We start from the raw sequence: 56,249 nt of genomic DNA, 5'->3' as shown, positions 1-56,249 counted from the left end.
CACGGGGGTGAGCCGGTCGGGGTCCGGATGCCAGGCAAAAGCCGTGCCCCGGAAATCGGGCGCCAGTCCCACCGGAGGAGCGAGGCGCTCCAGCGCCTCGGCGATGCGACGGAGCGGATCAGCCGGAAGACCCTCCAGCATCACGCCTTGGTCTCCGTGTCCTCGTCGCCGTAGAGCGACTCGTTGGCGCCCAGCAGACCATCGGCCCGCATCTGAGCCTCAACCTTCCTCTCGTGGCGACGCACGAGCCAGATCGAGATCTCGTAGAGCGGGTACACGACCGCGAACAGGATCACCTGCGATGTGACATCCGGGCCCGGCGTGGCGATAGCCGCCAGGATCAGAATGCCGACCAGCGCGTATTTCCGTACAGAGGCCAGCCCGGCAGAGCTCACGATGCCGACGCGGCCCATCAGGGTCAGCAGGACCGGAAGCTGGAAGCAGAGGCCGAATGAGACGACGAACGCCATCGTCAGCGACAGGTAGGCCTTGGCCGAGCCCTGGAATACCATGGACGCCGCCCCTTCCAGGGTCGGGGCTTGACCCTCAAGGATGCCGCCGGTCTGGAAGCTCAGAAAGAAGCTGAACGCCATCGGGGTGATGACGTAATAAGCGAACGCACCGCCCAGGATGAACATGATGGGCGAGGCCAGCAGGAACGGCAGGAACGCCCGCTTCTCGTTCTTGTAAAGGCCCGGCGCCACGAACCGCCAAAGCTGGTAGCTGATCACCGGAAAGGCCAGCACCAGCCCACCAACCATGGAGATGGACAGGGCCAGGAAGAACCCTTCCTGCACGCTGAGGAAGACGAGCTGGCACGCCTGCCCTTCCGCGTTCAGGGCGGTGCAGAGAGGAACCGACAGGAAGTCGTAGATCGGCCGCCACAAGGGAAAGCAGACCAGCATCGCAACCACGAAGGCCAGAAGAGACCAGATGATGCGGGTCCGCAGCTCGGCCAGATGCTCGATCAACGGAGCCGCGGAGGCATCGACCTCTTCCAGGGTGTCGGTCTTGTATACAGGTTTCGTGGTCATGAGGTCCGGTCCGGGGGCATGTGGTCAGACGGCGAGGCGGCCGCATGCTGCTCAGCGGCCCTGACCTCGCCTTGGCTCGCATCGCGAGCGGCAACCCACTGCGCTGCATCCTGCTGGAGGCTGGCCCGCTCCTCGGTGCGCTGGGCAGCCAAGGTATCGGTGGCCCCGCCCGGCTTGATAGGCGCACCGGGGTTCAGTGGCGTCGCGACGCCAGTGGGTTTACCGGCCGTGGTGCGCGGACCCATCGTTGCCTGCCGAAGCGTATCGGTGCCGAACTGCACGGGACGCGTTGCCGCGTTGATCGTGCGGTTGATCTCCTTGACCCCCGCCTCGTCGGCCGCCGCTTCCATGGCACGGGTGAACTCGCGCGCCATCCCACGGGCCTTGCCGACGGCCTGACCCACGGATCGAAACAGAGTGGGGAGCTCCTTTGGCCCCACCACGATCAGCGCGACGACGCCAACAAGCATCATCTCGCTCCAGCCGAGGTCAAACATGGCCAGATCCTTCTGCTGGGAACCGCAAGGGCCGGGATCAGACCCGGTCGCGTTCCTCGGTCGGCGTCACGTCGCGGGCGACGGTGGTGTTCGTCTCCTCGATCTCACGACGGCTGTCGTCCATGCCGCGGCGGAACGCGGTAATGCCCTTGCCGACCTCGCCCATGACACCCGAGATCTTGCCCCGGCCGAACAGGACGAGGACGACTATGGCAATGATGATAAAGCCCATCGGGCCGATATTGTTGAGCATGAGTCCCTCCAATGGACAGCTTATGCAGGTCTCCCTCATAGCGGGCCAGGCTGGGCCCCGATAGTCGCCCACCAGTAGAAACGGTGCCAGGCTGTCGCAATTTGTGACACAAACCTGTCAGGAGGGATCATGGCACGCAACGACCGCCTTCTGGATCTCGTGCGGCTGCTGAGCGATGGCCGCCTCCACCGCGCCGAGGATCTCGCGCGGCGTCTGTCGGTATCGCAACGGACGATCTACCGGGATATGGACACCCTGGTCGCGAGCGGCGTCCCCATCGCCGGTGAGCGTGGGCTGGGCTATGCCGCGACCGCCGCCATCACCTTACCGCCCCTTAACCTTTCACTCCCTGAATTGGAGGCGCTCCATCTCGGACTGGCCGTGGTCGGCGAGGCTGGCGACGAGGAGTTGAAAGAGGCCGCCCGTACGCTGTCCGCAAAGGTCGACGCGGTGTTGCCCGAGGATCGCTCGGCCCCGCAGGCGGCCTTCGGCTTCGCGACTCACGCCTTTGCGGAAGCATCGAGGGGCTTCCGGCACATGCCCCCGATCCGCGCCGCGATCCGGGCACGGCAGAAACTGCGCCTGCTGCTGGCGGGCGACCCTGTGCCACGCCGGATCGTGCGCCCCCTTCGGCTCGACTACTGGGGACGCGTTTGGACCGTGACCTGCTGGGACGAGACGACCGGCGGTTTCCAACTCCTCCGGGTGGACCTCGTCGAGGAAGTCACTGCCCTACCCCAACTGTTCGTCAACGAGCCTGGCAAGACGCTGGCTGACTATCAGGCCACCTTGGGCTGAGACCCGACGTGCGGGAAGACAAAGCATCGGTCGCGCCGGAACATGAGCCAGAGCGGCGTCCCCGGCTTAGGAAGGAAGACCCACGGAACATGGGCCTTGAGGATCGAGCCATCGAAGTCCATCCGGAACTCCACGAGGCTTTCGGACCCCATGAACCGGGCCCGCTCCACGACGCCTCTGGCGGCCTCACCGTGGGTGGGCGTTGATCGCGGTCCCTTCCCGGCCCGATCGAAATCGATGGCGAGGTGCTGAGGCCGGATCGCGATGTCCACCTCGGCACCATCCGGAACACCGGGGACGAGGAAGGGTCCGAACGGCGTCTCCGTGAGTGCGCCCTGCACGCGGCCCCGGATGACGTTCAGGTCGCTGAAAAAGGCGGCCGCTCGCAGATCCACCGGATTGTTGTAGATCGTATAGGGCGCGCCGCTTTGCACGATCCGCCCGTCGCGCATGAGCAGGATCTCGTCCGCCATGCGCATCGCTTCGGACGGCTCATGGGTGACCAGAAGCACAGCCGTCCCCTCGGCCTTGAGGACGGCCAGCGTTTCGTCGCGGATGTCGTCGCGCAGCCGGTCGTCCAGACCCGAGAACGGCTCGTCCATGAGCATGATCCCTGGCCGAGGTGCCAGTGCCCGAGCCAGCGCCACCCGCTGCTGCTCTCCCCCGGAAAGCTCGTGGGGATGCTTGTCGGCGTGCCGGGTCATGCCGACCCGTTCGAGGAGTTCCGCCACCCGCCCCTGCCGGTCGGGCGCGTGGCGCGGCAGTCCGAAGGCGACGTTCTGGCTGACGGTCAGGTGAGGGAACAGGGCAAAGTCCTGGAACATCAGGCCGATGCCCCTCTCCTCCGGAGGGACGCGGGTCCGTGCGTCCACGATGGGACGCCCGTCGACCCGGATCACCCCCTGGTCGGGCATGTCTACCCCGGCGATCAGCCGCAGTGTCGTGGATTTGCCGCAGCCGGAGGGGCCTAGGAGACAGCTCACCTGTCCGGCCGCGATGGACAACGAAACGTCGGACACGACCTCACGGCCGCCGAAGCGGCGCATAAGCCCCTGGATTTCGAGCCTCGGCTGCACTGTGTCCTGCCATTTCCGACCAAAATCTTCGGGCATCTAAGCCCGTGGGTTGGCGGCAGCAAGCGTCACAGCATGACATTGGTGGAGCCACCATCCAGCACGATGTTCTGGCCCACGATGTAGCCCGCATGGGTCGAGCACAGGAATGCGCACATGGCGCCGAACTCCTGGGGCGTGCCGTATCGTCCGACTGGAATGCCGGCGATGCGGCGGGCCCGAGCCTCCTCGGCGGTGATGCCCTCGTTCTGGATGGCAACGCGGTCCAGCGCCTGAAGGCGGGCGGTGTCGTGGCTGCCGGGCAGAAGATTGTTGATGGTCACCCCGAACCGCGCAACGGCCCGTGAAGTGCCCGCGACATAGCCGGTCAGCCCCGACCGCGCCGCAGTGGATAGGCCGAGCGAAGCCAAGGGGGCTTTCACGCTCGTGGAGGTGATATTGACCACCCGCCCCCATCCGCGATCGCACATGCCGGGCAAGAGCGCCTGGATCAGCGCGATCGGAGCCAGCATGTTCGCATCGAGCGCGGCTTGGAAGTCCTCGCGCGACCAGTCGCGCCAGACCCCTGGCGGCGGCCCGCCCACATTCGTGACCAGAATGTCCACCTCCGCGGCCGCGGCAATCACGGCGGCCTGCCCGTCGGGGGTCGTCATGTCCGCGACCACCGTCCGCACCGAAGTACCATGCTCGCGGCGGATGACTGCTGCCGTCTCCTCGAGGGAGTCGGCCCCCCGCGCGTTCAGCACGAGGTCCACGCCCGCTTCGGCCAGAGCCCTGGCACAGCCCTGACCAAGCCCGCGCGAAGCGCCCGTCACCAAGGCCCGCCGCCCTCTGATTCCAAGGTCCATCCTGTTCTCCTGCCAGCCGTGCGCAATCGACGCGTGGCTACCAGAGCGCGCCCGGTTGTCCCGACGCAAGCCCTCGCCTATGTGGGTCGCGCCATGACCAACCGCCCCACACTCCCGCCCGAGATTGCCCGTCGCCGTACGTTCGCGATCATTTCGCACCCTGACGCCGGCAAGACCACGCTGACCGAGAAGTTTCTCCTGTTCGGGGGCGCCATCCAGATGGCCGGACAGGTGCGCGCCAAGGGCGAGGCGCGGCGCACGCGCTCGGATTTCATGCAAATGGAAAAGGAGCGGGGCATCTCCGTCTCCGCCTCCGCGATGTCCTTCGATTACGGCAAGTTCCGCTTCAACCTGGTGGATACGCCCGGCCACTCGGATTTCTCGGAGGACACCTACCGGACGCTGACTGCCGTGGACGCCGCCGTCATGGTCATCGACGGCGCAAAAGGCGTGGAATCGCAGACCCGCAAGCTTTTTGAGGTCTGCCGCCTCCGCGACCTCCCCATCCTGACCTTCTGCAACAAGATGGATCGGGAATCCCGCGACACGTTCGAGATCATCTCCGAGATCCAGGAGAACCTCGCCATTGACGTGACGCCCGCCTCCTGGCCGATCGGCATGGGCCGCGACTTCGTGGGCGCCTATGACATGCTCCACGACCGGCTGGAGATCATGGATCGGGCCGACCGCAACCGCGTGGCCGAAACGGTCCAGATCAAGGGCCTCGACGACCCCGAGATCGAGAAGCACGTCCCCGCCGACCTGCTGGAGAAGCTCCGCGAGGAAGTCGAGATGGCGCGCGGCCTCCTTCCCGCCTTCGACCGCCAGTCGATCCTCGAAGGCCACATGACGCCCATCTGGTTCGGCAGCGCGATCAACAGCTTCGGCGTCAAGGAGCTGATGGACGGAATTGGAGAGTACGGCCCCGAGCCCCAGCCGCAACGCGCAGAGCCGCGCGAGATCGCGCCAGAGGAAACGCAGGTCGCCGGCTTCGTATTCAAGGTCCAGGCCAACATGGACCCGAAGCATCGAGACCGCGTGGCCTTCGTCCGCCTGGCCTCGGGACACTTCGAGCGCGGGATGAAGCTGCACCATGTCCGCGCAGGCAAGCCGATGGCGGTCACTAACCCGGTCCTGTTCCTTGCCGCGGATCGGGAACTGGCCGAAGAAGCTTGGGCCGGCGACATCATCGGCATCCCCAACCACGGCCAGCTCCGCATCGGCGACACCCTGACCGAAGGCGAAGCGCTCCGGGCCACCGGGATCCCATCCTTTGCGCCCGAGCTCCTACAGACCGTGCGTGCGGGCGATCCTATGAAGGCCAAGCACCTCGAGAAGGCGCTCATGCAGTTCGCCGAGGAAGGGGCAGCCAAGGTTTTCAAGCCGACGATCGGTTCCGGCTTCATCGTCGGCGTCGTAGGCCAGCTCCAATTCGAAGTGTTGGCAAGCCGGATCGAGCTTGAGTACGGACTGCCCGTCCGCTTCGAAGGCTCGCAGTTCACGTCGGCACGCTGGGTCAACGGCTCCAAGGATGCCGTCGAGGAGTTCGTGACCAAGAACAAGCAGCACATTGCTCACGACAACGACGGCGACGTCGTGTTCCTGACCCGGCTGCAATGGGACATCGACCGCATCGTGCGCGACCATCCCCAAGTCAGGCTCACGGCGACCAAGGAGATGATGACGGCGGCCTGAGGACTTGGAGCAGGCTGCTGTCGTTTCCACATGAGGACGGTCCCATGGAAAGGAACCGTCCCGTGAAGAAGATGTTGATCAGAATCGTGATGCTGCTGGTGGCCCGACGCATGGGTAGACGGCGCTAGGCTGTCTGAGGAGCGTCTGGCCCAGTCAGTCCAGCCGGGCGTTCATCGTGATCTGCGCGCCACCGGACAGGACCTTGGAGACCGGACAGTTCTGCTTCGTCTCTTCGGCGACTTGGCGGAACTGGTCTTCCGACGCCCCGGGAACCCGGGCTGCGACTTCGACATGAACCCGGCTTATGACCGGCGAGCCCGAACTCATGTCGAGGCTCACCGTGCTCTTGGCGTCGATGTTCTCGGCATTGAGGCCGGCCCGCTCAAGATCCGCGCTGAGCGCCATGGCAAAGCAGCTAGCATGGGCCGCTCCGATGAGCTCCTCGGGATTTGTACCCTTCTGGTCACCGAACCGCTTGGCAAAGTCGTAGCTCTGGTTTGACAGAACCCCTGTCTCGGTCGAGACTTGGCCCTGCCCGTCGCGAAGCCCACCCTGCCAACTAGCTTGGCCATACTTCTGTATCATCGGGATCTCCTCAATTCGTGAGGGAGTTAGGTCACCTTGTCGCAGCCGCAAGGGCTTCAGGGGCTTGACCCCAAGGGGATTCTCCCGTAACGCAATGTCGTTTCACGAGCCCGGCAATTCGGCCGGGCAGGCCGCGCGTGCGAAGGATGCGGCCAACCTGCCGTAAACACCTTCCTCGCTAGGATACTATGTGACGCAATTTTCAGAACTCAATCTCGACCCTCGGGTGCTCCAGGCCTTGGGCGACGCGGGATACCTGACCCCCACTCCCATTCAGGCTGGTGCGATTCCGCCGGCCCTCGAAGGTCGCGACGTGCTCGGCATCGCGCAGACGGGCACGGGCAAGACGGCGTCCTTCGTACTTCCGATGATCACGCTGCTCAGCCGTGGGCGGGCCCGGGCCCGGATGCCGCGCAGCCTCGTGCTCTGCCCGACCCGTGAGCTTGCGGCTCAGGTTGCCGAGAACTTCGACAAGTATACCAAGTACCTCAAGCTCTCCAAGGCCCTGCTGATCGGAGGCGTGTCCTTCAAGGACCAAGAGGCTTTGATCGACCGGGGTGTGGACGTGCTGATCGCCACACCCGGTCGCCTGCTTGACCATTTCGAGCGGGGCAAGCTCCTCCTCACCGGCGTCCAGGTGATGGTGGTGGACGAAGCCGACCGGATGCTCGACATGGGCTTCATCCCGGACATCGAGCGCATCTTCGGACTGACCCCGTTCACCCGCCAGACGCTGTTCTTTTCGGCCACCATGGCACCCGAGATCGAGCGCATCACCAAGACGTTCCTGTCGAACCCCGAGAAGATCGAGGTCGCGCGCGCCGCCACGACCGGCGAGAACATCACTCAAGGCCTCGTGATGTTCAAACCCCACCGGCGCGAGACCGAGGCCAGTGAGAAGCGGGCCGTGCTCCGGGCACTGATCGACGCCGAGGGGGACAGCTGCACGAACGCCATCATCTTCTGCAACAGGAAGATGGATGTCGATATCCTGGCCAAGTCCCTGAAGAAGTATGGATATGACGCTGAGGCCATTCACGGCGACCTCGATCAATCGCAGCGAACGCGGACCCTGGACGCCTTCCGTGAAGGAAGCCTGCGGCTTCTCATAGCGTCCGATGTGGCCGCCCGTGGCTTGGACATCCCTGCAGTCAGCCATGTGTTCAATTTCGACGTGCCGTCGCACAGCGAAGATTACGTACACCGGATCGGTCGTACCGGCCGCGCTGGCAGGCTGGGCAAGGCGCTCACGATCTGCGCGCCCAAGGACGAGAAGTACCTGGCCGCGATCGAGGCGTTGGTCCAACGCGAGCTTCCGCGTGTCGACAACCCGCTGAAAGACGCTCCCGCGCCGGAGGTTCGTGAAGAACGGCCCCGACGCGAGGAACGCGGCGAACGCCGTGGCCGCAGCCGCCGTGACGACCGCAAGGAAGTCCGGGCACCGGAGCCTGTCGCCGTGGTACCCGAGGCTGCACCTCCGGTCGTCGAGGCCCTGCCTGAGACCCGCCGGGAACCGGTCGAGCAGCCCAGCCGACCCGAGCGGGAACGGAACGACCGCGATCGCCGCTCTCGGGGGGAGACGCGCTCCCATGGTCAGGATGACCGGATCGTAGGCATGGGCGATGACGTGCCCTCCTTTATCCGCATGAGCTTTGCGGAGCGTCGGGCAGGGTGAAGTTCATCCTTGTGCTGATGTTCTCCCTGATGGGTGCTGCGGCGCAGGCGCAAAGCTGCGCGGCTCGTGTGAACTCGCAGGAGTTGATCATCGTCCCCGAGGCGATGGGCGCCCCATCGCCCGGTTTGCGCGAACGACTTCGGATGTGGCCATCCCGCACGTGGGACCGCACCTGGGGAGAGCGGGTGGATTGTGACAGCGCAGCGATCGTGCATTTCCTCGCGACGACGATGCGCCTTGACCAGACAGAAGGTTACTGCCTTGCCGAGGATGACTGGCATGGATGGCTTCTTGTTCCTGGGGCCCGCAACTATCGTGGTCGCTGCACTAAGACCGTTTGCGACAGGGTCAATGTCGTGGCGGGAGGGATGGAGTTGTTGGGCAAGACCATGATGAGCTTGGCCGCCGGTCGTCGCGTAGATAGCGACAGCGAGGCTGTCACAGCCGTGGCTCACGGGACCGGAGCGGTGCTGGTCAGTGGTCAAGCGCCAGCCGTTGCGGCTTCACTCGGGCAATCCGCCGCGACCCTGGGCGCGGCCTTGAGCGTCCCGGCCGCCGCGGGGGCCGCAGCCGTGACTGTCATCGGTGTCGGCGGGGCATTCTATCTGTGTTCGTAGTAGACTCGCAGCGCTGAACCGGACGGTCTCTCAGTAAGGCATCCTAAGACGCCTTACTGGATACTTTTGATCAGTTGCAGCCAGACCGGGCCGTCAGGCCAGCCTGGACACGACGACCGTGACCTCCGGCTTCTTGCCAATCTCGGCCTGAGAGGTCTGCCGCACGATCCGGATCATTTCCTTTTCGAGCTTCTCGTCGTCCTTAATCGTGCGACGCTCGGCCCGGCCGATAAACTGGCTCAGCTCCGCTTCCAGGATCCCGACCAGCTCGGCGTTGCTCCGGCCCTTGGCGGGAAGGCCCATGATCTCGCACCAGGGATCCCCTAAGGGCTCATCGTCCTCATCGACGATCACGGTCACGGTCACATGGCCGTTCTGAGCCATTCGCATCCGATCGCGGATGACTCCATCGAGCCCACCGATCAGCACCGACCCGTCAAGGTAGGTGCGACCAGCCTCCACATACTCGGCCACCTTTGGGGCGTTCCCGGACAAGTCGATCATCATGCCGTTTGTGGCGATGATGCCCTTCAGGCCTTTTGCCTCGCCCAACTTGAGATGTTCCCGCAGATGACGGTGCTCGCCGTGCATCGGGATGAGGAACTGTGGCTTGATCAGGTCGTGGAACGCCTCCAGATCGGGTCGGTTGGCGTGGCCCGACACGTGATACCGTCCGCCGGCATCGTCAAGCACGTCAACACCCTTCTGAGACAGCTGGTTCATGATGCGGGCCACGGGCCGCTCATTGCCCGGAATGGTCCGGGCCGAGAAGAGGAAGGTGTCACCCTCTTTCAGAGCTAGGCCCATATAACCCTGCTGGGCCAACTGAGCCGCCGCCGCCCGTCTTTCGCCTTGCGACCCCGTTACGAGCAGGAGCAGGTTCTCGCGAGGGATCTGGGCAGCATCATCCGGAGAGACCACGTTTGGGAACTGGCTGAGCAGGCCAGTCTCAATGGCCGTGTCAACCATCCGACGCATGGCGCGCCCCAACAAGCAGATCGACCGGCCAGCTGCCTCGGCCGCATTGGCCAGGGTCTGGAGACGGGCGACATTGGACGCGAATGTCGTAGCGACCACCATGCCCTTGGCTTCCCGAAGCAGGGCCTCGATATTCTCGACCAAGGTCGCTTCTGAACGCCCCGGATGAGGGGAGAAGACGTTCGTTGAATCGCAGACAAGCGCGCGAACACCGGACCGGCCGATCTCCTGCCACATGACCGGGTCGAACGGCTCTCCCACCACCGGGCTCTGATCGATCTTGAAGTCCCCCGAATGGACGATGCGTCCTTGCGGCGAGTCGATCACCAGTCCGGCGCTCTCCGGAATCGAATGACTGATCGGAACGAAGCCAACCTTGAAGGGACCAAGGGTCAACAGTTCCGGCCAAGGCTCCACGACGGTCATGGCGGATTCAGGCACGCCTCCCCGTTCGTCCAGTTTCAGCCGCGCGATGGCCGATGTGAACTTGCGGGCATAGATGGGCGCGCGCAGCCGATCCCAGAGCAGCCCCAGGGCCCCCACGTGATCTTCGTGGGCGTGCGTGATCAGGATGCCTTCGATCCGGTCCCGGCGCGCTTCGAGCCATGCCAGATCCGGAAGGATCAGGTCGATGCCCGGCGTTCCGTCCATGTCACCGAAGGTCACTCCGAGGTCCACGACGATCAGACGCTCCCGATCGGGGGCGCCGTAGCCGTAGACGTAAGCGTTCATGCCGATCTCGCCGGCGCCGCCCAGGGGCATGTAGATCAGACGTTCCCCGCTCATGTGCGGGCCCTGCGGCAGAGAAATCTCGCGACGGTCATGCCGTCTCCTTATTGAATGCGTGGATCACGGTCAGGCCGTGGATGGTCAAATCGTCTTCGATGCGATCGAACAGGACGTCGCCTTGGCCGAACAGGGACGCAAGGCCACCGGTTCCAATGATGCGCATCGAGCGTCCGCGTTCAGCCCGGATCCGCTCGCAAATGCCGCGCACCAGACCGATGTACCCCCAGAAGATCCCGGACTGCATGCAAGCGACGGTGTTGGTCCCGATCACCTGCGAGGGCCTTGAGACGTCCACATGCGGCAACGCCGCTGCGGCCATGTGGAGAGCCTCGAGGCTGAGGTTCACGCCGGGCGCGATGGCCCCGCCGACATAGGCTCCGTCGTCATCCACCACATCGAACGTCGTTGCGGTTCCGAAGTCCACCACGATGAGATCACCGCCATGGCGGTCAAAGGCCCCGGCGGCGTTCACCAAGCGATCAGGGCCGACCTGAGTGCCCTCGTCCACACGAGGCGCCACGGGCAGCCGGCATTCGGGCTTGCCCACCACCAGCGGGCGACAGTTGAAGTAGCGGTCGGCCAGGACCCGGAGATTGAACACGACCCGGGGGACCGTGGAAGAGATGATGACTTCGCTGACCGAGGCCTCGATCTGAGTGAGCTTCATGATGGAGCTCAGCCACACGAAGTACTCGTCCGCCGTGCGCCTCCAGTCAGTCGCTATCCGCCACGTCCCCTGGAACCGCCGACCGTCCCAAAGGGCGAAAACCGTGTTGGTGTTGCCGCAGTCTATGGCGAGCAGCATCGCCCGCTCAGAAGTAGACATCGGCGGCCGGGATCAGGACTTCCCGGCCCTCGACACGAAGAATGAGGTTTCCAGCCTGATCGACCGTCTCGAAGACGCCCGTGATCTCGCCCTTCATCGTCCGGGCCGTCACGATCTCTCCCAGACGCGCGGCATTGGCGAGCCAGTCCTCGCGGATACGCGGGAAGCCCATCGCGCCGAGCTTGCCCTCTTGAGTGGCGAAATGGCCCGCCAGAACCTCCAGGAAGCTCTCCGGAGTGACAGGTTCACCCCCCTCACCGGCAAGGGAGACCGGGGCGAACTCGGTGCGGATGTCATGGGGGGCCTTGGACAGGTTGACCCCGACTCCGATCGAGAGCCAATCCACCAGCGGGCCGCCGCTCGACGCACTTTCCAGCAGAATGCCCGCGACCTTTCCGCCGTTGAGCAGAACGTCATTCGGCCATTTCAGCGCAAGCGCACCGCGATCGATGTAGAGCGCCAATGACTCGAAAAGGGCATTGGCGGCCATGAACGATCGCGCAGCAGCCTCGGCGGGGGTGCACCACGGCTTGTAGATGAGGCTCGCGGCGAGGTTGCCGTCACCGCCCAGCCAAGTCCTGCCCCTCCGGCCCTTGGCGTTGCTTTGCCGCCGAGCCATGATCCAGGTCGGCGCAGAGAGCGTGGAAGCACGGCGACGTGCCTCCGTCATGGTGCTGTCGACCTCATCAAGGATGACGAGATCGTATCCGGCCGGCCAGAGGCCCGAGGGGATGGGGTCAGTTGACAAGGGTTGCCGCGGCCGCGGCCGCCAAGGGCTCGACGCCGAACAGGTTGATGACGCCCAGCAGCATCACGGCCGCCGAAGCCATCAGGACCGTCCAATTCATGCCAGGCATGCGGTCGTCCAAGACATCGCCCTCCTCTCCGAAGTACATGAAGTACACGATACGTAGATAGAAGAAGGCCGAGATGGCAGAGGCTACCATCCCGGCGATCGCCAGCCAGGTCAGTCCACCTTCGTACGCAGCACGCAGCACATAGAACTTGCCAAAGAAGCCGATCATCGGCGGCACGCCAGCCATGCTGAACATCAGCAGGAGCAGAGCGAAGGCGCGGAGCGGTTCGCGGCGGGAATACATGTTCAGCAGACGGATGTCGCTGACCGACTGGCCGTTCCGCTCCATCGACATGATGAAGGCAAAGGTCCCGAGGTTCATGGCTACGTAGATCGACATGTAGATCAGCATGGCCTGAATGCCGAACGGGGTCGCCGCCGCAAGGCCCATCAGCGCAAACCCCATATGGGAGATCGACGAATAGGCCATCAGACGCTTCATGTTGCGCTGCCCGATGGCCGCGATGCTTCCCAGGAACATGGACACGAGCGCAAGGAATGCCACAATCTGCTGCCAGTCGCCCGCGACCATCCCGAATGCATCGTGGACAACTCGCGCAAGCAGCCCGATCGCCGCGACCTTGGACGCGGTGGCAAGGAATGTCGTGACCGGCGTCGGAGCCCCCTCATAGACGTCCGGCGTCCACATATGGAACGGAGCAGCCGAGATCTTGAAGGCGAGCCCCGCAACGATGAAGACGAGACCGAAGATCAGCCCCAGCGATGCCCCGTCCGAGGTAGCGGCGATCACGCCCGCGAAGTCGATTGTCCCCGCATAGCCGTAAGTCAGCGACGCGCCGTACAGCAGCAGGCCGGATGACAAGGCGCCAAGGACAAAGAACTTGAGCCCGGCTTCCGTGGACCGCACGCTATCGCGGTGGATGGAGGTGAGCACATAGGCGGACAGCGCCTGAAGCTCGAGGCCCATGTACAGCGTCAGAAGGTCCCCTGCCGACACCATGATCATCATGCCAAGCGCGCAAAGGGCGATCAGGACCGGATATTCGAACCTAAGCACGTTGGCTCGGGCAAGGTAGTCCTGGCTCAGCAGAAGGACGACAGCCGCAGAGCCGAGAATCAGGATCTTGGCGAAACGAGAGAATCCGTCATCGACGAAGCTGCCGGAGAACGCGACATCCGCACCCGACCGGGATCCGATCCACCAGCACAGAAGGCCCATCACAGCGGCAGTGACCCACAACAGGATCGGAGTTGCCCGGTCCTTGATGGTGAACACACCTGCGAGCAGCGCCAGGATCGCATAAAGCGCGAGGTAAACCTCGGGCCGGATCACATCGATGTCGCCGCTCATCCTTCGGCCCCTTCTTCCACTTGCGCGATCTGAGTTTCAGGCCCGAATGCCGCCTGCGCGTCCTGGACCGGGCCGAGCATCGCTTCGGCCGTCGGCCCGACGATGTCGGTCACGAGCGAGGGATAGACCCCAAGAAGGATCGTCATCACGACCAGAGGCGCGAAGATCGCTTTCTCGCGCCCGGTCATGTCACGGATGCCGCGAAGGGCATCGTTGACCATCTGACCAAGGACGACCCGCCTGTACAGCCAGAGAGCATAGGAGGCGGACAAGATCACGCCTGTTGTCGCAACAGCCGCGACCCAGGTGTTGGCCTGGAAAGTTCCAATCAGGGTCAGGAACTCGCCCACGAAACCGGATGTCCCCGGCAGCCCTACATTAGCCATCGTGAACAGTAGGAAGATCGCCCCGTAGACCGGCATGCGGTTCATCAGCCCGCCATAAGCGGAGATCTCCCGCGTGTGCATGCGGTCGTAGATCACGCCGACAATGAGGAAGAGCGCCCCCGAGATGAAACCATGGCTCAGCATCTGGAACACTGCGCCGTCCACGCCCTGCTGGTTCGCGGCGAAGATCCCCATCGTCACGAAACCCATATGCGCCACCGAGGAGTACGCCACGAGCTTCTTCATGTCCGTCTGCACCAGAGCGACGAGCGAGGCGTAGACAATGGCGATGGCCGACAGCCAGAGCACCATGGGACCGAGCACCTCGGAGCCGACCGGGAACATGGGGAGCGAAAAGCGGAGGAAGCCATACCCGCCCATCTTAAGCAGAATTGCAGCCAAGACGACCGACCCGGCTGTCGGCGCCTGCACGTGGGCGTCGGGCAGCCATGTATGAACCGGCCACATCGGCATCTTCACGGCGAACGATGCGAAGAAGGCCAGGAACAGCATGGTCTGCAGTCCGCCGACCACCGTGATGTTCAGGATGCGGAAGCTTTCGGTCGAGAAGTTGAAGTCCAGAAGAGCAGCAATATCCGTCGTCCCGGCCTGGCCGAACATGACGACCATGGCCACCAGCATGAACACGGAGCCCAAAAAGGTGTAGAGGAAGAACTTGAACGCGGCATAGATCCGGTTCGCTCCGCCCCAGATCCCGATGATCAGGAACATCGGGATCAGGGAGCCTTCAAAGAACAGGTAGAAGAGCACCAAATCCAGCGCCACGAACACCCCAATCATCAAGGTCTCGAGGAGCAGAAAAGCAACCATGTACTCCTTAAGACGAACTTCCACATCCCAAGCCGACGCGATGACGAGCGGCATGAGGAACGTGGTCAGGAGCACGAACAGGATCGAGATCCCATCGACCCCAAGCTTGTACTGCAGGCCGAGCAGCCATGCCCGCTGCTCCACGAGCTGGAAATCGGGATTGGCTGCATCGAAGCGGGCCAAGATGAACAGCGAGGCCACGAACGTGATCGAGGTGGTCGCGAAAGCGATCCACTTGATATTCCGGCGCGCGGCCTCATCGTCGCCGCGCAGCAGGAGTAAGGCCAGTGCGCCCAACGTGGGAAGGAACGTGACGAGCGAAAGAAGCATCACTCAGCTCCTCCGGTGATCGTGAACCAGGTCAGGATCAGGGCGATCCCGATGACCATGGCGAAGGCGTAGTGAAAGACGTAGCCGGACTGGACCTTGTTCACCGCACGCGTGAAGGTCGGGACGACCCCCATCGCGACGCCATCGATGGCACCATCGATGACCGTTCCGTCACCCCGCTTCCAGAGGAAACGCCCCAGCCAACCCGCTGGGCGGACGAAGACGGCGTCATAGATCTCGTCAAAGTACCACTTGTTCAGCAGGAAGTTGTAAAGTAGCTGGTTCGTCGCGGCGATGCGGGCTGGGAGTTCAGGCCTGCGGATGTACATCACATAGGCCAAGGAAGTGCCGATCAGCATGGCCAGGAAGGGCGACAGCTTCACCCAAATGGGCGAGGCATGTGCGGCCTCAAGCCGTTCGGTGCTGGCCGCGTTCATCGCAATCGCTCCGCCCAGCTCGGCTCCGAGTCCCTCCGATCCTTCGGCAGCGGCAGCATGGTCTTCTTCGGGTGCGGCCTCTGCAGCTGCTTCGGCGGGCGCATCGCCGGTCTCGGCTATCGCCTCGGACTCTGCGTCGCCCGCTCGTGCTTCGCTGCTTTCGCTCCCATGCTCAGGCATGTCGAAGAACGCGACCATGCGCTCGTGGTCGCCAAAGAAACTGTTGTGCCAGATCATCCCAGCGAAGACCGCGCCGAGCGCGAGCACACCGAGCGGTGCAACCATCACCATGGGACTCTCGTGCGGCACATGGTGGTCAGCCTTGTGGTCGTCGAAAGGCCCATGCTCCGTCCCGACGAGTGGGGCGCCACCATGCACCGGATGAGCATGGGCGTGGTAGTCAGCGCCATGATCCCCATGGCCCCAGCGGGGAGCCCCGAAGAACGTCAGGAAGATCAGCCGCCACGAGTAAAAGGCGGTGAAGGCGGCTGCGATGACCAGCGCCCAGAAGGCAAAGCCGTTCCCGGTGGCCCAGGCCGTCTCGATGATGGCGTCCTTGGAGAGGAATCCTGCGAAACCGATATATGTCAGCGGAATGCCGACACCGGTGATCGCAAGCGTCCCGATCACCATCGCCCAGAAGGTGTAAGGGATGTAGGGCCGCAGGCCGCCGTACTTGCGCATGTCCTGTTCATGATGCGTGGCATGGATAACCGAGCCCGCGCCAAGGAACAGCATCGCTTTGAAGAAGGCGTGCGTGAACAGGTGGAACATCGCCGCCCCATACACACCCGCACCGGCAGCCACGAACATGTACCCCAGTTGCGAGCAGGTCGAATAAGCGATCACGCGCTTGATGTCGTTCTGGACCAAGCCCACCGTCGCGGCAAAAAAGGCGGTCGCCGCGCCCACATAGATGATGAAGTTCTGGGCGTAGGGCGCGACCTCGAAGACCGGAGACATACGGCACAGGAGGAACACGCCCGCCGTCACCATGGTGGCGGCATGGATGAGAGCGGACACGGGTGTCGGCCCTTCCATGGCGTCCGGTAGCCAAGTGTGGAGGAACAACTGCGCCGATTTACCCATCGCGCCAAAGAACAGCAGGAATGCGACCAGCTCGGCGGCGTTGAAGGTTGTCCAGGCGAAGGTGATCTGCGTCGTCGCGAGTTCGGGCGTGGCCTCGAACACGTTATCGAGTTGGATCGAGTCGACAAGGAAGTAGAGAGCGAAGATTCCGAGCAGGAAGGCAAAGTCACCCACGCGGTTGACCACGAAGGCCTTGATCTGCGCCGCGTTCGCCGATGGCTTGCGGAAGTAGAAGCCGATCAGGAGGTACGACGCGAGCCCGACGCCCTCCCAGCCGAAGAACAGCTGGAGCAGATTGTCCGCGGTGACCAGCGTCAGCATCGCGAAGGTGAACAGCGAAAGATAGGCGAAGAAGCGGGGGCGGTAGCTTTCCCCGTCATGAAAGTTCTCGTCGTGGGCCATGTAGCCCACCGAATACAGGTGCACGAGCGCGGAGACGGTGTTGATCACGACCAGCATGATCGCGGTCAGCCGGTCCAGCCGGATCGACCAGTACGAGTCCAGAGTACCGGATTGGATCCAGCGCATGATCTCGATGTGCTGGGCAGGACCGTCAACGGTGAAGAAGACGACCCAGCTCAGGAACGCTGCCAGGAAGAGCAGCGCTGTCGCAGCCCAACAGGCTGCCGCTTCACCAAGGAAGCGCCAGCCGAAGCCGCAGACCAAGGCACCGATAAGCGGTGCAAAAAGGATGATGGAGGTCACCGGCTCAGCCCTTCATGACGTTGACGTCTTCGACGTCGATCGTGCCGCGATTGCGGAAGAAGCAGACCAGGATGGCGAGCCCGATGGCCGCCTCGGCCGCTGCCACGGTCAGCACGAACAGCGTGAAGATCTGGCCCACGAGATCGCCGGAGTAGGACGAGAAGGCCACGAAGTTAATGTTCACGGCGAGCAGGATGAGCTCGAGCGACATCAGTAGGATGATGATGTTCTTCCTGTTCAGAAACAGCCCGAAGATGCCCACCACGAAGAGAGCGGCCGATACGGTCAGGTAATGCTCGAGGCCGATCATCGACGGGCTCCTTCGATGGGTGCAGGCATGCCCTGCCCTGACTTCATGTCGCGAAGCTCTAGGGTCTTGGCGGGATCGCGGAACATCTGCGACAAGGCATCCTGACGTTTCACGTCCTGGCGATGGCGCAAGGTAAGGACGATCGCGCCGATCATGGCGACAAGGAGGATCAACCCGGCGAGTTGGAACATCAGGAAGTAGCGATCATAGAGCAGCAGGCCGATGGAACGGGTGTTCTCTGCCGTGCCGATGGGGGCGGCGATCCGACCCACGGCACCGGCATCGACTTCCCAGACGCCGAATGCAAGCGTAAGTTGCATGATGATGATCAGGCCAATCAGCAGCGCCAAGGGCATGTAGCGCGCCATCTCGGCCTTGAGCTCGGCGAAATCCACGTCAAGCATCATGACGACGAAGAGGAACAGCACGGCCACCGCGCCCACATAGACGATGACGAGAAGCATCGCCACGAACTCGGCCCCGAGCAGGACGAAGAGTCCTGCCGACGACAGGAACGACAGGATGAGCCACAGCACCGAATGGACGGGGTTGCGGCTGATCACGGTCATTAGGCCGCCCAGCAGGGTCGAGACGGCGAAGACATAGAATATGAAGGCGGCGGATGTCATTTCAGGTCTTGTCCTCCTTCATCGCCTCGGTGGCGAGTTCCATCGCCTTCGACATCGCGGGCACCCCACCGAACAGGCCAGCAACCGCGATCGTCTCGGCGATCTCCTGCTTGCTGGCTCCAGCCTCGCGCGCGTGGCGAACGGTCAGGCGCACCTGCGGCTCGGCCTGGGCACCCTGGATGGTCAGGCCCGCGAGGGTGATGAGGAGACGGGTCTTGGCATCGAGTCCGTCGGGATTGAGCGTCTTGCCCATGAACATCTCAAGGACATTCTTGGGCATCGTGGGGAGGAGAGCCTCGAAGCCCTTGGGCGTAAAGCTCTCGAGCGCTGGGTTGAGGGTGCGAGCCCAGTCCTGGCCCATCTTCATCATCGATGCGAAGGGGTTCTGATCGGTCATGCCGCTCACCGGTAGGGTGCGTCGAGTTCGAGGTTGCGGGCGATCACAACCTCCCAGCGCTCGCCGTTGTCGAGCAGCTTCTGCTTGTCGTAGAACAGCTCTTCTCGCGTCTCGGTCGAGAATTCGAGGTTCGGCGTTTCCACGATCGCGTCCACGGGGCAGGCTTCCTGACAGAAGCCGCAGTAGATGCACTTGGTCATGTCGATGTCGTACCGCGTGGTCCGGCGAGAGCCGTCCTCTCGCGGTTCCGCGTCGATCACGATGCAGTTCGCCGGGCAAACCGCCTCGCAGAGCTTGCAGGCGATGCAGCGTTCCTCGCCGTTGGGATAGCGCCGCAGCGCGTGCTCACCGCGGAAGCGGGGCGAAAGGGGGGATCGCTCGTGCGGATAGTTCAGAGTCGTCTTGGGTTTGAAGAGGTACTTCATCCCAAGAGCCAGCCCCTTAACGAAGTCCTGGAGCAGCCAGTATTTCGCGGCGCGGCCATAGTCGAAATGCTGCGTCATGTCAGACTCCCCAGGTCCAGCGGGCCCAGGCACCGCCAAGAACTTCGAATTTCGCCAGGAACGCGACCAGCACCACCCAGACGAGCGAGAACGGCAGGAACACCTTCCAGCCCAGGCGCATCAGTTGGTCGTAGCGATAGCGAGGCGTGATCGCCTTCACCATCGAGAAGATGAAGAAGAAGAACAGGATCTTGAGCACGAGCCAGAGCACCCCGTCGGGCAGGAACGGCACGGGCGAAAGCCAGCCACCGAAGAACAAGAGCGACGTCAGCGTGCACATAAGCACCGCCGCCATGTATTCCCCGATCATGAAAAGGAGAAACGGGGTCGAGGAGTACTCGACCTGATAGCCCGCCACGAGCTCGGATTCGGCCTCGGGCAGGTCGAAAGGGGGCCTGTTCGTCTCGGCTAGGGCCGAGATGAAGAACAGGAACACCATCGGGAAGTGGATCACCCAGTACCAGTTGAAGATGCCCCAGTTTCCGTCCTGCGCCCGGACGATATCGCCGAAATTCATAGAACCGGTCGAGATGATGACGCCAATGATGATGAGGCCAAGGCTGACCTCATAGGAGATCATCTGCGCGGCCGAGCGGAGGGAGCCCAAAAACGGGTACTTGGAGTTCGACGCCCATCCACCCATAATGATGCCGTACACGCCCAGCGAAGAGATCGCGAGCACGTACAGGATCGCGACGTTCAGGTCGGCGAGTACCCAGGTGTCGTTGAACGGGATCACCGCCCAAGCGACAACGGCCACCACGAAGGAGATGAGCGGCGCGATCAGGAAAACGGCCTTGTCCGCGCCTGCGGGGATCACAACCTCCTTGACGATATACTTCAGGAAGTCGGCGAAGCTCTGGAATATGCCGAAGGGGCCCACGACGTTGGGCCCGCGCCTGAGCTGGACCGCAGCCCAGATCTTGCGATCCGCATAGAGCAGGAACGCCAGCGCCACCAGCAGCGGCACGAGGATCAGCAGGCACTGCCCAAGAGTGAGGAGCACGATGCCGAGCCAGTTGTTCGAGAAGAAGTCAGCCATCGCGTTCCTCTAGACCGTCGATCCGCAGTGGAGGCCAGGGCCGTTCACGGCCTGCTCCGGCGAGGTGCTGTAAACAGCAAGTCCCCGCCGGTTTCCAGCCGATTCAGCCGTTCCGTGTTCAGAGTTGCACACGCCCGGGCGGCGGCGTCTCACTCCGCCGCCAGACGCCGCTGGTTCCGCCCCGCCTCGAGCGAAGCCAGATCGGCCATGACCTTGCTCGCACGTGCGATCGGGTTTGTGAGATAGTGATCGATCACGACGTTGCGGAAGGTGGCGTCGCCCATCCGGCGTGGGGGAATGTGAGGCAGCCGATTAACCGGCACCGAGTCGATCTCGGCCAAGTGCGGATGCGCGGACACCAGGGCTTGGCGTAGTTGCGCCAAGCTGTCCCAGGGCTGCGGCGCCCCCACGGCCCCGGAGACGGCGCGAAGGATGGCCCAGTTCTCCTTGGCCTCGCCCGGGGCGAACCCAGCGCGCAGCGCAAGTTGCGGACGACCTTCGGTGTTGACGAAGATCCCATTCTCTTCGGTGTAGGCGGCGGAGGGCAGGATCAGGTCGGCCCGATGCGCTCCGCGATCGCCATGGCTTCCTTGGTAAATCACGAAAGGGCCCGGAGCGATCTCGATCTCGTCGGCGCCGAGGTTCCAGATCACCTCTGCTCCCTCGACGGCGGCTTGCAAGCCGCCCTCCGTGGTGCAGCCGACATCCATAGCTCCCACGCGCGATGCGGCGCTGTGGAGGATCAGGAGCTTCGCGCCCATCGCCTCGACGATCCCGAGGACGTGGCTCAGAACGGCTTCGCCATCGGCTTCGCGCAGGGCGCCCTGCCCGACTATTACCAGGGCGTTCTCAGCCGGCTCGGCCTTCTGCCGGAATGCATCGAGTGCGGCCCGATCAGGACCGGCGTGATCGTAGTCGTAGGTCAGGTCGGCAGCCTCACCGATGACCGTGACCTCGGCCCCCTTGAGCCAAGCCCCCCGGATGCGGGCGTTGAGCACCGGAGCTTCGCTGCGTGGGTTGGACCCGATGATGACGATCCGCTTGGCCGTTGCCAGATCCTCGATCCGGGCGTTTCCGGCATAGCCCCCGCGCGGTTCGGTGGTCGGCAGCTTGGCCCCGTCCACCCGGCACTCCACAACCCCGCCGACGCGGGCCATCAGGTCCTTGAGCGCGAAGGCCGCTTCGAGAGAGGCGAGATCGCCCACGAGACCAGCCACGCGGCGGCCCTTCATCGCATTGGCCGCGACCGCGACCGCCTCACCCCAGCTCGCCTTCCGCAGCTTGCCGTTTTCACGGATGTAAGGCGTATCGAGGCGCTGACGGCGGAGCCCGTCCCACACGAAACGGGCCTTGTCGCTCAACCATTCCTCGTTCACGCCGTCGTGGTTGCGCGGCAGGATACGCATGACCTCACGGCCCTTGGAGTCGATCCGGATGCTGGAGCCAAGGGCGTCCATAACATCCACCGAGTCGGTCTTGACCAGTTCCCAAGGGCGGCCCTTGTAGGCGTAGGGCTTGGAGACGAGAGCGCCGACCGGGCAAAGGTCGATGATGTTGCCTTGAAGGTTCGAGCTCAGCGTCTGGTTCAGGTAAGACGTGATCTCGCTGTCCTCGCCGCGACCGGTCTGGCCCATCTCGGTGACGCCGGCGATCTCCGTGGTGAAGCGGACGCAGCGCGTGCAGGAGATGCAGCGGTTCATATGCGTCTCGACCAAGGGGCCGAGCTCAAGATCCTCGGTCGCGCGCTTGGGCTCCCGGTAGCGGGAGAATGACAGGCCATAGGCCAGCGCCTGATCCTGCAGGTCGCATTCGCCGCCCTGATCGCAGATCGGGCAATCTAGCGGATGGTTGATGAGGAGGAACTCCATCACCCCCTGACGCGCCTTCCGCACCATCGGGGAGTTGGTCCGAACCTCTGGCGGCTCGCCGTTCTTGCCGGGGCGGAGATCCTTGACCTGCTGGGCGCAAGAGGCGGTGGGCTTGGGCGGGCCGCCCACCACTTCCACAAGGCACATCCGGCAGTTGCCCGCAATCGACAGCCGCTCGTGGTAGCAGAACCGAGGCACCTCGATTCCGGCCAGATCGCAGGCTTGCAGGATCGTCATGGCGGCAGGGACGTCGTAGACCGTGCCGTCGATCATGATGGGCTTCAGGTCGGACATGCGGGCATCCCTTTCGGCTCGGGGGCGCGAACGAGGCCCCGGTTTGCCCGGCGTTCTAGCGTGGAGGCGGGGAGAGAGCCAGATGCGACAAGCGTCCTTCTTGCCCTCCTCCCGCGATTGGGATGGGGATTGGCTAATCAGCCAGCAACTTGCCGATCTGGCTGTTCCTGCCGATCTCCTCGCGGCCGACGGCGCAGTACGTGTCAGGCTGGCCCTCGACGGCTCCCATATCGCGCAGACGTTGACGGGCGATGGCCTCCAGCCTGTCCTTCTCTTCCTCGTTGTCGATGTAAGCCTCGATCTCCTGGGGAGAGTAGCCCAGCGACCGCGCATGAGCGTTCAGGGAAAGAAGAAATGCGATCCCCTGTAGACGGCGCCCGTCGATGGGCTCGCAGCGCTCACCGATCTCGTATGCGATGGCCGTCTCGATCAGGCCTTCGGTGATCCGCCCGACCTCGCTCAATGGCGGCCGGTCCTGCGCCATGGCAGGCCCGGCCGAAAGCACAGCCACTCCGAGGAGGCGAAGGAACGTCGTCATGCGAGGGGAACTCCTGTTTGTCGCCCTTGTGCCTCTTGGCTGATGAGGGCGCTTCACAGGAGGATATGAGGTCACCCGCGGCGCTATCCTATATCACTGCGCGCCATACCGGCGCTCTCTCGCTCAGTCAGGGATCTTGGCTCGGCGGGAAGCCGACCAGCGAGTGGGCCCGGCAGCTTCGTGATCGAAGAGCGCCTTGCTGCCTTATGGCGACCTTTCTAGGAGGCCGAGGGTCCGCGACGGGGGACGGACAGGAAAGCAACAACAAGGGGCAATCTCGGACGAGATCAGCCCACGACCAGAGGGACCAGAATGGCGAATGTGCAGATCAGCGCGCAGGAGCAGCTCGTGATCGAGCTCCTGAATCGCGCACGGCTCGATCCAGCGGCGGAGGCGGCCCGCTATGGCATCGGCCTGAACGACGGACTGAGCTCCGGGTCGATCTCCTCGGCTCCCAAGGCCCCGCTGGCCTGGAACGCCGACCTTGGCGAAGCATCGGCGCTGCATTCGGAATGGATGCTCGCGACCGACACCTTCTCCCATACGGGAGCGAACGGAAGCAGCTCCAGCAACCGGATGGCCACTGCAGGCTACAGCTTCAGCGGGAGCTGGTCCGCCGGAGAGAACATCTCGTGGCGCGGGACAACCGGCAGCGTGGACGCGACTGGAATGGCGCTGGAGCAGCACAAGGGCCTGTTCCTGAGCGCCGGTCACAGGGTCAACATCCTGGGCGACTTCCGAGAGGTGGGCGTCGGCCAGGAACTGGGCGGCTTCACCAGAAACGGTGTGACCTACAACTCGTCCATGGTGACCGAGAACTTCGCTAAGTCGGGCACACGGGCCTTTGTGACGGGAGTGGCCTTTCAGGACCGGGATGGTGACGGCTTCTACGACGTCGGAGAAGGCACGGGCAGCGTCACCTTCGACTGGCTCGGCAACACCGGGAATGCTGTGAACACGGGTTCGGCCGGGGGCTATGGATTGGCAATCCCGACTGGGCTTTCAGGCACTGCCACAGTCGCTGTCACCTCGAACGGATCGACCCAGCAGGCCGTCTTGGCGATGACGGGCACGAACGTGAAGCTGGACCTGATCAACGGGAGCATCATCGCTGCATCGACCGATTTGACGCTTGGCAGCGGCGCCAAGGATGGTCGCCTGCTTGGCATGGCCAACATCGATCTGACCGGCAATACCTCGGCGAACCGTCTCGAGGGCAACAAGGGCGCCAACGACATCTTCGGGGGTGGAGGCAGCGACACGCTCCTGGGTGCGGCCGGCAACGACCGGTTGGAGGGGGCGTGGGGCAACGACTCCTTCACGGGCGGATCGGGGTCCGACAGCTTCGTCTTCAAGGACCTCTCCGGCTCGACGACCGGTCAGGACCGCATCGCCGATCTTGGCAGCGGGGACAGGATCGTCATCGATCTCATGGGCAGCCTTCCCTCCGAGGCCGCATGGGAGGATTCGCACATCTCGGCGGCGACGGGCGGTTTCACCATCGCCCTTGACGATGGATCACAGATCTTCGTGGCGAGTACGACACTGTCCACGCTCGAGAATGCGCTGACACTGATCTGAAGCAGAAGGAGCCGGCCCGCCAAGGCCGGCTCCCTCGCTTTAGCGGCAAGCGACCCTGCGAAAGCGCTGAGCCGCTCAGAGGGGCAAAAGGGCAGGATCTGCTGATACTGGGCGCTGGGTCCTGCCATTCGGGTCCGCAGTTCGTCAGAGCAGTCAACTGGAACTGGCCGCGGTCGCGTCAGGCCGCCCCCAACTGGTCGCTCAAGGCGCAATGAGCCGCAGGCGGGTACGGCTCAGCGGGAACATCCCCTGCCACCGGTCGTTGCTCCTGCGACCCATCCAGATCGGAGATCGTCCATGACCTTCACCCGCCCGGCCCTCGCGCTCCTTGCCGTAGGGCTTGCAGGAACCGCTTATGCCTTGCGTCCCCGTCCAGCTCGGCTTTCCGGGTCTAGCGGCACCAAATCGCCCTACCAGCCAGTTCGCAATGCTGGTCCCGAAGAGATGACCCTTCCCATGAAACGCTGGGACATCGTCGACGAGACGGTTGACGAAAGCTTTCCGGCCAGCGATCCCCCGGGCTCCTACTGAGCCTGGAGACGCGCGCAGTCGTATTCGACCACGAACGTCCCGTTTAGCTCAACTAATGCCACAGGATCCCTCGCCTCGCCCTGACGGCATACCAGGGCGAGGTCTGTCACGGCCCGACGCTGTGTGTCCGTAAGCGCTGCACCAGAGACCGTCCGTACGCGGACCTCGTTCCGCAGGCGCCATTCTATTGTCGGAACCAAAGTGCCATTCACAGTCGCGACGACGCGTCGTCCGGTCCAAGGACCCTCATGGCGGACCCATTCCAACGCAGCCGGTTCAGCGGACGATTGAGTGCTGATCTGAACCGGAACGGACGTCCCCTCAATATGATCAGCGGCGAGTGCGACATCCCACGCTAAGCACGCCGCGACGACTCCGGCCAAACATCTCATATCGATCTCCTGATCCATTCGAAGCTGTCTGGAAGGATAGTGCCGGGTTGGCGCCAGGCACCCTCATCGAAGCCGCAACTGGCTGAATGGTTAAGGGCGCCGCAAATCTGCGACGCCCCCAATGCCAAGTCCAAACTGCCGATGCTCCCCGGGGCTACTCTGCGGCCAGAGCCGTCGTCAGCCGGCCGCTTCGCTGGGCCTTGATGCGGTCCTCGATCTCGTCGCGGAAGTTCCGGATGAGACCTTGGATGGGCCAAGCCGCCGCGTCACCCAGCGCGCAGATCGTGTGCCCCTCGACCTGCTTGGTGACATCGAGAAGCATATCGATCTCCTCGACCTCGGCCTCCCCTTTCACCAACCGTTCCATGACCCGCATCATCCAGCCGGTCCCCTCCCGGCACGGTGTGCACTGGCCACAGGATTCGTGTTTGTAGAACTTGGCCAGCCGCCAGATCGCCTTGATCATGTCGGTGCTCTGATCCATGACGATCACGGCTGCCGTACCAAGGCCCGACTTTTGCTCGCGCAGCCAGTCGAAATCCATGATGGCGTCCTTCATCAGGTCCGCCTTGATGTTGGGCACCGACGACCCGCCGGGAATCACCGCCTTGAGGTTGTCCCAGCCGCCCCGGATGCCGCCGCAGTGCTTGTCGATCAGCTCCACGAAGGGGATCGACATGGCCTCCTCGACGACGCAGGGCCGGTTCACGTGCCCGGAGATCGCGAAAAGCTTGGTTCCCGAGTTGTTCGGCCGTCCAAAGGACGAGAACCACGATGCGCCCCGACGCAGGATGGTGGGCGCCACCGCGATCGATTCGACGTTGTTCACCGTGGTCGGGCAGCCATAAAGCCCTGCACCCGCCGGGAACGGCGGCTTCATGCGCGGCATGCCCTTCTTACCCTCGAGCGACTCCAGGAGCGCGGTCTCTTCGCCGCAGATGTACGCCCCGGCCCCATGGTGGACGTAGAGATCGAAGTCCCAGCCCGAGCCACACGCATTCCGACCTATCAGGCCCGCATCGTAGGCCTCGTCGACCGCACGCTGGAGGGACTCCTTCTCGCGGATGTATTCGCCCCGGATATAGATGTAGGCCGCATGCGCACCCATCGCGAAGGATGCGATCAGGCAGCCTTCGACCAGCGTATGCGGGTCGTGACGCATGATCTCACGATCCTTGCAGGTTCCAGGCTCCGACTCGTCGGCGTTGACCACCAGATAAGCCGGACGCCCATCGGACTCCTTGGGCATGAAGGACCATTTGAGCCCGGTCGGAAAGCCGGCGCCGCCCCGGCCACGGAGCCCCGAGGCTTTCATCTCGTTGATGATCCAGTCCCGGCCTTTGGCCAAGATGTCCTTGGTGCCATCCCAATGGCCACGCGCCTGCGCCCCGGCCAGGGAACGGTCGTGCATCCCGTAGATGTTGGTAAAGATGCGGTCCTTGTCCTCAAGCATGGGCTTATCCCTTGTGCGTCCGGCTTGTGCGCCAGACCTGCCATGTCAGATAGAGCGCGAAGCCGAAGCCCGCGAGAGCGAATAGATCAAGAAGAGCCCGCAGCCGCAGTGACCAACCGAATGCCTGGCCTGCCCAGGTCGCCGCGATCCATAGGACGCCCACGGCCGCCAGGAGCAAGCCGATCCGACGGTAGGCGGCAGTCATTTGCGGATCAGCCACAGGACGGGACGCATCACGCGCGCGAGGGTCCGGCAGCGAAGCAGGCCGGGCTACCGGACGATCGCGCCGGGGCACGAGCCGCTGATGGCCGTTCAGGGGGCGGGTGTTTTGGCGCTCTGCCACGCCCGTCCCCCTTCATTGGCCAGGGACCGCGCCTGCTCGATCCAGTTGTGCCGATCCACGGCTCCACGATCGTCGCCCAGACGCGAGTTGACCCAAGCGACCTCGCCCGGTCCCCAGCTCGCGATCTGTCCATAATGCCAGATCCCGAGATCGTTCAGCTTGGCGGCAAGATCCGCTCCGAGTCCCTGGATCCGCGTCAGATCGTCAGCCGCCCCTTCGGGAGCCGTCAATGTCGGTGGCATCTGCTCGGGCACGAGACGGGCCTCCGAAATCTCGGCCCCGGTCGCCGTTGGGCCAGCCTGGCCATGGTCGCCCTTCATGCCCAGCGAGTCGCCCTTCGGCTCGGGCGCGACAGTAGAGCCATCTGCCAGCGGCTGCCTGACGCCGGCCGGACGGGCCGTGTGCTGCTGATCGTCGGGGGTGGGCACCTCTCCGGTCTCGCCGTCCGGCGGGGTCACGGCCTGCACGTCCTCGACCGGGATGGCGGGCACTTCGTCCTGTTGCGGCGTCCTGAGCCAAGGGGCCCGCAGCGGCACCTCGGTCCCGTCGATGCGCTTGACGGTATCGCCGATGGTGAGCGCCAGATCGACGCTGGCATTGTGTGCGTTACGACCCTCGACCCACTGCGCCAGGGACGTCACCCCTCCCGCCGGCTCGGAGGCATAGCGGCCGATCTGCGACCCGGGCTGGGGCACGCGGCCGGCAGACAGTTCGTCGATGATCCGGGACAGGGTTTCGGCGGACAGATCCTCGTAATAATCCTTGCCGATCTGCGCCATGGGAGCGTTGGCGCAAGCACCAAGACACTCCACCTCTTCCCACGAGAGCTTGCCGTCAGCCGATGGATGATGCGGTTCGGCGTTGATGCGTCGCTGGCACAGTTCCAGGAGTTCCTCGGAGCCCCGCAGCATGCAGGGCGTGGTGCCACAGATCTGGATGTGAGCCACGGAGCCCACGGGGCTCAGCTGGAACATGAAGTAGAAGGTCGCGACCTCTAGGACACGGATGTAGGCCATACCCAGCATGCGTGCGATTTCCTCGATCGCCGGCTTGGGCAACCAGCCTTCCTGCTCCTGTGCACGGAACAGCAGCGGAATGACGGCACTGGCCTGCCGCCCTTCCGGGTACTTCTGGATCTGCGCCTGCGCCCAGGCGAGGTTCGCGGGCGTGAAGGCGAAGGAGGCAGGCTGTTCATGATGAAGGCGGCGGAGCATGGGGGTCCGATCAGGTCAGCGGCGTGTTTGCGACGCCGTATACTAGCGAGTTTCGTCCCGGAACAGGCCCAGGACCCATCAAGTTCAGATGCAATTGTCCGACAGCAGCCGGATTGAGCTGCCGTCCGACGCTTCGATCCGGCCCTGACCCGACAGCTGGGTGATCAGCCCCGGCAGTTCCGCCTGCGTCAGGTTCGCCCTGAGCAGGACAGCCCCGATGTTCCCGTTGGTCAAGGTGCACCCTTCCGTCTCGATGGCAGCCACCAGACGGTCGGTCGGGGCAACGGACGCAGCGACGCCCACGGGCTGCGGCGGTCGCGGGGCCGGCTCGCTGCAGGCGGACAATGCCAGCGTGCCCAGGCTCATGAGGCATATGGTCCTGAAGATCATGCTGGTCACTTCCCTTCCCTGTTCCGAAACTGACGGGCCTGCCCTCGGCACTCTGACCATGCACGTCGCCCGTGATGATGCGTCTGTGCCTGTCCCTGTCCGTCGGCAGTCTTTCCCGCTTCAGCGATCGATGCTCCCGAAAACGATGTCGAGCGTGGCGATCACGGCGGACACGTCGGCGAGCATGTGACCCTTGACGAGATGGTCCATCGCTTGAAGATGCGCGTAGTCGGCTGCTCGGATCTTGGCCCGATAAGGTTTGTTGGTCCCGTCGGCGACCAGATACACCCCGAACTCGCCCTTAGGCGCCTCGATGGCGGTATAGGTTTCGCCGGCCGGAACGTGGAAGCCTTCGGTGTACATCTTGAAGTGATGGATGAGTGCCTCCATCGAGGTCTTCATCTCGCCACGCTTGGGTGGTGTGATCTTCCCACGCGCAAGAACGTCGCCCTTTTCCACCCGGAGCTTCGCGATGGCCTGGTGGATGATACGGGTCGACTCCCGCATCTCCTGCATCCGGATCAAGTACCTGTCGTAATTGTCGCCGTTCTTGCCGATCGGGATCTGGAAATCGAACTCATCGTAGCACTCGTAGGGCTGCGACCGGCGCAGGTCCCAGGGCAGACCGGCGGACCGGGCGATCGGGCCGGAAAGGCCCCAGTCCTGCACGTCCTTTTCCGTGATGATCGCGATGTCGACGTTGCGCTGCTTGAAGATCCGGTTCTCGGTCAGCAGCTCGTCGATGTCATCGAGCACGCGGGGGAATTGATCCGCCCAGGCGTCGATATCGTCAAGAAGCTGGGGCGGCAGATCCTGATGGACCCCGCCCGGCCGGAAGTACGCGGCGTGCATCCGGGCGCCCGAGGCCCGTTCGTAGAACATGAACAGCTTCTCGCGCTCCTCGAAGCCCCAGAGCGGCGGCGTCAGCGCGCCCACGTCCATGGCCCAGGTCGTGACGTTGAGAAGGTGGTTCAGAATGCGGGTGATTTCGGAGTACAGGACCCGGATGAGCGAGGCCCGCCTCGGGACCGCGACATTGGTCAGCTTCTCGATGGCGAGGCACCACACATGCTCCATCGCCATCGGCGAGCAGTAGTCGAGGCGATCCCAGTAAGGCAGGCCCTGAAGGTAGGTCTTGTGCTCCAGGAACTTCTCGGTCCCGCGATGCAGGAGACCGATATGCGGGTCGCAGCGTTCCACGATCTCACCGTCGAGTTCGAGGATCAGGCGCAGAACGCCATGAGCCGCCGGGTGTTGGGGACCGAAGTTGATGTTGAAGTTGCGGATGCGCTGTTCGCCGGTCAGCGTGTCCTCGAACCCACGTCCGCCTACCTCGCCCCCCCGTTCGATATCGGTTCCGCGCAGATTGTGCCGAATATCGCCCTTCAGATCGCCATCCATCTTGCGTCCTTTCCTGGGTCGCCCGCGTCAGCGGTTCTTGTTGGGGGTCGCGGGCAGTCCCTTCTGCGGGTCGCCGACGTCAGCCTTCTCGTCTCCCGGCAGGGCGAAGGCTCCGCCTTCCCATGGACTCAGGAAGTCGAACTGGCGCCATTCCTGGGTCAGCCTGACCGGCTCATAGATGACGCGCTTCTGCACTTCATCGTACCGGACCTCATTGTGCCCGGTCAGCGGGAAATCCTTGCGGAGCGGGTGGCCACGGAAGCCGTAATCAGTGAGCAGCCGCCGTAGGTCGGGGTGGCCCGAGAACACGAGGCCGAACATGTCGAACACCTCGCGCTCGAACCAGTTGGCTCCAGGGAACACGGACGTTGCCGATGGCACCATCTCTTCCTCGCCCACCTGAGCCTTCAGACGGATGCGCCGGTTCTGGTACATCGAGAGAAGGTGATAGACCATGTCGAACCGCTTGGCGCGGCCCGGCCAGTCGACGGCTGTGATATCGACGATGAGCGAGAACTGACATGAGGAGTCGGCGCGCAGGAACGCCAGCGTTTCCACGATCCGCTGGATGTCGACGTGGATCGTCAGCTCCCCGTTAGTCACCTCGTGGGACAGCACCGCGCCCTGCCCCCGTGCCACGATCGATGCGCCCAGGGCGTCCAAAGGATGGACGGCAACCGCGGGCACCTGCTCGGGGGTCGTCTCGACGGTGGTGTCGGCCATGTGCAGGACTCCCTTAGCGGACGATGGTGCCGGTCCGGCGGATCTTCCGCTGGAGCTGGAGGATGCCGTAAAGCAACGCCTCGGCCGTAGGCGGACAGCCGGGGACATAGACGTCCACGGGCACGATCCGGTCGCAGCCCCGCACGACGGAATAGCCGAAGTGGTAGTAGCCGCCGCCGTTCGCGCAGGATCCCATGGAGATCACGTAGCGCGGCTCGGGCATCTGGTCATATATCTTGCGGAACGCCGGAGCCATCTTGTTGGTCAGCGTACCGGCCACGATGATCAGGTCCGACTGACGTGGCGAAGCCCGCGGCGCAGTCCCGAACCGCTCCAAGTCGTAGCGCGGCATGGACGTGTGCATCATCTCCACGGCGCAGCAGGCAAGCCCGAAGGTCATCCAGTGCAGCGAGCCGGTCCGCGCCCAGTTGATGATGTCAGCCGTGGACGTGACGAGGAAGCCCTGGTCCTGGAGATCCTTGTTCATCTCGCGGACGGTGACATCCCGGTCCGCGCCTGCAGTATAAAGCCCGGTCTGAACGCCCTGGACCTCAAGACCGCCTGTCTGCGGCCCGCCCTGGACGAGGCTGCCACGGTTCATCTCGTCCTCGGTGGGGAGGATGAACTGCGCCTTGTCCTTGGTGTCGTCTTTCACTGCCATTCGAGGGCTCCCTTCTTCCACTCGTAGGCGAACCCGATGGTCAGCACCGCGAGGAAGATCATCATCGACCAGAACGCCGCCATGCTGAGCTCACCGAAGGCCGTGGCCCAGGGAAAGAGAAAGGCGACTTCGAGGTCGAAGATAATGAACAGGATGGACACGAGGTAGAACCTCACGTCGAATTTCATTCGGGCGTCGTCGAACGCATTGAACCCGCATTCGTAGGCGGACACCTTTTCCGGGTCGGGGTTGCGAACCGCCAAGACTACGGCGGCCAGGATCAGGATGATCCCCAGGGCGATGGCGAGCCCCAGGAAGATGATGATGGGAAGGTATTCCCTCAGAAAGCTCTCTTCCATGCGCGCCTCCGGACACTGGGGCACCCATGCGCCCGCAGTGGGGCTTAGCGCTGCCCCAAGGCGCGGTCAACCGAACGGCATCACGCCTTTGAGACGAGCCCGGCCATGCGGCGTGAACTTGGCACTCCGGATTGCCGATCCGGTGTGCGTAGCCCGGGCTCCACCAGGAACGCGAACACCAATCCCGCAGCTTGAGACCCCTGATTGCATGGAGGATCAGGAGCGTCCTGCGCCGGTAGCCAAACCTCAAGTCATACCGCCGTTATGCACTCCGCTCCGGATGTGAGGCCGACCAACCAGCCGGCCGGATCATGACTTGGTGCGCTCAACTCAGGAGAGCGTGCATGATGGCTATCCGGCCGGTCTCGCCCTCATGCACCTCGATGCGCGATGGGATGGCGACGAACCCCATCGGTGGCGTCACGAACAGCAGATCGGGTTGCTCGCCTATGCCATTGCTGACCTCGACCTCGACGACGAGGCCGTCGATTTCGAGAGCGAAGACCATTTCGAGCGCGTTGCCATGCGTGAGTCGGTTCACGAACAGGATATCGGCAGGATGGTCTTCCGCAGGGATCAACTGGACGCTGGCGGAGGTGGTGATTCCCCAGGCCAGGATGTCCCGGCCGGACGACAGGCCGTCCTCATTGGCCGAGACTGGCGAGGAGGTCGCCAAACTCAGGAAAGTGACGGAGGCCAGCAGGCTCCGGTTGGCGTGGTCAGTGAACGGCATGAACGAACTCCAGATCGAACGGGTCCGTACCGGGAACGCGAGACAGGCGGGGCGCGGTTCGCCATAACGCGACGAGCGGCACCCGGAAACACGCGACTGCCTTGGAATTCAGCGGCCATGCAGCGACCCGATGGTTGCCTCAGCGGTACATGCCTGCCCGGCGGGGTTCACCAGACCGGGCACTGTCCGCTCCTTAAGGAGAGGAACCGCATGAAGGCCCTTGCGTTCCCGGGGCATGAAACGCGCTCTCTTGTCCGTGATCCTTCTTGCAGCGTCCCTTCCCTTGTCCGCCGAGGAGGTGGGCCGGGTGGGGGTGGATTGGGTCGGCAACGACATCATCGTGGAAGCCCTGCCCGACCCCGGTGTTCAGGGCGTCACCTGTCACGTCGCCTATTTCGAGCGCTCGCTTGTGGACCGCCTGTCACAGGGAAACTGGTTCGAGGATCCGTCGAATTCGTCCATCGCCTGCCGCCAGACCGGTCCCATCGTCATCGGCGACATCGACACCAGCCCAGAGGGCGAGGAGATCTTCTCCGAAAGACAGTCCATCATCCTGAAATCGTTACGGGTGACCCGCATCTTCGATCAGGAGAGTCAGGTCTTGGTCTACCTTGCTCATGCCAACGAGCTGACCGAAGGCTCGGCCAAGATGTCGATCTCCACCGTTCCTATCTGGAACGCCGGAGGCTGAACCCGGGTCAGAGGTTCAGGTTGTCCACGACCTCCGGCAGATCCTCGAACGAGCAGAGCAGCACTTCGGGCTCCAGCGCGGCCATGTCCTCACCGGAGGGTCCAAACGCCACAAGGATAGAAGGGACGCCGGCCGCCCGAGCGGTGCGGTGATCGGTGTCGCTGTCCCCTACGAGGCAGGCCCGGGAACCGATGCCTCCGGCCCGCGTCACCGCTTCATGGAACGGCAACGGGTCGGGCTTGCGGACCGGCAGGGTATCCGCACCGACGAGACTGTCGAACAGGTCCCGCACCCCCAGTTTGTCGAGCAAGATCTCGGACAGGCCCTCGGGTTTGTTGGTGCATATCCCGGTCCGATAGCCGGCAGCCCGCAGATGATGCAAAGCGGTGACCGCGCCGGGATAGAGCCGGGTGTGATGGCAGATCGCATCCGCGTAGCGCCGCAACAAACGGGGATACTGCCTCTCGATCTCCGCCTCGTCATTGATGCCGGCCCGTGACAGGCCGAGCGCGAGCATGGCTCTTCCCCCTTTAAGGGCTACTCCGGCATCACTGTCGTCCAGCAGGTCGCCCAATCCCAGTTCGCGGAAACATCCGTTCGCAGCGGCGAGGAGATCCCCGCTCGTGTCGGCGAGGGTTCCGTCGAGGTCGAAGATCACGGTGCGCGGGCCTTGGGTCATGCAGGCACCTCCTGTGGCCGCTGTAACCGAGCGAAGGAGGATGTGAAGCCCCGCCCAGGGCCTGAGGCTTGGAAAGGCCCGACCTGTTGCATAGAAGGGCGGTCAACCAGAACGGGCAGAAGAGGCGGACATGAGCGGGACAGGAGGCCTGGGCGTCATCATCCTAGCGGCAGGTGCAGGCACGCGGATGAATTCCGAACGGCCCAAGGTTCTGCACGAACTGGCAGCCGCGCCGCTGCTTCACCATGCCATGCGTTCGGCTGCAGCCCTGGCGCCGGAACAGATGGTGGTAGTCACCGGCGTTGGCGCGGCCGAGGTCGAGAAGGCCGCCCGCGCCTTCGATCCCGATGTGTCCACCGTGCATCAAGCCGAGCGTCTTGGAACGGCCCATGCCGTTCTCCAGGCCCGCGACCTGCTGGGCCAGCATGATGGCGACGTTATCGTTCTTTATGGCGACACGCCCTTTGTCACGCCGGAGACGCTGGAGCGGATGATGGAAGCGCGAAGCAGGGCCGACATCGTCGTCCTTGGCTTCGAGACTGCCGATTCGGACGCCCGCTACGGCCGGCTCGTGACGCACGGCGACGTGCTGGAGCGGATCGTCGAGTGGAAGGATGCGGATGCGGCGACCCGCGCGATCCGGCTCTGCAACTCTGGCGTGGTCTGCGCCGAGGGCACGTTCCTGTTCGATCTCCTTCGCGAGGTGGGGAACGACAACGCTGCCGGAGAGTACTATCTGCCCGACGTCGTGGCGATCGCAGCGGGTCGGGGGATGACGACGACCGTGGTGCGCTGCGAGGAGCCCGAGACGCTCGGCATCAACTCCAGGGCCGAACTCATGGCGGCCGAACGCGCCTTCCAAGCCCGCATCCGCGCGCAGGCGCTGGAGGACGGCGTCTCCATGCAGGCGCCCGAGACGGTGATCTTCGCCTACGATACCTTCGTGGGCCGCGACACGATCATCGAGCCCAACGTCGTCTTTGGCCCCGGCGTCACCGTCGAGAGCGGAGCCCGCATCCGCGCCTTCTCGCATCTCGAGGGATGCCACGTCTCGAGGGGCGCTACGGTCGGACCCTTTGCGCGGCTCCGCCCCGGAGCGGAATTGGCCGAAGACGTCCATGTCGGCAACTTCGTGGAGATCAAGGCGGCCCAAATCGGCGAAGGTGCGAAGGTCAACCATCTGAGCTACATCGGCGATGCCGATGTCGGTGAGCGGACGAACATCGGTGCGGGAACCATCACCTGCAACTACGACGGCGTGTTCAAGCACCGGACGATCATCGGGCGTGATGCCTTCATCGGGTCCGACACGATGCTGGTTGCCCCCGTACGAATCGGGGACGGCGCCATGACGGCCTCGGGCTCGGTCATCACCAAGGATGTCGCCCCCGGCTCGCTGGGTCTCGCTCGTGCCAGACAGGTCGAGAAGCCAGCTTTCGCCACCAAGTTGTTCGAGAAATTGCGCGCCCTCAAGGCCGCCAGATCGGGGGCCTGACACCATGTGCGGCATCGTCGGAATCCTGGGCACCCACGAGGTCGCGCCACTACTGGTCGAGTCCCTCAAGCGGCTCGAATATCGGGGCTATGACAGCGCGGGTATCGCCACCATCAACGACGGGCACTTGGACCGCCGTCGCGCGGTAGGCAAGCTAGTGAACCTGTCCGATCTCCTTGTCCACGAACCGCTGGCCGGCAAGGCGGGTATCGGTCACACCCGCTGGGCGACCCATGGCGTGCCGTCAATCCGCAACGCGCATCCGCACAGCGCGGGACGCGTCTCCGTCGTTCACAACGGGATCATCGAGAACTTTCGCGAACTGCGCGAATGGCTGGCCGGGCGCGGCCTGTCGCACGAGTCGGACACGGACACCGAAACGGTCGCGATGCTCGCCAATCACTTTCTGTCCGAAGGAGCAAGTCCGGAGGATGCCGTCGAGCTCACGCTGGCGCGGCTTCACGGAGCTTATGCGCTCCTGTTCCTGTTCGAGGGCGAAGAGGATCTGATGATCGCCGCCCGGAAAGGCTCTCCGCTGGCCATCGGACACGGCGACGGAGAGATGTTCGTCGGCAGCGACGCCATCGCACTCGCGCCCATGACCTCCAGGATCACATACCTCGAAGAAAGCGATCGAGCCGTTGTGACCCGCTCGGGAGCACGGATCATGGACAGCGGCGGTCGTCTCGCCAACCGTCCGGTCAAGACGATCCACATCGACGCCGCACAGGTGGACAAGGCAGGGCACCGGCACTTCATGGCGAAGGAAATTGCCGAACAGCCTTCCCGGCTGACCAGCGCCCTGTCATTTTACCTGAGCGACGACGGCGCCATTCGCCTGCCCGAGCCCGGCATCGACTTTACCGGAGTGGATCGGCTGACGATGGTCGCCTGCGGAACGGCGTCCTACGCCTGCCACGTCGCCAAGTACTGGTTCGAGCAACTGGCCGGTCTGCCGGTCGATATCGATGTCGCATCGGAGTTCCGTTACCGCGAACCTCCCCTGGCCGCCCGGACCACCGCGTTGTTCGTGAGCCAGTCGGGTGAGACCGCGGACACCTTGGCCGCCCTGCGCTACTGCCGCGGCAAGGCGGATCGGATTCTGTGTGTGGTAAATGTCGCGGAAAGCTCCATCGCCCGAGAGTCGGACCTTGCGCTGCCCATTCTGGCCGGACCCGAGATCGGCGTCGCGTCAACCAAGGCCTTCTCGTGCCAGTTGCTCGTCCTGGGGGTTCTTGCCCTCGAAGCTGCACGGCAACGGGGACGCCTCGACGGAGCCGCCTATGCTGAGCAGGTCGAAAGCCTGCGGGCCTTGCCGGGTCTGGTGAACCATGCCCTGTCGATCAGCGACGAGGCGGCCCGCATCGCAACCAGGCTGGCAGAAGCAAGGGACGTTCTCTTCCTTGGGCGGGGGCGAATGTTCCCCCTTGCCCTTGAAGGAGCGCTGAAGCTGAAAGAAATCAGCTACATCCATGCCGAAGCCTACGCGTCAGGCGAACTGAAGCACGGGCCAATCGCCTTGGTGGACAAGTCGGTGCCCGTTATCGTCATGGCCCCGCATGACGAGCTGTTCGATAAGACCGTGTCCAACATGCAGGAGGTGATGGCCCGAGGCGGGCGCGTGCTCCTGATTACGGACCGCGCGGGGGCTGCGGCAGCCTCTCATGGCGTGTGGGAAACACTGGTCATGCCGGATGTCGCCGACCTCTGGGCTCCGATTCTATATGCCGTGCCTGCACAGCTTCTGGCCTATCACACGGCCATGGCGAAAGGCACCGACGTGGACCAGCCACGCAACCTTGCCAAGAGCGTCACGGTGGAATGAATGGCCAAGCAGTTCAGTAGCTTCGAAGCCGCCCATGAGGCATTCATCAAGGATCAGGCCATCTATTTCGTCGCAACGGCCGCGCCGGACGGGCATGTGAACGTATCGCCAAAGGGTCGCGACTCGCTTCGCATCCTTGGCCCGAACCGTTTGGCGTGGCGGAACCTGACCGGCTCTGGCAATGAAACGGCGGCACATCTGCTCAGGGCCAATCGCATGACGGTGATGTGGTGCTCGTTCACGACCCGTCCGTTGATCCTGCGCGCCTATGGCACGGCCAGTGTGATCCACCGAGACGAGCCAGGATGGGACCTGATGGATGCCCTTTTCCCGCCTGAGCCCGGGGTGCGTCAGATTTTCGACATGTCCGTCGAGTTGGTTCAGACGTCCTGCGGCTATGCCGTGCCCTTCATGGATTTCCGGTCCGAGCGCGACACGCTGAACCAGTGGGCGGAGGCCAAGGGCGAAGACGGAGTCGAGCGGTACTGGCAGGAGAAGAACCGTCGCAGCATCGACGGCTTTCCAACCGGCCTCCCCGAATGACGGTCGAAGAGGCTCTTGCCACCATATCGGCCCGCGCCGACGAAACCAGGGCAGCCGAGATGGCCGCCTACCACAAGGCACCCCGCCGCTACCTGGGGGTGTCCGTTCCGGAAATCACCGAACTCGCCGACCACTGGCGCGAGGGGGCCACCCTGGAAGACAGGATCGCGTTGGCCGCCGCGCTGTGGACCACGGACATCCACGAAGCGCGCATCGCCGCAGCCAAGCTCCTCACGCAAGCCCGGATCCGCCCAGACGACGAGCCAGCCTGGCGCTTGATCGCGTCGTGGGTCCCCGACTTCGACGCTTGGGCCATCGCGGATCACGTCGCCAGCGCCGGTGGGAGGAGGCTTGTCAGCGATCCGCGGCGCCTTGACGAGGTGGAAACCTGGATCGAGTCGGACCATATATGGAGCCGTCGCGCCGCGCTGGTCATGACGCTGCCCTGGACCAAGAACCGGTTTCCGAAGCCCGATGAGATCGCGGTACGCGAGCGGGTGCTTGGCTGGTGCGCGGCGCTGGTGCCGGACCGGGAGTGGTTCATCCAGAAGGCCATCGCGTGGTGGCTGCGCGATCTGTCGAAACGAGACCCTGATCGGGTCCGGACATGGCTGAAGGCACACGGTTCCGGAATGAAGGGCTTTGCCCGAAAGGAAGCCGCGCTCCACCTCGCGGTCTAAACCCGAAAGGCCAGCCCGCGCAGCGCCGGCATGCTACGCCGAAACCGCTGTTCCATGCGTGTTGAGGAGATAGCGCGCAAAGATCGGCGCGGTCGCAGCCCCAAGGGCGCGCGCATTGCCACCGACCTGACCTTCCTCGATCCGGATAGGCGCCAAGCCCCGCGTATCGAGCGTCAGCAGTTCCTTGCGCGTTTCGTCCACCAATCGCGTCCGCACCTCGGCGGGGAACGCGCCGTCGATCAGCACGGCCTCGAAGTCGATCACGGCGCAGACCGTGACGGCCGCCCGGGCCAGCTGGCGCGCGGTCTGCCGGATCCAGTCGTCCAAGGCTCCGGCCAGCCCTGTCCAGTCCTGGGGCTGTGCCCACAGCCGGTCGGATGGCTGGCCCGTCCGGTGCAGGGCGTCCTCCAGCAGGAACAGCGATGCGGTGTCGATGAGTTGCCGGTCCGACCGGTCGGTTCCGGGCACAAGGAGCGATCCGAATGCCCCGGAATTCCCGAACGCTCCCTCGAACACCGAATGGTTCAGGACAACGCCACCGCCGATGAAGCTCCCTATGAAGAAGTACGCAAGATCGCGGAACTCCCGGCCGCGGCCATAGATGTGCTCGGCCCGACAGGCGGCCGTTCCATCGTTCTCCAAGAAGACAGGCAGGGGCGAGAACTCCGCGACGGCGGCGGCGTAGTCGACCTCGCGCCACGCATCCAGAACCTTGTCGGGAGCGCCGATGGCGGCATGCCAGTCCCAGATCTCATAGGGCTTGGCGATCCCGATGCCTGCGACGCGGTCGGCCGATTCAGGGATTGTCTCGCGCAGGAACCGTCCCAGCCCCTCGCTGAGGAAACCGAACACGTCCCGAGGCACCGGCCAGCGGTAGGTGGTCTGGAGTTGCGCCCTGATGCCACCTGTCAGATCCGACAGGAGGAGATCCGCGCTGCGGCGGCCGATCTTGAGCCCCACTGAGAACGCTCCATCGGCCACGAGGCTCATGGGCACCCGGGGCTTTCCGACACGGCCCCGCTGGGGCAGACCCCGCCGGACGAGCCCGTCCCGCTCCAACTCCCTCAGGATCACGGACACGGTCTGTGCCGAAAGCCCCGCCACCCGAGCCAGGTCACTGCCCGGCAGCGGCCCGTGCCGTTGCAAGGTGGACAGGATCAGTCGTTCATTGTGGTCGCGCAGCCCCTGCTGGTTCACGCCAGCGCTCAGGCTGCGCACCGCGCCCGTTGTCATCGTGCGTCCTCCTTGGCCTGAACATGGCCAAGCTGATTAATAAATCAAGCTGACAAACATATTGACGCCAAGGCTGGGTTCGGTATCTCCTACGACCGTTCCCGACGCCAAGGAGGCGCGGGATGGATGCGGGTCGGAAGACCTGCGCCGTAAGTCTGGGAGGACTGAACCTATGAAGAAGCTTCTTGCCGGCTCCGCGCTGGCGGTCATCGCCATGTCCGGCGCCGCCGCCGCCCAGGAAGGCACGTCGGCCTGCCTGATCACCAAGACGGAAACGAACCCGTTCTTCGTGAAGATGCGCGAAGGCGCCGAGGCCAAGGCCGCCGAGCTCGGCATCACGCTGAACGCCTATGCGGGCCGCGAGGACGGCGACCACGAGTCCCAGGTCCAGGCCATCGAGACCTGCATCGCCAACGGTGCCTCGGGGATCCTGATCGCCGCCTCCGACACCGCCGCCATCGTGGACTCTGTGCAGGCCGCCCGTGACGCCGGCCTCTTGGTGATCGCGCTCGACACGCCGCTGAACCCGATCGACGCGGCTGACGCGACCTTCGCGACCGACAACTTTCAGGCGGGTCTGCTGATCGGCCAGTGGGCTGCCGCCACGCTCGGCGATGCGACCGCCGACGCCAAGATCGCCTTCCTCGACCTCGACGTGAGCCAACCCACCGTGGACGTGCTCCGCGACCAGGGCTTCATGCAGGGCTTCGGGATCGACACCAAGGACGCTGCCGTCATCGGTGACGAGGACGACCCCCGCATCGTCGGCCACGATGTCACTCAGGGCAACGAGGAAGGCGGCCGTCGCGCGATGGAGAACCTCCTCGCCACGAACCCCGACATCAACGTCGTCTACACCATCAACGAGCCCTCGGCCGCCGGCGCCTATCAGGCTCTCCAGGCTATCGGCCGTGAGAGCGACGTGCTGATCGTCTCCGTGGATGGTGGCTGCCCCGGTGTGCAGAACGTGCAGGACGGCGTGATCGGCGCCACCTCGCAGCAGTACCCGCTGCAGATGGCCGCCCTCGGAGTCGAGGCGATCGCCCAGTTCGCCGCCGACGGCACCCTGCCCGAGCCCACCGAGGGCAAGGACTTCTACGACACCGGCGTTGCGCTGGTAACCGGTGCGCCGGTCGACGGCGTCGAGTCGATCTCGGTCGAAGAAGGCCTGGAGCTCTGCTGGGGTTGAGCCTTGGCATGAGGCTTGATCGCGAAGGCGGTCTCGCCTCACACTGATCGGAACTGGGGCGGGCTTCGGTCCGCCCCAGGCACATCAGGGGGAACAAACCCTCGCCCGGAGGAGAACGCATGAGCGGCACCGACAACTTCGAAGCCGTGGTCAAGGAGCGCCGCACCGAGGCGGTGGCCGAGTTCCACGAAGACAAGACCCTGATCAAGCGTTTCCAGCACGCACTTCATTCGGCGCCGTCCCTTGTGCCTCTGATCGTGCTGATGGTTTCGATCCTGCTTTTCGCCGGGTTGGTCGGAACGCGCTTCTTTTCGGCGGCAACGCTCACGCTCATCCTTCAGCAGGTGCAGCTCGTGGGGATCGTCGCGGCGGCGCAGACGCTGGTCATCATGACGGCTGGAATCGACCTCTCGGTCGGGGCCATCGCGGTTCTGTCCTCGGTCGTCATGGGCCAGTTCGCCTTTCGGTATGGCATCCCCGTGCCGTTAGCGGTCCTGTGCGGACTTGGGGTCGGGACCGCGCTTGGAACCATCAACGGCTGGCTGGTGGCGGTGATGAAGCTGCCCCCGTTCATCGTTACGTTGGGTACCTGGCAGATCATCCTCGCCACCAACTTCCTCTACTCGGCCAACGAGACTATCCGCGCCCAGGACATCGAGGATAGGGCGCCCCTGCTCCAGTTCTTTGCCAGCACGTTCAAGATCGGCGCCGATGAGAATGGCCGCGGGGGTGCGACCTTCACCTTTGGTGTGATCTTCATGATCCTGCTGATCGCTGTTCTGTCCTATGCGCTGCGGAGCACCGCCTGGGGCCGCCATGTCTATGCCGTGGGCGACGATCCGGACGCGGCCCAGTTGTCGGGCGTGAACGTCCGGGGAACGCTGATCTCGGTTTATGCGCTGTCGGGCCTGATCTGCGCCTTTGCCGGCTGGGCCCTGATCGGTCGGATCGGATCGGTTTCGCCGACCTCGGGGGCCGAACTCAACATCCAGTCCATTACGGCCGTGGTGATCGGGGGCATCTCGCTCTTTGGCGGGCGGGGCTCCATCTGGGGGGCGCTCTTCGGGGCCCTCATCGTCGGGGTCTTCTCGCTGGGGCTGCGCCTTCTGGGCGTCGACCCGCAATGGACCTTCTTCTTCATCGGCCTTCTCATCATCGTGGCCGTGGCCGTGGACCAGTGGATCAGAAAGGTGGCCGCTTGATGCAGACGCAAACCCAAGTCCAGGATCCGACCATGGCGGGGCGGCAGCCCATCCTGATGGGCCGGGGCCTCGTGAAGCGCTACGGCAAGGTCGTGGCTCTGGACCACTGCGATTTCGACCTCTACCCGGGTGAGATCCTGGCGGTCATCGGCGACAACGGAGCGGGTAAGTCCACGCTGATCAAGGCCGTGTCCGGCGCCGTCATCCCGGACGAGGGGGACATCCTCCTTGACGGGCAGAAGGTCGCGTTCCGAACCCCGACCGAAGCACGGCAAGCCGGGATCGAGACGGTTTATCAGACCCTTGCCATGTCCCCGGCGCTGTCGATCGCGGACAACATGTTCATGGGCCGGGAACTGCGGAAGCCCGGCATCCTGGGCCAGTGGTTCCGCCAACTCGATCGCCCGCGGATGGAGCGGTTCGCCCGTGAAAAGCTGAACGACCTTGGCCTGATGACGATCCAGAACATCAACCAAGCGGTCGAAACGCTGTCCGGCGGACAGCGCCAGGGGGTGGCGGTGGCTCGCGCCGCGGCCTTCGGGTCCAAGGTCATCATCCTGGACGAACCGACGGCGGCCCTTGGCGTCAAGGAATCGCGCCGGGTGCTGGAGTTGATTCTCGACGTCCGGTCGCGGGGCATCCCTATCATCCTGATCTCGCACAACATGCCGCACGTGTTCGAAGTCGCGGATCGCATCCACGTCCACCGCCTTGGCAAGCGGCTTTGCGTGATCCGGCCGCAGAACCACACCATGTCGGATGCGGTGGCCTACATGACCGGGGCTCGCGTCCCGGACACCGAGTTCGAGACCGCCTGACCTTTTAAGGCGCGCCGGGTTGCGCAGTGGCGGAGATCGTCATCCGAGACGATCTCCGCTCTTCGTCTTTCTTGGCCCCAGGGACTCCGGCGATGGTCTGGCCGGACTGCCCGCCGGATCGTGTTGGGACGGGCGAATGCAAGGGCTTCTTCAACACCGGATGACCTCCGGATCGGCCGTAGCGGTCTTGCCCCGGCCATCGGCGCAGATCGGAAAAAACGGGGCTTCGACGGACGTTGGGCTCCAACACGACGAGGCCTCCCTTGCGGGAGGGCCGTCCGGGCCTATGATCCCTAAGAATGAACACCGTAGCGAACCACCCGCTCGACAGCGCGACGATCGCGCGGCTCCTTGCCGGGCGGCACGACGAGCCATTCTCGGTCCTTGGGCCGCATGTTCATGGCGATGAGACCTGGGTCACGGCCATCGATCCTGGGGCCGAGGAGATGTTCGCGATCATCGGATCGCAGGACGTCCCGCTACCGCGGATCGAGGGACCTTTGTTCTGCGGACGCATTCCGGCGGGTCAGTCAGATTATCGGCTGCGAGGCCGCGGGCATGGCAGCACCTGGACCTACGACGACGCCTATCGCTTCGGCCCCGTGCTGGGCGACCTCGACGAGTACCTGCTGGGTGAAGGCACCCACCAATGCCTCTGGCAGGCCTTGGGCGCCCATGTCATGGATCATCAGAAGGTTCGTGGCACCCATTTCGCAGTCTGGGCGCCCAACGCGCGTCGGGTTTCCGTGGTCGGAGACTTCAACGCTTGGGATGGCCGGCGTCACGCCATGCGTCGTCGCGGCGCCACCGGTGTCTGGGAGATCTTCGTGCCCGGTGTCGGCGATCTCGCCACCTACAAGTACGAGATCATCGGCCCGCATGGAGAGCTGCTGCCTCTCAAGGCGGACCCCGTGGGCTTCGGCGCCCAGCACCCGCCCGAGACGGCCAGTGTCGTGCGCGACATCAGCGGTTATGGCTGGGACGACAAGGAATGGATGGATCTCCGGGCGGACCGCAATCGCCGGGATGCACCCATCTCGATCTACGAGGTGCATCTCGGCTCCTGGAAGCGGGTCTCGGCTGACGGGGGGCGCCCGCTGTCCTATCGCGAGGCGGCCGTCGAACTGGTGAGCTACGCCAAGGAGATGGGTTTCACCCATCTCGAGTTCCTGCCCGTGTCGGAGTATCCCTTCGACGGCTCCTGGGGCTACCAGCCCGTCGGGCTTTATGCGCCGACGATTCGCTTCGGCCCGCCGCACGAGTTCCGGGACCTTGTCCAGGCGGCGCACGAGGCAGGTCTGGGCATTCTTCTGGACTGGGTGCCCGGGCATTTTCCAAGCGACGCCCACGGCCTTGCTCGGTTTGACGGCACGGCGCTCTACGAGCATCAGGACCCGCGCGAGGGGTTCCACCAGGACTGGAACACCCTGATCTACAACTATGGCCGCCGGGAGGTCGCCAACTTCCTGGTCGCCAATGCGCTGTTCTGGCTAGACGAATATCACATCGACGGGCTGCGCGTGGATGCCGTGGCGTCCATGCTTTATCGTGACTATTCACGGAAAGCCGGCGAGTGGGTTCCCAACGTTCATGGCGGCCGGGAGAACCTAGAGGCCATCGACGTCCTGCGGCGGATGAACGAGGCCACCTATGGCCGGCATCCCGGCATCATGACGGTAGCCGAGGAGTCGACGTCGTTCCCGAAGGTCTCGGCTCCCACGAATGTGGGCGGACTCGGGTTCGGCTACAAGTGGAACATGGGGTGGATGAACGACACCCTGTCCTACATGCACAAGGAGCCGGTGCACCGGAAGTATCACCACCACCAGATGACGTTCGGCCTCCAGTACGCCTTTTCCGAGAACTTCATCCTGCCGATCAGCCATGACGAGGTCGTGCACGGCAAAGGCTCCATGGTCGCCAAGATGCCCGGCAACTGGTGGGAAAAATGCGCCAACCTCCGGGCCTATTACGGCTTCATGTGGGGGCACCCGGGCAAGAAGCTCCTGTTCATGGGTTGCGAGTTCGGACAGCGCGCCGAGTGGAACCACCAGATCGAGATCGACTGGGCGGCCCCGGCTCATGGCCCAGAGCACCGGGGCATCCAGCGACTCGTCCGCGACCTTAACACCCTGTACCGGGCAACGCCGGCGCTCCATGCCCGCGACTGCGACCCGGAAGGCTTTGCATGGATCGAGGGTGGCGACGCAGAGAACTCGGTCTTCGCATGGATCCGCCGCGGCTTCGAAACGGACGCGCCCTGCGTTGTGGTTAGCAACTTCACCCCCGTCGAACGTCGGGATCACCGCATTGGCCTGCCCGAGGGTGGGCGGTGGCGCGAGGTGATGAACACCGACGCCGTGCTGTACGACGGCGGCGGACGGGGCAACATGGGCGGCGTCACCGCCGAGGAGCGCGGCTGGATGGGCCAACCCTTCTCGGCGCCGATGACGTTGCCGCCGCTTTCGACGCTGATCTTCCAACTAGACCGCTGACGGGAGGGGAGGCCCGACGCATGCCGCAGACTCGCAGACTGACCAACAGATCCATGGCCTTTGTTCTGGCGGGCGGACGGGGCTCCCGGCTGCGGGAGCTCACGGACCGCCGGGTAAAGCCCGCCGTGTACTTCGGGGGCAAGTCCCGGATCATCGATTTTGCTTTGTCGAACGCGATGAACTCGGGCATCCGCAAGATCGCCATCGCCACACAGTACAAGGCCCACAGCCTGATCCGCCATCTCCAACGCGGATGGACCTTCTTTCGGGCCGAGCGGAACGAGTTTCTCGACATCCTGCCGGCTTCCCAGAGGATGGACGATGAGAGCTGGTACCGGGGCACGGCAGACGCGGTGACGCAGAACATCGACATCGTGGACAGCTACGACGTCGATTTCATCATCATCCTGGCAGGCGACCACATCTACAAGATGGACTACGAGGTCATGATCCGCGAACACGCCGAAAGCGGTGCTGACGTGACGATCGGCTGCCTTACCGTTCCGCGCGAAGAGGCCTCGGCCTTTGGCGTCATGGCCGTCGATGCCACCGGCAAGATCACCAGCTTCTTGGAGAAGCCGAAGGATCCACCCCCTACGCCGGAGAATCCCGACCTGTCGCTGGCCTCGATGGGCATCTACGTCTTTTCATGGCCATTCCTGCGCCAACTTCTGCAACACGACGCGAACGACCCGAACTCGAGCCATGACTTCGGGCACGACCTGATCCCGGCCATCGTGGCGCGCGGCGCGGCTCGGGCGCATCGCTTCGACGATTCCTGCGTCCGCGCGCCCGGTGCGCCGGCCTATTGGCGCGACGTGGGCACAGTGGATGCGTACTGGCAGGCCAACATCGACCTGACCAACTTCATCCCCGAGTTGAACCTTTGGGATCATGAATGGCCCATCTGGACCTATTCGGAGATGACGCCGCCGGCCAAGTTCATTCATGACGAGGTCGGACGCCGGGGGAGCGCGGTTTCGTCCATGGTGTCAGGTGGCTGCATCATCTCGGGCACGGAGGTGCGCAACTCGTTGCTTTTCACACAGGTCCACACGAACTCATTTGCCACGCTCGACCATGCCGTCGTCCTGCCTTACGTGACCGTGAACCGCCACGCCCGCCTGCGGCGCGCGGTGATCGACAGAGGCGTGGTGATCCCGGAGGGGCTGATCGTGGGCGAGGATCCGGTGGAGGACGCGAAGTGGTTCCGCGTCAGTGAAAAGGGGATCACCCTTGTCACCCAGGACATGCTGGACCGAAGAGCCGCGAGCCTGTGATGCGGGTCCTGTCGGTCGCCTCGGAATGCGCCCCCCTGGTCAAGACCGGGGGGCTCGCTGATGTGGTGGGCGCCCTGCCCTCCGCCTTGAGGGCGGAAGGGGTGGAGATGCGCGTCCTTCTGCCAGGCTACCCCGAGGTGCTCAGGGCGATCGCCCGCGAGGGGATCGTCATGGAGGAGTGGAACCTCTTCGGTGGGCACGCAACAGTCATCGCGGCGACGGCTGCGGGCCTCGACCTTCTCGTGGTCGACGCGCCGCATCTGTATGAGCGAACGGGCAGCATCTATCTGGGCGCTGACGGGCATGACTGGCCGGACAACCCGGAACGGTTCGCCGGCCTGTGCTGGATGGCGGCACGCATCGCGGCCGAAGGTCTGGGTGACTGGACGCCGGACGTTCTTCATTGCCACGACTGGCAGGCTGGCCTAGTTCCCGAATACCTCCGAGCGGTTGCTGCAGATCGGCGGCGGGCCGGCACGATCCTGACGGTTCACAACATAGCGTTTCATGGCCTGGCTTCGTACGCCAGGATCGGCTCGCTTCGGTTGGACCCGGGCCGGTTCAACGCGGATGGCTTCGAGTTCTGGGGGCGGATCTCGGCGCTGAAGGCCGGGCTCGTCGGGGCGGACCGGCTCACCACGGTATCGCCGACCTACGCCGCCGAGCTGATGCGTCCGGAGTTCGGCATGGGCCTTGATGGGGTGATCCGCGCGCGGCGGGATGATCTGCACGGGGTCCTTAACGGGATCGATGAGTCAGTGTGGAACCCTGCCACCGATCCCGCGGTGCAGCCCTACTTTGATCCGGCCGGCAAGGCCGCCAACAGGGAGGCGCTCCGCCGGGAGTTCGGACTGCCCGAATCCGACGGTCCGCTCTGCGTCGTCGTGTCCCGGCTGACCGAGCAGAAGGGACTGGACCTGCTGATCGAGGCCCTGCCCAGCCTTCTGGCCCATGGAGGCCAGTTGATCGTGCTCGGCTCGGGCGACGGCTGGCTGGAGGAGAGTTTCCGCAAGGCGAGCCAGAATGGCCAAGTGGGCGTGCGGATCGGCTATGACGAGGCGCTGTCGCACCGGATGATCGCGGGCGGGGACGCCATCCTCGTGCCATCGCGCTTCGAACCCTGCGGCCTGACGCAGATGTACGGCCTGCGGTATGGGACGGTCCCGGTCGTGGCGCTGACGGGCGGCCTGGCCGACACGGTTATCCATGCCTCGCCCGCCGCTCTGGCCGCCGGGGTGGCGACGGGCATTCAGTTCCACCCGGTCACGGTCGATGCGCTGAACGGTGCGCTCGTGCAACTCTGCACGCTCTTCAAGGACCAAGACGTCTGGACGCGGATGCAGGCGAATGCGATGGCGCAACCGGTAGGGTGGCACACTTCGGCCAGAGCCTATGCAAAGCTGTATCGCGACGTCGCCAATCACGCATGAAGCCTCAAGGCACCATCATCGCCAGCGGAAACGCCCCTCATGGCGCCATCACTTCGGGACGTCCCTATCCCCTTGGAGCCACCTGGGACGGAGAAGGCGTGAACTTCGCCGTCTTCTCGCAGCATGCGACGAAGATGACGCTGTGCCTGTTTTCGCCCGACGGACGCTGGGAAGCCGAATGGATCGACCTTCCCGAGCGGGATGGCCATATCTGGCACGGCTACGTGCCGGGGCTCCTGCCCGGCCAAGCCTATGGCTACCGCGCTCACGGGCCGTATCGCCCGGATGAAGGGCACCGCTTCAATCCGCACAAGCTCCTCCTCGATCCGTATGCCAAGCGCATCATTGGCACGGTGGAGTGGGATGATGCCCTGTTCGGCTACGACGTCACGTCCAAGCACGCTGACCTGACCTTCGACACGCGGGACTCGTCGAACTTCATGCCCCGGGCCGTAGTGACCGACCCATCCTTTTCCTGGGGGCCGGACCGGGCACCGAACCATGCGCTGAGCGACACGATCATCTACGAGGCGCATGTGCGCGGTCTGACCATGGGTCGGCGCGATATCCCGCACCGGGGCACGTTCGCGGGGCTCGCCTCGGACCCGATCCTGGATCACCTCAGCCGTCTGGGCGTGACCGCGATCGAGCTGCTTCCCGTCCACGCCTTTCTCGACGAAAAGTTCCTGCTGGACAGGGGGCTGAAGAATTACTGGGGCTACATGACGCTGGGCTTCTTTGCGCCCGAACCCCGCTACATGACGACGGGCCAGCTGTCCGACTTCCAAGCCATGGTCCAGCGGTTCCACGGGGCCGGCATCGAGGTCATCCTCGACGTGGTGTACAACCACACCTGCGAGGGGAACCAGATGGGCCCCACGCTGAGCTTCCGCGGCCTCGACAACGCCAGCTACTACCGTCTCGCAGAAAGCCCGCGCTATTACATCAATGACACCGGCACCGGGAACACACTGAACCTGGACCACCCCTTCGTCATGCGGCTGGTGCTCGATTCGCTCCGCTACTGGGTAGAGCAGATGCATGTGGACGGGTTCCGCTTCGACCTTGCCACCACTCTGGGACGGACGGTGCGGGGATTCGACCGCAACCACCCGTTCCTTCAGGCCATCCGCCAGGACCCTGTCCTGAGCCGGGTCAAGCTCATTGCGGAGCCGTGGGACGTGGGGCCGGGGGGCTATCAGCTCGGGGCTTTTCCACCCCCCTTCCTCGAGTGGAATGACAAGTTCCGGGATCAAGTGCGGCGCTACTGGCGCAAGGACCCGGACATGACGCGCAAGCTTGCGATGCGCCTATCGGGCTCGGCTCTCAAGTTTGATCATGACGGCCGGCCAGCGACGTCCTCGGTCAACTTCCTGACCGCGCATGACGGGTTCACGCTGATGGATCTCGTCTCGTATAGCGGCAAGCGCAACCTCGCCAACGGCGAGGAGAACCGCGACGGCCATTCCGAGAACCACAGTGACAACCTGGGCATCGATGGCCAGACGGACGACCCATCGGTCCTGGCGCGACGGGCACAGCGTCGGCGCAACTTGCTGACGACGCTGATGCTGGCGCAGGGAACCCCGATGATCCTCGGGGGCGATGAGCTCGGCAACTCCCAGGACGGCAACAACAACGCCTACTGCCAGGACAACGCGACCGGCTGGGTGGACTGGGACAACGCCGATCCCGACTTCCTTCGCTTTTGCCGGGATATCGTGGCGTTTCGCAAGCGCCACCCGATCCTGCGGCAGCGCCGGTTCCTTCATTCGCGCTCGCGCACCATCGACGGTCAGGTGGACCTGTTCTGGCGCCGCGCCGACGGCGACCTGATGACCGAAGTGGACTGGAACAACCAGAACCAGCGCCTGATCGCCGCCGAGATGCGCGTAGCGGCCGGCACACCGGACTACATCGCCCGCTCCTCGCGCGAGGACGCCATCTTTGCGGTCTTCAACGCCGGCGAGGAGCAGCTCGTGTTCCTGCCGCCGGTGCCTTTGGACCGCGTCTGGGTTCTGCAGGTGAACACCGCGCAGCCCGGAGAGCCGCCGACGCGCATTCACCGGGCTCTGAGGGTCGAGGCCGACTCGGTCGTCGTGCTTGCCCTTGAGTCCACGCCCATCCCTTACCGTTCCTGAGGAGATCCCGTATGGAGATTGCGACCGTCCCGACCGCCCCCATCGCCGGCCAGAAGCCGGGCACCAGCGGGCTTCGGAAGAAGACGCGCGTCTTCATGCAGCCGCACTTCCTGGAGAATTACGTCCAAAGCATCTTCGACGGCATCGGCGGGGTGCAGGGCAAGACGCTCGTGCTGGGCGGGGACGGGCGCTACTTCAACGACCGCGCCGCGCAGGTGATCCTGCGCATGGCAGCCGCCAACGGCGCGGCGCGGATCATCGTGGGTCAGGGCGCGTTGCTCTCCACGCCGGCCGCGTCGAACCTGATCCGCCAGCGCGGGACCGATGGCGGCCTGATCCTGTCCGCATCGCACAATCCGGGGGGCGAGGACGCGGATTTCGGGCTCAAGTACAACACACCGAACGGCGGCCCGGCGCCCGAACATGTCACCGACCGCATCTTCGAGGCGACGAAGGCCATCACGGAATACCGGATCGCCGTCGCGCAGGATGTGGACCTGTCGCGGCCAGGCCTGACGCAAATGGGCGAACTGGTCGTTGAGGTGGTCGATCCCGTGGCGGATTATGCGGCGCTGATGGAGACGCTGTTCGATTTCGGTGCTCTGCGGTCGCTGTTCGCCTCGGGCTTCAGGGCACGCTTCGATGCGATGCACGCGATCACCGGTCCTTATGCCAAGGAGATCCTGGAAAACCGTCTGGGCGCGCCGGAAGGGACGGTGATCAACGCCACGCCCTCGCCCAATTTCGGCGGCGGGCACCCGGACCCGAACCCGATCTGGGCCAAGCCCCTCGTGGACGCTATGATGGGCCCCGATGCGCCCGACTTCGGGGCGGCGTCGGACGGCGACGGGGACCGAAACATGATCCTGGGGCGCGGCCTTTATGTGACCCCATCGGACAGCCTAGCGCTGCTGGCAGCGCAGGCGCACCGGGCTCCGGGTTATCGGGACGGCTTGGCCGGGGTCGCCCGGTCCATGCCGACATCGGGAGCGGTGGACCGCGTGGCCGCAGCCAAGGGGATGCCCTGCTTCGAGACGCCGACAGGCTGGAAGTTCTTCGGCAACCTCCTTGATGCAGGCCGCGTCACGCTCTGCGGGGAAGAATCGGCTGGGACCGGCTCGGACCACGTCCGCGAGAAGGACGGGCTTTGGGCTGTCCTGCTTTGGCTGAACATCCTTGCGGAGTCGCGCCAGAGCGTGAAGGCCCTGATGGAGGAGCATTGGCGCACCTATGGGCGCAACTACTACTCGCGTCATGACTACGAGGATGTGGAAAGCGAGAGGGCCAACGCCCTTTATGACGGGCTGCGGGCGCAGTTGCCCACCCTGCCCGGCCAGAGCTTTTCCGGCCTGACGGTCGCGACTGCGGATGAGTTCGCCTACGACGATCCCGTGGACGGATCGCGGTCGGAGCAGCAAGGCCTGCGGATCGGCTTCGAGAACGGCGCCCGCGTAGTGTTCCGGCTTTCGGGGACCGGCACGGTGGGGGCCACGCTCCGGGTCTATCTGGAGTCCCTGGAAACCGATCCGGCGCGGCTGGACCGTGACCCGGCCGAAGCGCTGGGGCCGATCGTGCAGGCTGCGGACGAGATCGCGGGCATCAGGCAGCACACCGGGCGCATGGCGCCGGACGTCGTAACCTGAAATCAGTCGGAGCGTATCCCCGCGCCGCTGAGCGGGTCGGGGACGGCCTCCGGCTCTGCCCGGCGGACGCCACTCCGGCCAGGCAGGGGGCGCTGTTTCGACGCGCGGCGGCAGGGGCTTGGTTCCCCGGTCGGTCCGAAGGCACTTTTCCGGGTCCCAGTTGAAAGCGGTGCGGGGGTGCCTTCCGGAGGCGGGAGAGCGATGTCCCGCCAGCGGCCCCGTCTGGTCTCGGCCCTAGGGTGGCCGAAGACTGTCAAGGTTCCGTCACCGCTGCGCGCGGTGGGCCTGATCCGAAGCAACGGGGGACGGGCAACTGGCCCTAACCTGCATCCCGCTGGGCGATCCAATCGTGGTCGGGGTCGTTCTGGAAGCGCCATTTCCGGAGCGGCCCGGCCATGACGTTGAGGTAGTACATCTCGTAACCGTGGGGCGCGCCGCAGGGGTGGTGGCCTTTGGGGACGAGCGTTACGTCGTGGTTACGGACGGCCATCGTCTCGTCGAGCGAGCCATCCTCGGTGTAGACCCGCTGGATGCCGAAGCCCTGCGCGGGGTTGAGGCGCATGTAGTAGGTTTCCTCCAGATAGGTCATGCGCGGGAAGTCGTCCTCGTCGTGACGGTGGCTCGGGTAGCTCGACCAGTGGCCGGCGGGGGTGAACACCTCGGTCACCAGGAGAGAGTCCGCGACGTCGCGGCCTTCCATGGCGATGTTGTTCACGTGCCGGGTGTTGGTGCCCCGGCCCCGGGGCGTGAGCTCGATCCCCTCCGGGCCGAGGCGCTGGGCTTCGTGGCCGCCCTGCCCTGGCGCGGTGCAGACGGCCAAGGTGCAGTCGGTGGTGGCCACCGCCTCCCAGTCGGTGCCGTTCGGCAGGTAGAGGCAGTGGGGCGGGGTCTTTTCGAAGACGTCCATGCGGTTGCCCAACTCGCCCCAGTCCTGGCCCGCGCCAGTGATGCGGGCGCGCCCCTCGACGAGGACCAGGATGACCTCGCGGTCGCCGGTGGCCTCGGCGGCGCGTTCACCCGCGCGCAGGCGGTACAGCCCGAAGCCCACATAGCCCCAGCCCGCGCTGTCGGGCGTGATGTCGTGGACCTTGCCGGTGTCGCCTGCGGGGTGGACGAGAAGGTGGCTCATTTGTCCTCGGGCTCGCGCGGGTTGAAGGTGACGAAGAAGCCATAGGCGGCATAAAGGCCGATGGCGCCGAACAGGATGGCCCACATCATCTGGCCCGTGCTGGCCTCGAACATCGCCCAGAGAAGGCAGACCGCAACGATCAGGATGCGGAGCCAGAGCGGGCGGAAGAAGGGGTGGTTGAAATCGAAGAGCCTTTCCATGGGGCCTCTCTCCGGAATGGGACGGCTCCTGTGTCTAGGAGCCGCCGTCTGGGTCAGGTGCGCGCCTGCTCGCGGATGCGCGCTTCGTAGGCCTCGCGCTTTTCGCGCACTTCCGCCCGTTCCGACACCTCGGGGACGGCCACGTCCCACCAGAATCCGCCATGCGGCGTGGAGGGATAGGGGTCGGTGTCGATGACGACGACATAGGGCCCTTGTGCCTCGTGTCGGCGGGCCAGCGCCTGCTCCAATTCGCTGATGGTGCCTACCTTGACGGCCTCGGCTCCCATGCTGGCGGCGTGAGCCGCGAAATCGATGCGGCTGTTCGCGCCGCCATGGGCGTCCTTGAGGAGGTTGTTGAACTCCGCGCCCCCGGTCGACATCTGAAGGCGGTTGATGCAGCCGTAGCCCCGGTTGTCGGTGATGACGACGGTGAAGGGCACCTTCATCATCGCGGCGGTCGCCAGTTCGCTGTTCATCATCATGTAGCTGCCGTCGCCCAACATGCAGACGACGTCGCGATCCGGCTCGGCCATCTTGATGCCCAGCGCGCCCGCGATCTCGTAGCCCATGCAGGAGAAGCCGTATTCCATGTGGTAGGACATCGGGCGAGTGGCCTTCCAGAGCTTGTGAAGCTCACCGGGCATGGTGCCGGCGGCGCACATCACCACCGTGTCGGGACCGCTGGCACGTTGGACGGCGCCGATGACCTGGCTGTCAGTGGGCAGCGCGTTGTCGTCGGGCTTTGGCGCGTCGGTGAGCTGATCGACGTCCGAGAACCAGTCAGCCTTGAGCGAGGCGGGGATCGGCTTGGCGTGGTAGCCGGGCAGAGCCGCGAGAACGGCCGCAAGGCCCGCCTCGGCGTCGCAAGCCAACGGCTCGGCCCCGTGCTTCATCGCGTCATAGGCCTGGACGTTGAGGCTGACGAGCTTGCGGTTGGGACGGGAAAAGAGCGCCCAGGAGCCGGTGGTGAAGTCCTGGAAGCGGGTGCCCACCCCGATCACGAGGTCGGCGCTGCCGCATACTGCGTTGGCGGCGGCCGTCCCGGTGACCCCTACCGCGCCAAGGTTCAGCGGATGATCCCAAGGCAGGGACGACTTGCCGGCCTGGGTTTCCACGACCGGGATGCCGGTGGCCTCGGCGAAACGGCGAAGCGCCTCGGTGGCGTGGCCGTAATGGACTCCGCCCCCCGCGACGATCACGGGGGAGTCCGCCCCCTTGATGAGGGCAGCGACGCTCGCGACCTCGACCGGATCGGGCTGCGCGCGGCGGCGGCGCCACGCGCGGGGCTCGAAGAAGGCGGCGGGGTAATCGTAGGCCTCGGCCTGAACGTCCTGACAGAAGGACAGCGTGACCGGGCCGCAGTCGGCGGGGTCGGTCATGGTCCGCATGGCACGCGGGAGCGCGGTCAGGAGTTGTTCGGGACGCTCGATCCGGTCGAAGTAGCGGGACACCGGGCGGAAGCAGTCATTGACCGAGACGGTGCCGTCATTGAAATCCTCGAGTTGCTGGAGCACCGGGTCGGGGCCGCGGTTGGCGAAGACGTCGCCCACGACGAACAGGACCGGAAGGCGGTTGACATGGGCCAGGCCCGCCGCCGTCACCATGTTGAGCGCGCCTGGACCGATGGACGAAGTCACCATCATGGCGTGGCTGCGGCCAAGCTGCTTGGCATAGGCGATGGCCGCGTGGGCCATCCCCTGTTCGTTGTGGCCCCGGCAGGTCTGGAAGGTGTCACGGGCGCCGTGCAGCGCCTCCCCGATGCCGGCCACGTTGCCGTGTCCGAAGATCGCCCAGCAGCCCGAGATGAAGGGCGTCCCATCCTCGGCAAGCTGGTTCTGGAGCCAGCGCACCATGGCCTGCGCGGCGGTGAGGCGGATCGTCGACATGTCAGAAGTCCTCGAAGGCGAAAGCGACCGGAAAGGCCGCGCTGACGGAATTGGCGATGGTGGACGTGGCCGCAGCGTCGTCGAAGCATTCGCGCGCATGAGCCGGTTCGTCGGCAGCAATGCGGGCGTGGATCGTGGCGGCAGTGACCCGGAGAGGGGCACCCGACAACGTGACGTCCACCGCGACCTCGACGGCGCCAAGCACCGTGCCCCGCGCCTCGGCGGCGTAATGGAGATCGTTCCAGAAGCAGCCCCCGATCGAGGCGGCAAGAAGCTCGGCCCCATTGAAGCCGAGGCCTTCGCCCTGGGCCACGCCTTCGGGCCGGTCGGCGATGAGGCTCCGCGTGCCAGCCCGCCCGAAGCCCGCGCGACTGCCGGGCAGGTTGTGGAAGCGCAACGAGACGGTCCGAGTCATGCGGCACCCCTCCGCTCCGAGGTCGCCTGTCCCGCACGCGCCGCGTCCCAGGTCGCGCACAGGCCCGCAAAACGCCGGGCCATCTCCGCGACCGCTTCCTTGTCGCCCATCTCCCCCCTGAGCCAGGCGCGCGCCACCGAACCGAAGATCGTGCGGCCCACGGCGAAGCCCTTCACGAGCGGCTGGCGCGCAGCAAGCCGGAAGCTCTGGGCCAGCTCCTCGGCGGGGGCGTCGAGCCCCAGCACCACCACGCCCCGCACATGCGGGTCGTGCGCCGTGATGGCGTCGCAGGCCTTGGC

At 64.6% G+C, this 56,249-nt stretch carries 55 protein-coding genes (1 of these 55 running past the window's edge); 19 read left to right on the top strand and 36 right to left on the bottom strand.

Annotation, left to right across the window (positions count from 1 at the left end; genetic code table 11):
- The 4 genes in view from FHG66_RS07115 to FHG66_RS07100 are tightly spaced (at most 37 nt apart) and all read right to left on the bottom strand, a layout consistent with a single transcriptional unit that may run on beyond the window.
- Positions 1-141, bottom strand: partial view of an ATP-binding protein gene (locus tag FHG66_RS07115; RefSeq protein ID WP_139076061.1) — the beginning only. It extends 711 nt beyond the left edge of the window; 141 of the gene's 852 nt are visible here — the first part of the coding sequence; the start codon lies at positions 139-141; the stop codon falls past the left edge of the window.
- Positions 141-1,034, bottom strand: a complete 894-nt coding sequence (gene tatC / locus FHG66_RS07110; RefSeq protein WP_139076060.1) for a twin-arginine translocase subunit TatC — start codon at positions 1,032-1,034, stop codon at positions 141-143. Before tatC ends, FHG66_RS07115 begins: the two co-directional genes overlap by 1 nt.
- Positions 1,031-1,531 carry a Sec-independent protein translocase protein TatB gene (tatB, locus tag FHG66_RS07105; protein WP_139076059.1) on the bottom strand — a complete coding sequence of 167 codons (501 nt, stop codon included), beginning with the start codon at positions 1,529-1,531 and terminating at the stop codon, positions 1,031-1,033. Before tatB ends, tatC begins: the two co-directional genes overlap by 4 nt.
- Positions 1,532-1,568: 37 nt before the next feature.
- Entirely contained in the window at positions 1,569-1,784 is a 216-nt protein-coding gene (locus tag FHG66_RS07100; protein ID WP_139076058.1) for a twin-arginine translocase TatA/TatE family subunit, read from the bottom strand.
- Positions 1,785-1,913: 129 nt separating this feature from the next.
- Between FHG66_RS07100 and FHG66_RS07095 the strand changes: the two genes are divergently transcribed.
- Positions 1,914-2,582 (top strand): helix-turn-helix transcriptional regulator, encoded by a 669-nt coding sequence (locus FHG66_RS07095; protein ID WP_139076057.1) that lies wholly within the window; start codon positions 1,914-1,916, stop codon positions 2,580-2,582.
- On the opposite strand, the gene FHG66_RS07090 is transcribed toward FHG66_RS07095, so the two are convergent.
- Both FHG66_RS07090 and FHG66_RS07085 read right to left on the bottom strand, forming a co-directional pair.
- Positions 2,564-3,694, bottom strand: coding sequence for an ABC transporter ATP-binding protein (locus FHG66_RS07090; protein ID WP_139076056.1), 1,131 nt, complete (start codon positions 3,692-3,694; stop codon positions 2,564-2,566). The genes FHG66_RS07095 and FHG66_RS07090 overlap by 19 nt on opposite strands.
- Before the next feature lie 29 nt (positions 3,695-3,723).
- A complete protein-coding gene (locus FHG66_RS07085) occupies positions 3,724-4,503 on the bottom strand; it encodes an SDR family oxidoreductase (RefSeq protein WP_139076055.1) in 780 nt (259 codons plus the stop codon).
- 93 nt (positions 4,504-4,596) lie between these two features.
- On the opposite strand from FHG66_RS07085, the gene FHG66_RS07080 reads away from it, so the two are divergent.
- The gene (locus FHG66_RS07080; protein ID WP_139076054.1) at positions 4,597-6,198 is read left to right on the top strand and encodes a peptide chain release factor 3; all 1,602 of its coding nucleotides are present in this window, start codon (positions 4,597-4,599) and stop codon (positions 6,196-6,198) included.
- Between the two features lie 153 nt (positions 6,199-6,351).
- On the opposite strand, the gene FHG66_RS07075 is transcribed toward FHG66_RS07080, so the two are convergent.
- Complete coding sequence (locus FHG66_RS07075) at positions 6,352-6,783, bottom strand: OsmC family protein (protein ID WP_139076053.1); 432 nt, start codon at positions 6,781-6,783, stop codon at positions 6,352-6,354.
- A gap of 190 nt (positions 6,784-6,973) precedes the next feature.
- Here FHG66_RS07075 and FHG66_RS07070 point away from each other — a divergent pair, with 190 nt between their 5' ends.
- Both FHG66_RS07070 and FHG66_RS07065 read left to right on the top strand, forming a co-directional pair.
- Positions 6,974-8,458, top strand: coding sequence for a DEAD/DEAH box helicase (locus tag FHG66_RS07070; RefSeq protein WP_139076052.1), 1,485 nt, complete (start codon positions 6,974-6,976; stop codon positions 8,456-8,458).
- Positions 8,455-9,075, top strand: a complete 621-nt coding sequence (locus tag FHG66_RS07065) for a hypothetical protein (protein WP_139076051.1) — start codon at positions 8,455-8,457, stop codon at positions 9,073-9,075. The genes FHG66_RS07070 and FHG66_RS07065 overlap by 4 nt, the downstream gene beginning before the upstream one ends.
- A 93-nt stretch (positions 9,076-9,168) precedes the next feature.
- Here the strand turns inward: FHG66_RS07065 and FHG66_RS07060 are convergent, their stop codons facing one another.
- The 13 genes from FHG66_RS07060 to FHG66_RS07000 form a co-directional block, all read right to left on the bottom strand.
- Complete coding sequence (locus tag FHG66_RS07060) at positions 9,169-10,839, bottom strand: ribonuclease J (protein WP_139076050.1); 1,671 nt, start codon at positions 10,837-10,839, stop codon at positions 9,169-9,171.
- Between the two features lie 34 nt (positions 10,840-10,873).
- Positions 10,874-11,647: a type III pantothenate kinase gene (locus FHG66_RS07055; RefSeq protein ID WP_139076049.1), complete on the bottom strand. Its 774-nt coding sequence runs from the start codon at positions 11,645-11,647 to the stop codon at positions 10,874-10,876.
- Between the two features lie 7 nt (positions 11,648-11,654).
- Positions 11,655-12,416: a biotin--[acetyl-CoA-carboxylase] ligase gene (locus tag FHG66_RS07050; protein ID WP_139076048.1), complete on the bottom strand. Its 762-nt coding sequence runs from the start codon at positions 12,414-12,416 to the stop codon at positions 11,655-11,657.
- Positions 12,406-13,836 (bottom strand): NADH-quinone oxidoreductase subunit NuoN, encoded by a 1,431-nt coding sequence (nuoN, locus tag FHG66_RS07045; protein WP_139076047.1) that lies wholly within the window; start codon positions 13,834-13,836, stop codon positions 12,406-12,408. Before nuoN ends, FHG66_RS07050 begins: the two co-directional genes overlap by 11 nt.
- Positions 13,833-15,383 carry an NADH-quinone oxidoreductase subunit M gene (locus tag FHG66_RS07040; protein ID WP_139076046.1) on the bottom strand — a complete coding sequence of 517 codons (1,551 nt, stop codon included), beginning with the start codon at positions 15,381-15,383 and terminating at the stop codon, positions 13,833-13,835. The genes nuoN and FHG66_RS07040 overlap by 4 nt, the downstream gene beginning before the upstream one ends.
- A complete protein-coding gene (nuoL, locus tag FHG66_RS07035) occupies positions 15,383-17,614 on the bottom strand; it encodes an NADH-quinone oxidoreductase subunit L (protein WP_139076045.1) in 2,232 nt (743 codons plus the stop codon). The genes FHG66_RS07040 and nuoL overlap by 1 nt, the downstream gene beginning before the upstream one ends.
- A 4-nt stretch (positions 17,615-17,618) precedes the next feature.
- Entirely contained in the window at positions 17,619-17,924 is a 306-nt protein-coding gene (gene nuoK, locus FHG66_RS07030) for an NADH-quinone oxidoreductase subunit NuoK (RefSeq protein WP_139076044.1), read from the bottom strand.
- A complete protein-coding gene (locus FHG66_RS07025; protein ID WP_139076043.1) occupies positions 17,921-18,553 on the bottom strand; it encodes an NADH-quinone oxidoreductase subunit J in 633 nt (210 codons plus the stop codon). The genes nuoK and FHG66_RS07025 overlap by 4 nt, the downstream gene beginning before the upstream one ends.
- Position 18,554: 1 nt before the next feature.
- The gene (locus FHG66_RS07020; protein WP_139076042.1) at positions 18,555-18,950 is read right to left on the bottom strand and encodes a carboxymuconolactone decarboxylase family protein; all 396 of its coding nucleotides are present in this window, start codon (positions 18,948-18,950) and stop codon (positions 18,555-18,557) included.
- 5 nt (positions 18,951-18,955) lie between these two features.
- Complete coding sequence (gene nuoI, locus FHG66_RS07015; protein ID WP_139076041.1) at positions 18,956-19,453, bottom strand: NADH-quinone oxidoreductase subunit NuoI; 498 nt, start codon at positions 19,451-19,453, stop codon at positions 18,956-18,958.
- Between the two features lies 1 nt (position 19,454).
- On the bottom strand, positions 19,455-20,495 hold the full coding sequence (gene nuoH / locus FHG66_RS07010; RefSeq protein WP_139076040.1) for an NADH-quinone oxidoreductase subunit NuoH: 1,041 nt from the start codon (positions 20,493-20,495) through the stop codon (positions 19,455-19,457).
- 149 nt (positions 20,496-20,644) lie between these two features.
- The gene (gene nuoG / locus FHG66_RS07005) at positions 20,645-22,657 is read right to left on the bottom strand and encodes an NADH-quinone oxidoreductase subunit NuoG (RefSeq protein WP_139076039.1); all 2,013 of its coding nucleotides are present in this window, start codon (positions 22,655-22,657) and stop codon (positions 20,645-20,647) included.
- A gap of 133 nt (positions 22,658-22,790) precedes the next feature.
- Positions 22,791-23,195 carry a DUF5333 domain-containing protein gene (locus tag FHG66_RS07000; RefSeq protein WP_139076038.1) on the bottom strand — a complete coding sequence of 135 codons (405 nt, stop codon included), beginning with the start codon at positions 23,193-23,195 and terminating at the stop codon, positions 22,791-22,793.
- A gap of 312 nt (positions 23,196-23,507) precedes the next feature.
- Here FHG66_RS07000 and FHG66_RS06995 point away from each other — a divergent pair, with 312 nt between their 5' ends.
- Both FHG66_RS06995 and FHG66_RS06990 read left to right on the top strand, forming a co-directional pair.
- Positions 23,508-24,776: a CAP domain-containing protein gene (locus FHG66_RS06995; protein WP_139076037.1), complete on the top strand. Its 1,269-nt coding sequence runs from the start codon at positions 23,508-23,510 to the stop codon at positions 24,774-24,776.
- Positions 24,777-25,073: 297 nt separating this feature from the next.
- On the top strand, positions 25,074-25,307 hold the full coding sequence (locus FHG66_RS06990) for a hypothetical protein (RefSeq protein WP_139076036.1): 234 nt from the start codon (positions 25,074-25,076) through the stop codon (positions 25,305-25,307).
- Between the two features lie 546 nt (positions 25,308-25,853).
- On the opposite strand, the gene nuoF is transcribed toward FHG66_RS06990, so the two are convergent.
- From nuoF to FHG66_RS06945, 9 genes are all read right to left on the bottom strand, one after another.
- On the bottom strand, positions 25,854-27,152 hold the full coding sequence (nuoF, locus tag FHG66_RS06985) for an NADH-quinone oxidoreductase subunit NuoF (RefSeq protein ID WP_139076035.1): 1,299 nt from the start codon (positions 27,150-27,152) through the stop codon (positions 25,854-25,856).
- 4 nt (positions 27,153-27,156) lie between these two features.
- Positions 27,157-27,357, bottom strand: coding sequence for a DUF5337 family protein (locus FHG66_RS06980; protein WP_139076034.1), 201 nt, complete (start codon positions 27,355-27,357; stop codon positions 27,157-27,159).
- A 107-nt stretch (positions 27,358-27,464) separates the two neighbouring features.
- On the bottom strand, positions 27,465-28,709 hold the full coding sequence (nuoE, locus tag FHG66_RS06975) for an NADH-quinone oxidoreductase subunit NuoE (RefSeq protein ID WP_139076033.1): 1,245 nt from the start codon (positions 28,707-28,709) through the stop codon (positions 27,465-27,467).
- 84 nt (positions 28,710-28,793) lie between these two features.
- A complete protein-coding gene (locus FHG66_RS06970) occupies positions 28,794-29,099 on the bottom strand; it encodes a hypothetical protein (RefSeq protein WP_139076032.1) in 306 nt (101 codons plus the stop codon).
- 120 nt (positions 29,100-29,219) lie between these two features.
- A complete protein-coding gene (locus FHG66_RS06965) occupies positions 29,220-30,500 on the bottom strand; it encodes an NADH-quinone oxidoreductase subunit D (RefSeq protein WP_139076031.1) in 1,281 nt (426 codons plus the stop codon).
- A 27-nt stretch (positions 30,501-30,527) separates the two neighbouring features.
- Positions 30,528-31,223 carry an NADH-quinone oxidoreductase subunit C gene (locus FHG66_RS06960; protein WP_139076030.1) on the bottom strand — a complete coding sequence of 232 codons (696 nt, stop codon included), beginning with the start codon at positions 31,221-31,223 and terminating at the stop codon, positions 30,528-30,530.
- 13 nt (positions 31,224-31,236) lie between these two features.
- Entirely contained in the window at positions 31,237-31,710 is a 474-nt protein-coding gene (locus FHG66_RS06955) for a NuoB/complex I 20 kDa subunit family protein (protein ID WP_139076183.1), read from the bottom strand.
- A 164-nt stretch (positions 31,711-31,874) separates the two neighbouring features.
- Entirely contained in the window at positions 31,875-32,243 is a 369-nt protein-coding gene (locus FHG66_RS06950) for an NADH-quinone oxidoreductase subunit A (protein WP_139076029.1), read from the bottom strand.
- A 325-nt stretch (positions 32,244-32,568) separates the two neighbouring features.
- Positions 32,569-32,976: a hypothetical protein gene (locus FHG66_RS06945; protein ID WP_139076028.1), complete on the bottom strand. Its 408-nt coding sequence runs from the start codon at positions 32,974-32,976 to the stop codon at positions 32,569-32,571.
- Positions 32,977-33,211: 235 nt separating this feature from the next.
- On the opposite strand from FHG66_RS06945, the gene FHG66_RS06940 reads away from it, so the two are divergent.
- A complete protein-coding gene (locus tag FHG66_RS06940) occupies positions 33,212-33,667 on the top strand; it encodes a CreA family protein (protein ID WP_139076027.1) in 456 nt (151 codons plus the stop codon).
- A 7-nt stretch (positions 33,668-33,674) separates the two neighbouring features.
- Here the strand turns inward: FHG66_RS06940 and FHG66_RS06935 are convergent, their stop codons facing one another.
- Positions 33,675-34,346: an HAD-IA family hydrolase gene (locus tag FHG66_RS06935; protein WP_139076026.1), complete on the bottom strand. Its 672-nt coding sequence runs from the start codon at positions 34,344-34,346 to the stop codon at positions 33,675-33,677.
- 130 nt (positions 34,347-34,476) lie between these two features.
- Here FHG66_RS06935 and glmU point away from each other — a divergent pair, with 130 nt between their 5' ends.
- Genes glmU through FHG66_RS06915 form a run of 4 tightly spaced genes read left to right on the top strand, consistent with a single transcriptional unit; the run spans position 34,477 to position 38,889 of the window.
- Positions 34,477-35,841: a bifunctional UDP-N-acetylglucosamine diphosphorylase/glucosamine-1-phosphate N-acetyltransferase GlmU gene (gene glmU / locus FHG66_RS06930; RefSeq protein ID WP_139076025.1), complete on the top strand. Its 1,365-nt coding sequence runs from the start codon at positions 34,477-34,479 to the stop codon at positions 35,839-35,841.
- A 4-nt stretch (positions 35,842-35,845) separates the two neighbouring features.
- Positions 35,846-37,666, top strand: a complete 1,821-nt coding sequence (gene glmS, locus FHG66_RS06925) for a glutamine--fructose-6-phosphate transaminase (isomerizing) (protein ID WP_139076024.1) — start codon at positions 35,846-35,848, stop codon at positions 37,664-37,666.
- The gene (locus FHG66_RS06920; protein WP_139076023.1) at positions 37,667-38,209 is read left to right on the top strand and encodes a pyridoxamine 5'-phosphate oxidase family protein; all 543 of its coding nucleotides are present in this window, start codon (positions 37,667-37,669) and stop codon (positions 38,207-38,209) included.
- Entirely contained in the window at positions 38,206-38,889 is a 684-nt protein-coding gene (locus FHG66_RS06915; protein WP_139076022.1) for a DNA alkylation repair protein, read from the top strand. The genes FHG66_RS06920 and FHG66_RS06915 overlap by 4 nt, the downstream gene beginning before the upstream one ends.
- A gap of 33 nt (positions 38,890-38,922) precedes the next feature.
- Here the strand turns inward: FHG66_RS06915 and FHG66_RS06910 are convergent, their stop codons facing one another.
- Positions 38,923-40,122, bottom strand: a complete 1,200-nt coding sequence (locus FHG66_RS06910) for an ROK family transcriptional regulator (RefSeq protein ID WP_139076021.1) — start codon at positions 40,120-40,122, stop codon at positions 38,923-38,925.
- Positions 40,123-40,294: 172 nt separating this feature from the next.
- Here FHG66_RS06910 and FHG66_RS06905 point away from each other — a divergent pair, with 172 nt between their 5' ends.
- The 8 genes from FHG66_RS06905 to FHG66_RS06870 all read left to right on the top strand — a co-directional run bounded on the left by FHG66_RS06905 (position 40,295) and on the right by FHG66_RS06870 (position 52,320).
- A complete protein-coding gene (locus tag FHG66_RS06905) occupies positions 40,295-41,311 on the top strand; it encodes a sugar ABC transporter substrate-binding protein (RefSeq protein WP_139076020.1) in 1,017 nt (338 codons plus the stop codon).
- A gap of 119 nt (positions 41,312-41,430) precedes the next feature.
- Complete coding sequence (locus FHG66_RS06900) at positions 41,431-42,513, top strand: ABC transporter permease (protein ID WP_139076019.1); 1,083 nt, start codon at positions 41,431-41,433, stop codon at positions 42,511-42,513.
- The gene (locus FHG66_RS06895; RefSeq protein ID WP_246082498.1) at positions 42,513-43,331 is read left to right on the top strand and encodes an ATP-binding cassette domain-containing protein; all 819 of its coding nucleotides are present in this window, start codon (positions 42,513-42,515) and stop codon (positions 43,329-43,331) included. Before FHG66_RS06900 ends, FHG66_RS06895 begins: the two co-directional genes overlap by 1 nt.
- A gap of 299 nt (positions 43,332-43,630) precedes the next feature.
- Positions 43,631-45,826 (top strand): 1,4-alpha-glucan branching protein GlgB, encoded by a 2,196-nt coding sequence (gene glgB, locus FHG66_RS06890; RefSeq protein ID WP_139076018.1) that lies wholly within the window; start codon positions 43,631-43,633, stop codon positions 45,824-45,826.
- Between the two features lie 20 nt (positions 45,827-45,846).
- Entirely contained in the window at positions 45,847-47,106 is a 1,260-nt protein-coding gene (gene glgC / locus FHG66_RS06885; protein ID WP_139076017.1) for a glucose-1-phosphate adenylyltransferase, read from the top strand.
- Positions 47,106-48,536, top strand: a complete 1,431-nt coding sequence (gene glgA, locus FHG66_RS06880; protein ID WP_139076016.1) for a glycogen synthase GlgA — start codon at positions 47,106-47,108, stop codon at positions 48,534-48,536. Before glgC ends, glgA begins: the two co-directional genes overlap by 1 nt.
- Positions 48,533-50,677 (top strand): glycogen debranching protein GlgX, encoded by a 2,145-nt coding sequence (gene glgX / locus FHG66_RS06875; RefSeq protein WP_139076015.1) that lies wholly within the window; start codon positions 48,533-48,535, stop codon positions 50,675-50,677. The genes glgA and glgX overlap by 4 nt, the downstream gene beginning before the upstream one ends.
- An 11-nt stretch (positions 50,678-50,688) precedes the next feature.
- Positions 50,689-52,320, top strand: coding sequence for an alpha-D-glucose phosphate-specific phosphoglucomutase (locus tag FHG66_RS06870; RefSeq protein WP_139076014.1), 1,632 nt, complete (start codon positions 50,689-50,691; stop codon positions 52,318-52,320).
- A 319-nt stretch (positions 52,321-52,639) separates the two neighbouring features.
- Here FHG66_RS06870 and iolB read toward each other — a convergent pair whose 3' ends face one another.
- From iolB to FHG66_RS06845, 5 genes are all read right to left on the bottom strand, one after another.
- Positions 52,640-53,449 (bottom strand): 5-deoxy-glucuronate isomerase, encoded by an 810-nt coding sequence (gene iolB / locus FHG66_RS06865; RefSeq protein ID WP_139076013.1) that lies wholly within the window; start codon positions 53,447-53,449, stop codon positions 52,640-52,642.
- Positions 53,446-53,649 (bottom strand): hypothetical protein, encoded by a 204-nt coding sequence (locus FHG66_RS06860; protein ID WP_139076012.1) that lies wholly within the window; start codon positions 53,647-53,649, stop codon positions 53,446-53,448. Before FHG66_RS06860 ends, iolB begins: the two co-directional genes overlap by 4 nt.
- A gap of 53 nt (positions 53,650-53,702) precedes the next feature.
- The gene (iolD, locus tag FHG66_RS06855; protein ID WP_139076011.1) at positions 53,703-55,535 is read right to left on the bottom strand and encodes a 3D-(3,5/4)-trihydroxycyclohexane-1,2-dione acylhydrolase (decyclizing); all 1,833 of its coding nucleotides are present in this window, start codon (positions 55,533-55,535) and stop codon (positions 53,703-53,705) included.
- 1 nt (position 55,536) lies between these two features.
- Positions 55,537-55,950 (bottom strand): OsmC family protein, encoded by a 414-nt coding sequence (locus FHG66_RS06850; protein WP_139076010.1) that lies wholly within the window; start codon positions 55,948-55,950, stop codon positions 55,537-55,539.
- Positions 55,947-56,249, bottom strand: a 303-nt coding sequence (locus FHG66_RS06845) for a 2-deoxy-5-keto-D-gluconate 6-phosphate aldolase domain-containing protein (protein ID WP_139076009.1), incomplete at its 5' end; no start/stop codon positions are given. The genes FHG66_RS06845 and FHG66_RS06850, both read right to left, overlap by 4 nt.

Origin of the sequence: Rubellimicrobium rubrum, from assembly GCF_006152115.1 — a bacterium.
Taxonomy (GTDB): Bacteria; Pseudomonadota; Alphaproteobacteria; order Rhodobacterales; family Rhodobacteraceae; genus Rubellimicrobium; species Rubellimicrobium rubrum.
The sequence above is the reverse complement of the archived record's forward strand: the minus strand, read 5'-3'. Positions and strand labels throughout refer to the sequence as shown.

Bases quoted from the DNA above. Each gene is read 5' to 3' on its own strand.
- tatC (WP_139076060.1), bottom strand. From the start codon at position 1,034: ATGACCACGAAACCTGTATACAAGACCGACACCCTGGAAGAGGTCGAT.
- tatB (WP_139076059.1), bottom strand. From the start codon at position 1,531: ATGTTTGACCTCGGCTGGAGCGAGATGATGCTTGTTGGCGTCGTCGCG.
- FHG66_RS07100 (WP_139076058.1), bottom strand. From the start codon at position 1,784: ATGCTCAACAATATCGGCCCGATGGGCTTTATCATCATTGCCATAGTC.
- FHG66_RS07095 (WP_139076057.1), top strand. From the start codon at position 1,914: ATGGCACGCAACGACCGCCTTCTGGATCTCGTGCGGCTGCTGAGCGAT.
- FHG66_RS07090 (WP_139076056.1), bottom strand. From the start codon at position 3,694: ATGCCCGAAGATTTTGGTCGGAAATGGCAGGACACAGTGCAGCCGAGG.
- FHG66_RS07085 (WP_139076055.1), bottom strand. From the start codon at position 4,503: ATGGACCTTGGAATCAGAGGGCGGCGGGCCTTGGTGACGGGCGCTTCG.
- FHG66_RS07080 (WP_139076054.1), top strand. From the start codon at position 4,597: ATGACCAACCGCCCCACACTCCCGCCCGAGATTGCCCGTCGCCGTACG.
- FHG66_RS07075 (WP_139076053.1), bottom strand. From the start codon at position 6,783: ATGATACAGAAGTATGGCCAAGCTAGTTGGCAGGGTGGGCTTCGCGAC.
- FHG66_RS07060 (WP_139076050.1), bottom strand. From the start codon at position 10,839: ATGAGCGGGGAACGTCTGATCTACATGCCCCTGGGCGGCGCCGGCGAG.
- FHG66_RS07055 (WP_139076049.1), bottom strand. From the start codon at position 11,647: ATGCTGCTCGCCATAGACTGCGGCAACACCAACACGGTTTTCGCCCTT.
- nuoN (WP_139076047.1), bottom strand. From the start codon at position 13,836: ATGAGCGGCGACATCGATGTGATCCGGCCCGAGGTTTACCTCGCGCTT.
- FHG66_RS07040 (WP_139076046.1), bottom strand. From the start codon at position 15,383: ATGCTTCTTTCGCTCGTCACGTTCCTTCCCACGTTGGGCGCACTGGCC.
- nuoK (WP_139076044.1), bottom strand. From the start codon at position 17,924: ATGATCGGCCTCGAGCATTACCTGACCGTATCGGCCGCTCTCTTCGTG.
- FHG66_RS07025 (WP_139076043.1), bottom strand. From the start codon at position 18,553: ATGACATCCGCCGCCTTCATATTCTATGTCTTCGCCGTCTCGACCCTG.
- FHG66_RS07020 (WP_139076042.1), bottom strand. From the start codon at position 18,950: ATGACCGATCAGAACCCCTTCGCATCGATGATGAAGATGGGCCAGGAC.
- nuoI (WP_139076041.1), bottom strand. From the start codon at position 19,453: ATGACGCAGCATTTCGACTATGGCCGCGCCGCGAAATACTGGCTGCTC.
- nuoH (WP_139076040.1), bottom strand. From the start codon at position 20,495: ATGGCTGACTTCTTCTCGAACAACTGGCTCGGCATCGTGCTCCTCACT.
- nuoG (WP_139076039.1), bottom strand. From the start codon at position 22,657: ATGTCCGACCTGAAGCCCATCATGATCGACGGCACGGTCTACGACGTC.
- FHG66_RS07000 (WP_139076038.1), bottom strand. From the start codon at position 23,195: ATGACGACGTTCCTTCGCCTCCTCGGAGTGGCTGTGCTTTCGGCCGGG.
- FHG66_RS06995 (WP_139076037.1), top strand. From the start codon at position 23,508: ATGGCGAATGTGCAGATCAGCGCGCAGGAGCAGCTCGTGATCGAGCTC.
- FHG66_RS06990 (WP_139076036.1), top strand. From the start codon at position 25,074: ATGACCTTCACCCGCCCGGCCCTCGCGCTCCTTGCCGTAGGGCTTGCA.
- nuoF (WP_139076035.1), bottom strand. From the start codon at position 27,152: ATGCTTGAGGACAAGGACCGCATCTTTACCAACATCTACGGGATGCAC.
- FHG66_RS06980 (WP_139076034.1), bottom strand. From the start codon at position 27,357: ATGACTGCCGCCTACCGTCGGATCGGCTTGCTCCTGGCGGCCGTGGGC.
- nuoE (WP_139076033.1), bottom strand. From the start codon at position 28,709: ATGCTCCGCCGCCTTCATCATGAACAGCCTGCCTCCTTCGCCTTCACG.
- FHG66_RS06970 (WP_139076032.1), bottom strand. From the start codon at position 29,099: ATGATCTTCAGGACCATATGCCTCATGAGCCTGGGCACGCTGGCATTG.
- FHG66_RS06965 (WP_139076031.1), bottom strand. From the start codon at position 30,500: ATGGATGGCGATCTGAAGGGCGATATTCGGCACAATCTGCGCGGAACC.
- FHG66_RS06960 (WP_139076030.1), bottom strand. From the start codon at position 31,223: ATGGCCGACACCACCGTCGAGACGACCCCCGAGCAGGTGCCCGCGGTT.
- FHG66_RS06955 (WP_139076183.1), bottom strand. From the start codon at position 31,710: ATGAACAAGGATCTCCAGGACCAGGGCTTCCTCGTCACGTCCACGGCT.
- FHG66_RS06950 (WP_139076029.1), bottom strand. From the start codon at position 32,243: ATGGAAGAGAGCTTTCTGAGGGAATACCTTCCCATCATCATCTTCCTG.
- FHG66_RS06945 (WP_139076028.1), bottom strand. From the start codon at position 32,976: ATGCCGTTCACTGACCACGCCAACCGGAGCCTGCTGGCCTCCGTCACT.
- FHG66_RS06940 (WP_139076027.1), top strand. From the start codon at position 33,212: ATGAAACGCGCTCTCTTGTCCGTGATCCTTCTTGCAGCGTCCCTTCCC.
- FHG66_RS06935 (WP_139076026.1), bottom strand. From the start codon at position 34,346: ATGACCCAAGGCCCGCGCACCGTGATCTTCGACCTCGACGGAACCCTC.
- glmU (WP_139076025.1), top strand. From the start codon at position 34,477: ATGAGCGGGACAGGAGGCCTGGGCGTCATCATCCTAGCGGCAGGTGCA.
- glmS (WP_139076024.1), top strand. From the start codon at position 35,846: ATGTGCGGCATCGTCGGAATCCTGGGCACCCACGAGGTCGCGCCACTA.
- FHG66_RS06920 (WP_139076023.1), top strand. From the start codon at position 37,667: ATGGCCAAGCAGTTCAGTAGCTTCGAAGCCGCCCATGAGGCATTCATC.
- FHG66_RS06915 (WP_139076022.1), top strand. From the start codon at position 38,206: ATGACGGTCGAAGAGGCTCTTGCCACCATATCGGCCCGCGCCGACGAA.
- FHG66_RS06910 (WP_139076021.1), bottom strand. From the start codon at position 40,122: ATGACAACGGGCGCGGTGCGCAGCCTGAGCGCTGGCGTGAACCAGCAG.
- FHG66_RS06905 (WP_139076020.1), top strand. From the start codon at position 40,295: ATGAAGAAGCTTCTTGCCGGCTCCGCGCTGGCGGTCATCGCCATGTCC.
- FHG66_RS06900 (WP_139076019.1), top strand. From the start codon at position 41,431: ATGAGCGGCACCGACAACTTCGAAGCCGTGGTCAAGGAGCGCCGCACC.
- FHG66_RS06895 (WP_246082498.1), top strand. From the start codon at position 42,513: ATGCAGACGCAAACCCAAGTCCAGGATCCGACCATGGCGGGGCGGCAG.
- glgB (WP_139076018.1), top strand. From the start codon at position 43,631: ATGAACACCGTAGCGAACCACCCGCTCGACAGCGCGACGATCGCGCGG.
- glgC (WP_139076017.1), top strand. From the start codon at position 45,847: ATGCCGCAGACTCGCAGACTGACCAACAGATCCATGGCCTTTGTTCTG.
- glgA (WP_139076016.1), top strand. From the start codon at position 47,106: ATGCGGGTCCTGTCGGTCGCCTCGGAATGCGCCCCCCTGGTCAAGACC.
- glgX (WP_139076015.1), top strand. From the start codon at position 48,533: ATGAAGCCTCAAGGCACCATCATCGCCAGCGGAAACGCCCCTCATGGC.
- FHG66_RS06870 (WP_139076014.1), top strand. From the start codon at position 50,689: ATGGAGATTGCGACCGTCCCGACCGCCCCCATCGCCGGCCAGAAGCCG.
- iolB (WP_139076013.1), bottom strand. From the start codon at position 53,449: ATGAGCCACCTTCTCGTCCACCCCGCAGGCGACACCGGCAAGGTCCAC.
- FHG66_RS06860 (WP_139076012.1), bottom strand. From the start codon at position 53,649: ATGGAAAGGCTCTTCGATTTCAACCACCCCTTCTTCCGCCCGCTCTGG.
- iolD (WP_139076011.1), bottom strand. From the start codon at position 55,535: ATGTCGACGATCCGCCTCACCGCCGCGCAGGCCATGGTGCGCTGGCTC.
- FHG66_RS06850 (WP_139076010.1), bottom strand. From the start codon at position 55,950: ATGACTCGGACCGTCTCGTTGCGCTTCCACAACCTGCCCGGCAGTCGC.